50 protein-coding genes are annotated in these 53,281 nt (G+C 67.7%); 27 read left to right on the forward strand and 23 right to left on the reverse strand.

Going from position 1 to position 53,281, the window contains the following annotated elements; translation table 11 throughout:
• Positions 1 to 25 precede the first annotated feature (25 nt).
• Both chrA and OSH07_RS23850 read left to right on the forward strand, forming a co-directional pair.
• Positions 26 to 1,264 (forward strand): chromate efflux transporter, encoded by a 1,239-nt coding sequence (chrA, locus tag OSH07_RS23845; RefSeq protein WP_266341266.1) that lies wholly within the window; start codon positions 26 to 28, stop codon positions 1,262 to 1,264.
• Positions 1,265 to 1,407: 143 nt separating this feature from the next.
• On the forward strand, positions 1,408 to 2,349 hold the full coding sequence (locus OSH07_RS23850) for an alpha/beta hydrolase family protein (protein WP_266341219.1): 942 nt from the start codon (positions 1,408 to 1,410) through the stop codon (positions 2,347 to 2,349).
• A gap of 42 nt (positions 2,350 to 2,391) precedes the next feature.
• Here the strand turns inward: OSH07_RS23850 and OSH07_RS23855 are convergent, their stop codons facing one another.
• Genes OSH07_RS23855 through OSH07_RS23865 form a run of 3 tightly spaced genes read right to left on the reverse strand, consistent with a single transcriptional unit; the run spans position 2,392 to position 5,753 of the window.
• Complete coding sequence (locus OSH07_RS23855) at positions 2,392 to 3,909, reverse strand: DHA2 family efflux MFS transporter permease subunit (RefSeq protein ID WP_266341220.1); 1,518 nt, start codon at positions 3,907 to 3,909, stop codon at positions 2,392 to 2,394.
• A gap of 27 nt (positions 3,910 to 3,936) precedes the next feature.
• On the reverse strand, positions 3,937 to 5,118 hold the full coding sequence (locus OSH07_RS23860; protein WP_266341221.1) for an HlyD family secretion protein: 1,182 nt from the start codon (positions 5,116 to 5,118) through the stop codon (positions 3,937 to 3,939).
• The gene (locus OSH07_RS23865; protein WP_266341222.1) at positions 5,115 to 5,753 is read right to left on the reverse strand and encodes a MarR family winged helix-turn-helix transcriptional regulator; all 639 of its coding nucleotides are present in this window, start codon (positions 5,751 to 5,753) and stop codon (positions 5,115 to 5,117) included. Before OSH07_RS23865 ends, OSH07_RS23860 begins: the two co-directional genes overlap by 4 nt.
• 146 nt (positions 5,754 to 5,899) lie before the next feature.
• Between OSH07_RS23865 and OSH07_RS23870 the strand changes: the two genes are divergently transcribed.
• On the forward strand, positions 5,900 to 6,661 hold the full coding sequence (locus OSH07_RS23870; protein ID WP_266341223.1) for a sulfite exporter TauE/SafE family protein: 762 nt from the start codon (positions 5,900 to 5,902) through the stop codon (positions 6,659 to 6,661).
• Between the two features lie 99 nt (positions 6,662 to 6,760).
• A complete protein-coding gene (locus OSH07_RS23875) occupies positions 6,761 to 7,945 on the forward strand; it encodes an OpgC family protein (RefSeq protein ID WP_266341224.1) in 1,185 nt (394 codons plus the stop codon).
• A gap of 62 nt (positions 7,946 to 8,007) precedes the next feature.
• On the opposite strand, the gene OSH07_RS23880 is transcribed toward OSH07_RS23875, so the two are convergent.
• Positions 8,008 to 8,187 (reverse strand): YdcH family protein, encoded by a 180-nt coding sequence (locus OSH07_RS23880; RefSeq protein WP_266341225.1) that lies wholly within the window; start codon positions 8,185 to 8,187, stop codon positions 8,008 to 8,010.
• 259 nt (positions 8,188 to 8,446) lie between these two features.
• Between OSH07_RS23880 and OSH07_RS23885 the strand changes: the two genes are divergently transcribed.
• A complete protein-coding gene (locus OSH07_RS23885) occupies positions 8,447 to 8,653 on the forward strand; it encodes a YdcH family protein (protein ID WP_266341226.1) in 207 nt (68 codons plus the stop codon).
• Here the strand turns inward: OSH07_RS23885 and OSH07_RS23890 are convergent.
• Entirely contained in the window at positions 8,626 to 9,213 is a 588-nt protein-coding gene (locus tag OSH07_RS23890) for a GGDEF domain-containing protein (RefSeq protein WP_266341227.1), read from the reverse strand. The two genes, OSH07_RS23885 and OSH07_RS23890, sit on opposite strands and share 28 nt — an antisense overlap.
• 269 nt (positions 9,214 to 9,482) lie before the next feature.
• On the opposite strand from OSH07_RS23890, the gene purE reads away from it, so the two are divergent.
• From purE to OSH07_RS23910, 4 genes are all read left to right on the forward strand, one after another.
• Entirely contained in the window at positions 9,483 to 9,947 is a 465-nt protein-coding gene (gene purE / locus OSH07_RS23895; RefSeq protein WP_266341267.1) for a 5-(carboxyamino)imidazole ribonucleotide mutase, read from the forward strand.
• Positions 9,937 to 11,031 (forward strand): 5-(carboxyamino)imidazole ribonucleotide synthase, encoded by a 1,095-nt coding sequence (locus OSH07_RS23900; RefSeq protein ID WP_266341228.1) that lies wholly within the window; start codon positions 9,937 to 9,939, stop codon positions 11,029 to 11,031. Before purE ends, OSH07_RS23900 begins: the two co-directional genes overlap by 11 nt.
• Before the next feature lie 301 nt (positions 11,032 to 11,332).
• Positions 11,333 to 14,485: an isoleucine--tRNA ligase gene (gene ileS / locus OSH07_RS23905; RefSeq protein ID WP_266341229.1), complete on the forward strand. Its 3,153-nt coding sequence runs from the start codon at positions 11,333 to 11,335 to the stop codon at positions 14,483 to 14,485.
• A gap of 90 nt (positions 14,486 to 14,575) precedes the next feature.
• Positions 14,576 to 15,568 (forward strand): LLM class flavin-dependent oxidoreductase, encoded by a 993-nt coding sequence (locus tag OSH07_RS23910; RefSeq protein WP_266341230.1) that lies wholly within the window; start codon positions 14,576 to 14,578, stop codon positions 15,566 to 15,568.
• 36 nt (positions 15,569 to 15,604) lie between these two features.
• Here OSH07_RS23910 and OSH07_RS23915 read toward each other — a convergent pair whose 3' ends face one another.
• The 4 genes from OSH07_RS23915 to OSH07_RS23930 form a co-directional block, all read right to left on the reverse strand.
• Positions 15,605 to 16,165, reverse strand: coding sequence for a biotin transporter BioY (locus OSH07_RS23915; RefSeq protein ID WP_266341231.1), 561 nt, complete (start codon positions 16,163 to 16,165; stop codon positions 15,605 to 15,607).
• 94 nt (positions 16,166 to 16,259) lie between these two features.
• A complete protein-coding gene (locus OSH07_RS23920) occupies positions 16,260 to 16,859 on the reverse strand; it encodes an energy-coupling factor transporter transmembrane component T family protein (RefSeq protein ID WP_266341232.1) in 600 nt (199 codons plus the stop codon).
• On the reverse strand, positions 16,856 to 17,530 hold the full coding sequence (locus tag OSH07_RS23925) for an energy-coupling factor ABC transporter ATP-binding protein (protein ID WP_266341233.1): 675 nt from the start codon (positions 17,528 to 17,530) through the stop codon (positions 16,856 to 16,858). Before OSH07_RS23925 ends, OSH07_RS23920 begins: the two co-directional genes overlap by 4 nt.
• Positions 17,531 to 17,622: 92 nt before the next feature.
• Positions 17,623 to 18,219: an exonuclease domain-containing protein gene (locus OSH07_RS23930; protein ID WP_266341234.1), complete on the reverse strand. Its 597-nt coding sequence runs from the start codon at positions 18,217 to 18,219 to the stop codon at positions 17,623 to 17,625.
• Between the two features lie 166 nt (positions 18,220 to 18,385).
• Between OSH07_RS23930 and OSH07_RS23935 the strand changes: the two genes are divergently transcribed.
• Both OSH07_RS23935 and OSH07_RS23940 read left to right on the forward strand, forming a co-directional pair.
• A complete protein-coding gene (locus tag OSH07_RS23935) occupies positions 18,386 to 18,763 on the forward strand; it encodes an antitoxin Xre/MbcA/ParS toxin-binding domain-containing protein (RefSeq protein WP_266341235.1) in 378 nt (125 codons plus the stop codon).
• Positions 18,723 to 19,514, forward strand: a complete 792-nt coding sequence (locus OSH07_RS23940; protein WP_266341236.1) for an RES family NAD+ phosphorylase — start codon at positions 18,723 to 18,725, stop codon at positions 19,512 to 19,514. The genes OSH07_RS23935 and OSH07_RS23940 overlap by 41 nt, the downstream gene beginning before the upstream one ends.
• A 169-nt stretch (positions 19,515 to 19,683) precedes the next feature.
• On the opposite strand, the gene OSH07_RS23945 is transcribed toward OSH07_RS23940, so the two are convergent.
• Complete coding sequence (locus OSH07_RS23945; protein ID WP_266341237.1) at positions 19,684 to 20,883, reverse strand: MFS transporter; 1,200 nt, start codon at positions 20,881 to 20,883, stop codon at positions 19,684 to 19,686.
• 308 nt (positions 20,884 to 21,191) lie between these two features.
• On the opposite strand from OSH07_RS23945, the gene OSH07_RS23950 reads away from it, so the two are divergent.
• Positions 21,192 to 21,833 (forward strand): 2-dehydro-3-deoxy-phosphogluconate aldolase, encoded by a 642-nt coding sequence (locus OSH07_RS23950; protein WP_266341238.1) that lies wholly within the window; start codon positions 21,192 to 21,194, stop codon positions 21,831 to 21,833.
• A 255-nt stretch (positions 21,834 to 22,088) separates the two neighbouring features.
• Complete coding sequence (locus tag OSH07_RS23955; RefSeq protein ID WP_266341239.1) at positions 22,089 to 23,045, forward strand: tellurite resistance TerB family protein; 957 nt, start codon at positions 22,089 to 22,091, stop codon at positions 23,043 to 23,045.
• A gap of 78 nt (positions 23,046 to 23,123) precedes the next feature.
• Here the strand turns inward: OSH07_RS23955 and OSH07_RS23960 are convergent, their stop codons facing one another.
• Entirely contained in the window at positions 23,124 to 24,308 is a 1,185-nt protein-coding gene (locus tag OSH07_RS23960; RefSeq protein WP_266341240.1) for a pyridoxal phosphate-dependent aminotransferase, read from the reverse strand.
• 135 nt (positions 24,309 to 24,443) lie between these two features.
• Between OSH07_RS23960 and OSH07_RS23965 the strand changes: the two genes are divergently transcribed.
• The 6 genes from OSH07_RS23965 (at position 24,444) to OSH07_RS23990 (ending at position 29,604) form a co-directional block, all read left to right on the forward strand.
• Complete coding sequence (locus OSH07_RS23965) at positions 24,444 to 26,240, forward strand: IlvD/Edd family dehydratase (RefSeq protein WP_266341241.1); 1,797 nt, start codon at positions 24,444 to 24,446, stop codon at positions 26,238 to 26,240.
• 365 nt (positions 26,241 to 26,605) lie between these two features.
• Entirely contained in the window at positions 26,606 to 26,899 is a 294-nt protein-coding gene (locus OSH07_RS23970) for a hypothetical protein (RefSeq protein WP_266341242.1), read from the forward strand.
• Between the two features lie 17 nt (positions 26,900 to 26,916).
• Positions 26,917 to 27,096 (forward strand): hypothetical protein, encoded by a 180-nt coding sequence (locus OSH07_RS23975; RefSeq protein ID WP_266341243.1) that lies wholly within the window; start codon positions 26,917 to 26,919, stop codon positions 27,094 to 27,096.
• Positions 27,097 to 27,219: 123 nt separating this feature from the next.
• Complete coding sequence (locus OSH07_RS23980; protein ID WP_266341244.1) at positions 27,220 to 28,044, forward strand: isocitrate lyase/PEP mutase family protein; 825 nt, start codon at positions 27,220 to 27,222, stop codon at positions 28,042 to 28,044.
• Between the two features lie 4 nt (positions 28,045 to 28,048).
• Positions 28,049 to 28,756 (forward strand): GNAT family N-acetyltransferase, encoded by a 708-nt coding sequence (locus tag OSH07_RS23985; protein WP_266341245.1) that lies wholly within the window; start codon positions 28,049 to 28,051, stop codon positions 28,754 to 28,756.
• Between the two features lie 92 nt (positions 28,757 to 28,848).
• Entirely contained in the window at positions 28,849 to 29,604 is a 756-nt protein-coding gene (locus OSH07_RS23990) for an SDR family oxidoreductase (protein ID WP_266341246.1), read from the forward strand.
• A gap of 213 nt (positions 29,605 to 29,817) precedes the next feature.
• Here OSH07_RS23990 and OSH07_RS23995 read toward each other — a convergent pair whose 3' ends face one another.
• Complete coding sequence (locus OSH07_RS23995) at positions 29,818 to 30,783, reverse strand: 2-hydroxyacid dehydrogenase (RefSeq protein ID WP_266341247.1); 966 nt, start codon at positions 30,781 to 30,783, stop codon at positions 29,818 to 29,820.
• 232 nt (positions 30,784 to 31,015) lie between these two features.
• Between OSH07_RS23995 and OSH07_RS24000 the strand changes: the two genes are divergently transcribed.
• The 3 genes from OSH07_RS24000 to OSH07_RS24010 all read left to right on the forward strand — a co-directional run bounded on the left by OSH07_RS24000 (position 31,016) and on the right by OSH07_RS24010 (position 33,909).
• Positions 31,016 to 31,915, forward strand: coding sequence for an NAD(P)-dependent oxidoreductase (locus OSH07_RS24000; RefSeq protein ID WP_266341248.1), 900 nt, complete (start codon positions 31,016 to 31,018; stop codon positions 31,913 to 31,915).
• A gap of 376 nt (positions 31,916 to 32,291) precedes the next feature.
• The gene (locus OSH07_RS24005) at positions 32,292 to 33,137 is read left to right on the forward strand and encodes a cytochrome b/b6 domain-containing protein (RefSeq protein ID WP_266341249.1); all 846 of its coding nucleotides are present in this window, start codon (positions 32,292 to 32,294) and stop codon (positions 33,135 to 33,137) included.
• Positions 33,127 to 33,909 (forward strand): molybdopterin-binding protein, encoded by a 783-nt coding sequence (locus OSH07_RS24010; protein WP_266341250.1) that lies wholly within the window; start codon positions 33,127 to 33,129, stop codon positions 33,907 to 33,909. The genes OSH07_RS24005 and OSH07_RS24010 overlap by 11 nt, the downstream gene beginning before the upstream one ends.
• A 158-nt stretch (positions 33,910 to 34,067) precedes the next feature.
• Here OSH07_RS24010 and OSH07_RS24015 read toward each other — a convergent pair whose 3' ends face one another.
• From OSH07_RS24015 to OSH07_RS24030, 4 genes are all read right to left on the reverse strand, one after another.
• Positions 34,068 to 35,264, reverse strand: a complete 1,197-nt coding sequence (locus OSH07_RS24015; RefSeq protein WP_266341251.1) for an MFS transporter — start codon at positions 35,262 to 35,264, stop codon at positions 34,068 to 34,070.
• Positions 35,265 to 35,441: 177 nt separating this feature from the next.
• A complete protein-coding gene (locus OSH07_RS24020) occupies positions 35,442 to 36,368 on the reverse strand; it encodes a DMT family transporter (RefSeq protein ID WP_266341252.1) in 927 nt (308 codons plus the stop codon).
• A gap of 184 nt (positions 36,369 to 36,552) precedes the next feature.
• Entirely contained in the window at positions 36,553 to 37,092 is a 540-nt protein-coding gene (locus OSH07_RS24025; RefSeq protein ID WP_338149901.1) for a MarR family winged helix-turn-helix transcriptional regulator, read from the reverse strand.
• A 50-nt stretch (positions 37,093 to 37,142) separates the two neighbouring features.
• On the reverse strand, positions 37,143 to 38,591 hold the full coding sequence (locus tag OSH07_RS24030) for an outer membrane beta-barrel protein (protein WP_266341254.1): 1,449 nt from the start codon (positions 38,589 to 38,591) through the stop codon (positions 37,143 to 37,145).
• A 188-nt stretch (positions 38,592 to 38,779) separates the two neighbouring features.
• Between OSH07_RS24030 and OSH07_RS24035 the strand changes: the two genes are divergently transcribed.
• Positions 38,780 to 39,793, forward strand: a complete 1,014-nt coding sequence (locus tag OSH07_RS24035; RefSeq protein WP_266341255.1) for a KpsF/GutQ family sugar-phosphate isomerase — start codon at positions 38,780 to 38,782, stop codon at positions 39,791 to 39,793.
• Positions 39,794 to 39,925: 132 nt separating this feature from the next.
• Here the strand turns inward: OSH07_RS24035 and hemH are convergent, their stop codons facing one another.
• Positions 39,926 to 40,978 carry a ferrochelatase gene (gene hemH, locus OSH07_RS24040; protein WP_266341256.1) on the reverse strand — a complete coding sequence of 351 codons (1,053 nt, stop codon included), beginning with the start codon at positions 40,976 to 40,978 and terminating at the stop codon, positions 39,926 to 39,928.
• Positions 40,979 to 41,179: 201 nt separating this feature from the next.
• Between hemH and OSH07_RS24045 the strand changes: the two genes are divergently transcribed.
• Positions 41,180 to 42,682, forward strand: a complete 1,503-nt coding sequence (locus tag OSH07_RS24045) for a bifunctional metallophosphatase/5'-nucleotidase (protein WP_266341257.1) — start codon at positions 41,180 to 41,182, stop codon at positions 42,680 to 42,682.
• Between the two features lie 156 nt (positions 42,683 to 42,838).
• On the opposite strand, the gene OSH07_RS24050 is transcribed toward OSH07_RS24045, so the two are convergent.
• Positions 42,839 to 43,963 carry a type 2 periplasmic-binding domain-containing protein gene (locus OSH07_RS24050; protein WP_266341258.1) on the reverse strand — a complete coding sequence of 375 codons (1,125 nt, stop codon included), beginning with the start codon at positions 43,961 to 43,963 and terminating at the stop codon, positions 42,839 to 42,841.
• A gap of 204 nt (positions 43,964 to 44,167) precedes the next feature.
• On the opposite strand from OSH07_RS24050, the gene OSH07_RS24055 reads away from it, so the two are divergent.
• On the forward strand, positions 44,168 to 44,953 hold the full coding sequence (locus OSH07_RS24055; RefSeq protein ID WP_266341259.1) for a gamma-glutamyl-gamma-aminobutyrate hydrolase family protein: 786 nt from the start codon (positions 44,168 to 44,170) through the stop codon (positions 44,951 to 44,953).
• 174 nt (positions 44,954 to 45,127) lie between these two features.
• Here OSH07_RS24055 and OSH07_RS24060 read toward each other — a convergent pair whose 3' ends face one another.
• From OSH07_RS24060 to OSH07_RS24080, 5 genes are all read right to left on the reverse strand, one after another.
• Positions 45,128 to 46,228 (reverse strand): nickel/cobalt transporter, encoded by a 1,101-nt coding sequence (locus OSH07_RS24060; protein ID WP_266341260.1) that lies wholly within the window; start codon positions 46,226 to 46,228, stop codon positions 45,128 to 45,130.
• The gene (locus OSH07_RS24065) at positions 46,225 to 46,869 is read right to left on the reverse strand and encodes a DUF1007 family protein (RefSeq protein WP_266341261.1); all 645 of its coding nucleotides are present in this window, start codon (positions 46,867 to 46,869) and stop codon (positions 46,225 to 46,227) included. Before OSH07_RS24065 ends, OSH07_RS24060 begins: the two co-directional genes overlap by 4 nt.
• 128 nt (positions 46,870 to 46,997) lie before the next feature.
• Entirely contained in the window at positions 46,998 to 47,906 is a 909-nt protein-coding gene (locus OSH07_RS24070; RefSeq protein ID WP_266341262.1) for a LysR family transcriptional regulator, read from the reverse strand.
• 9 nt (positions 47,907 to 47,915) lie between these two features.
• Positions 47,916 to 49,100 carry an amidase gene (locus OSH07_RS24075; protein WP_266341263.1) on the reverse strand — a complete coding sequence of 395 codons (1,185 nt, stop codon included), beginning with the start codon at positions 49,098 to 49,100 and terminating at the stop codon, positions 47,916 to 47,918.
• 115 nt (positions 49,101 to 49,215) lie between these two features.
• Positions 49,216 to 50,802 carry a gamma-glutamyltransferase family protein gene (locus OSH07_RS24080; RefSeq protein ID WP_420909677.1) on the reverse strand — a complete coding sequence of 529 codons (1,587 nt, stop codon included), beginning with the start codon at positions 50,800 to 50,802 and terminating at the stop codon, positions 49,216 to 49,218.
• Between the two features lie 751 nt (positions 50,803 to 51,553).
• Between OSH07_RS24080 and OSH07_RS24085 the strand changes: the two genes are divergently transcribed.
• Positions 51,554 to 52,687 (forward strand): type III PLP-dependent enzyme, encoded by a 1,134-nt coding sequence (locus OSH07_RS24085; protein WP_266341264.1) that lies wholly within the window; start codon positions 51,554 to 51,556, stop codon positions 52,685 to 52,687.
• Between the two features lie 13 nt (positions 52,688 to 52,700).
• On the forward strand, positions 52,701 to 53,273 hold the full coding sequence (locus OSH07_RS24090; protein ID WP_266341265.1) for a GNAT family N-acetyltransferase: 573 nt from the start codon (positions 52,701 to 52,703) through the stop codon (positions 53,271 to 53,273).
• Positions 53,274 to 53,281 lie beyond the last annotated feature (8 nt).

The following is a 53,281-nucleotide window of genomic DNA, read 5'->3' on the forward strand; positions in this document are numbered from 1 at the left end:
GTCGACGGAGCATCATCCGCCGATGATGGAGCGAACCTATTCCGCCGGCGCCGTCGGGGAGGGGCGTTCTTCGCCCTCGGCCGTCCGGATCTTCCTGGTCTTCCTGCGCCTCGGCTGCACCTCGTTTGGCGGGCCGGTCGCGCATATCGGCTATTTCCGCGATGCCTTCGTGCGCCGGCTGCGCTGGCTGGACGAAGCCTCCTTCGCCGATCTGGTCGCGCTCTGCCAGTTCCTGCCGGGACCGGCCTCCAGCCAGGTCGGGATGGGCATCGGCCTCGAACTAGCGGGGCTGCGTGGCGCCATCGCCGCGTTTCTCGGCTTCACCCTGCCATCCGCCGTCCTGATGGGGCTGTTCGCCTATGGTGTCGGTGCGGCGCATGGGCCGATCGATGCCGGCATCCTGTCCGGCCTCGCCATCGTCGCCGTCGCCGTGGTGGCGGAAGCGGTGCGCGGCATGGCGCGGTCGCTGGTGACGGGCCGGGCTGGCATGACCATCGCGCTGGCCGCGCTCATCGCCGCATTGCTTTGGCCCGGCAGCCTCGCGCAGGTGGCGATCCTGCTCGCCGGCGGACTGGCGGGCTATGCCGTCGGCGGCGTCGACGGGGCCGACCTTCCCGCTGCCGCTCCCGCCGCGGCGGCAAAGGGACCGATGCCGCCCGCCTGGCTCGGCGGAGCCGCACTGGGGCTGTTCGCGGTGCTCCTCGTCGGCCTGCCCCTCCTCGCCGGGGCGACCGGCGCCCCGGTTCTCCATCTCCTGGAAGGGCTCTACCGCGCCGGCGCGCTCGTCTTCGGCGGTGGTCATGTCGTGCTGCCGCTTCTCAAGGAGAGCGTCGCCGCCGCCGGCTTCGTGCCGGAGACTGCGCTCGTCGCCGGCTATGGCGCGGCGCAGGCCATGCCGGGGCCGCTCTTCAGCCTCGCCGCCTATATCGGCGTCGCGGCGGCGCTGCCGACGCCCTGGCTCGGCGGCGTCCTGGCGACTTTAGCGCTGTTCGCGCCGGCTTTTCTGCTCGTTGTCGGCGTATTGCCGTTCTGGCGCGCGCTGCGCCGTGTCGCGCCGATCCGGCAAGCGCTCGGCGGCGTCAATGCCGCCGTCGTCGGCCTGCTCGCGGCGGCGCTCTATGATCCGGTCTTCACGACGGCCATCCACGGCGCACGGGACCTCGCCCTTGCCGTCGCCTGCTACGGCCTGCTTGTCGTCGCCCGCCTGCCGGCCTGGCTGGTGGTGCTCCTGGCGGCCGGCGGCGGCTGGATCATCGCCGGCTGAGAACCTTTGCCGGCAAGGTTGCCGCCGGCCCGGATTGCATGAATAGTGTCGAGGCTGGCCGTCGTGCCGGCCTTTTTCTTGCGGCCGGCGCTGCCGCCGGCCCAGATCTTCGACAAAGACTTCGTGCTTCCAGGGGAAATTTGATGCTGAGAAAATGGCTGCTCGCCTCCATTGTGCTGGCCGCGATCGTTGCGCCGGCCGCGGCCGACGACGTGACCGCAAAGATGCGGGAGGCGTCGAAGACGGCGCTGGCCCAGAAGGCCGGTGGCGTGGTCGAGAGCAACGTCAAGATCGCGCGCGGCGACGAGACGATCGTCGGCACGCTGGCGCTGCCGAAGGGCGTCGAGAAGCCGCCGGTCGTGCTGCTCCTGCATGGCTTCACCGGCAAGCGCGACGAGCTTGCCGTTGCCGGGACGGAGGAGGGGGTCTATTCGCGGACGGCGCGGCTCCTGGCCGAGCGCGGCGTTGCCAGCCTGCGCATCGATTTCGTCGGCTCGGGCGACAGCTCGGGCAAGTGGGAGGACACGACGACCTTCAGCCAGATCGCCGATGCGGTCGCCGCCTTCGACTGGCTGAAGAAGCAGGACAATGTCGACGCGGCCAAGATCCATGTCATCGGCTGGAGTCTCGGCGGCCTGGTTGCGTCCCATCTCGCCGCCGTCCGGCCGGTCGATACGGCGACGCTCTGGGCGCCGGTCGCCAATCCCGCCTTCAGCTTCGGCGTCGTGCTCGGCCAGGAGGCCGTCAACAAGGCGCTGGCGTCGAAGGATCCGAACGAGCTGATCGAGGGCACGTTGCCCTGGGGCGCCAAGACGACGCTGAAGGTGTCGTTCTTCAAGTCGCTGTTCGCGACCGATCCGGTCGCGGCGATGGCGCAGTATGGCGGGCCGCTGCTGGTGATCGTCGGGACGCGGGATACGGTGGTGACGCCGCAGCCCGCCGCCGGCCAGCTCTTCCTCGATTATCACAGCGGCGAGGAAGGCCTGATGGTGCTCGATACCGACCATGGCTTCGACGCCTTCACCGGGCCGGCGACGCTGGACGAGATGGTCGGCGCGACGCTTAGCTTCATCGAGGCGCACTGACGGGCTCTCGCGCGCCGGCGGAACCATGCCGCCGGTGCGCGTCTATTCGAGCGCGACGTGCTGCGCAGGGCCCTTCTGCGGCTTGTAGCGCATGAAGGCGAGCAGCGGGATCGTCGCCAGCGTCACGAACATCATCAGCTTGAAATCGTCGATATAGGCGATGAAGGCGGCGTCGCGGGTGATGACGCCATTGATCTTCGCCAGCGCCTCGAGATTGCCGGCTGCCGCGTCGGCGGGCATGGCCGGATTGAAGGGCGTTACATGGCCGGCGAGGACTTCGTGGCCGATCTGCGTGTTCTGTGACAGCAGGGTCGCCACCAGCGACACGCCGATCGACGAGCCGAGGTTGCGGACGAGGCTGAACAGGCTGGCGGCGTCGGTGCGCCAATGCGGCGGCAGCGTCGCGAAGGCGATTGTCGAGAGCGGCACGAAGACGAAGCCGAGGCCGAAGCCCTGGATGATGCCGGTCGTCATGAAGGGCGTGGCGCTCATCTGCGGCGCCCAGGTCGTCATCTCGTAGAGCGACCACGTCGTTGCGCCGAGGCCGATCAGGATCAGGATGCGCGGGTCCACCTTGCCCATCAGCCGGCCGACGACGATCATCGCGATCATCGTGCCGACGCCGCGCGGCGCCAGGATCATGCCGGTCGTCACCACCGGGTAGCCGTAGAGGTTCTGCAGCATCGGCGGCAGCAGCGCCATCGTCGCCAGCAGGATGATGCCGATGATGAAGATGAAGATCAGCCCGGTGACGAAATTGCGGTCCTTGAAGATATGCGGATCGATGAAGGTGTTCTTGGCCGTCGCCATGTGAATGGTGAACACCCAGAAGCCGATCGCCATCAGCGCCAGTTCGATCAGGATCTCCGGCGAGGAGAACCAGTCGAGCTGCTCGCCGCGGTCGAGCATCATCTGCAGGGCGCCGATGCCGAGGCTCAGGAAGGCGAAGCCGAAGAAGTCGAACTTGCGTTCCCGCAGCGGGCCTTCCGGCATGAAGGCGCCGATGCCGAGAAAGGCGATGATGCCGACGGGCAGGTTGATGAAGAACACCCAGCGCCAGTTGAAGGCGTCGGTCAGCCAGCCGCCGAGCGTCGGGCCGATGATCGGGCCGACCATGATGCCGGCGCCCCACATCGCCATCGCCTGGCCGTGCTTTTCCTTCGGGTTGATGTTGAGCAGCACGGATTGCGATAGCGGCACCAGCGCCGCGCCGAACAGGCCCTGAAGGATGCGGAAGCCGACCATCTGGGTCAGGCTGCCGGAAAGGCCGCAGAGCATGGACGCGACCGTGAAGCCCGCGACGCAGGTCATGAACAGCCGCTTGATGCCGATCCGGTCGGCGATCCAGCCGGTGATCGGCGTGGCGATGGCGGCGGCGACGATGTAGGAGGTCAGCACCCAGGTAATGGTGTCCTGGGCGGCACCGAGCGAGCCCTGCATCGAGGGCAGCGCGACATTGGCGATCGTCGTGTCGAGCACCTGCATGATGGTCGCAAGCATGATCGACACGGTGATGAGGCCGCGATGCGGAACGGCGGTCGGCGAGGCGGGCGCGTTCATTGTGGCGACTCTCCGGGACCCGCGGGCTTAGTGGGTCGTGGGGGCTTCCGCAGGCGCTTCGCTATTGGCTGCCACGGCATGGCCGAAGCCGGGCAGGGTCCGCTTGTAGCCGGTATCGACCTCGACCGTCGCGCTCAAGCCGGTGCGCAGCGTCGAGAAATCGACGGGGCCGTCGAGGCGCAGCCGCACGGGCACGCGCTGCACGACCTTCACCCAGTTGCCCGAGGCATTCTGGGCCGGCAGCAGCGAGAAGGCCGAGCCGGTACCGGCGTCGATTGATTCGACATGCGCGGCGAACGGGCGGTCGGGATAGGTGTCGAAGGTCACGGTCGCCGATTGCCCCACCTTCATGTGGGTCAGGTCGGTTTCCTTGAAATTCGCGGCGACATAGGTGGTCGCCGTCTCGACCAGGCTGAGCAGCGCCGTCGGGGCCATCGCCGGATTGGTGACGTACTGGCCGACGCGCAGGCGGTCGGTCTGCGATACGACGCCGTCGTCGGGCGCGAACACGCTGGTTTCCTTGAGCGCCAGCGCCGCCGTTTCCTCGGCAACCTTGGCCTGCAGGACGGTCGGGTGCTGGTCGGTCTGGATGTTCGGATCGCCGCCGAGCGCCGTCAGCGCGCCCGCGACCTTCTCGCGCGCCTGCGCCACGACCTGCTCCGCCAGGCGGAGATTGTTCTGGGCGGTGTCGAAGTCCGCATTGGACGTGACGCCGCGATCCAGCAGGTCCTTCTGGCGCTGGAAGGTCTTCTGGCGATAGGCGAGGCTGTCCTCGGCGGATTGCTGCTCGGCCAGGGCCTGCTGGTAGTTGGAGCGCAGCTGCTCGACCTGCAGCTTGGCGACGGCGACTGCCGCCTCGGCCTGACGTAGCGCGAGCTTGTACGGCTCGGGATCGATGCGGAAAAGCAGGTCGCCCTTCTGCACATGGTCGTTCTCGTTGACGGCGACCTCGACGATGCGGCCCGACTGGTCGGCCGTGATGGTCACGCGGTCCTGCTCGAGATAGGCGTTGTCGGTCGAGGCATAGCGCCCGCCCGTCAGCCAGAGATAGCCGCCGCCGACGGCAAGCACCACGGGCAGCGCCAGCATCAGCAGGAAACGGCCGCCGCGCTTCTTCTTCTGCGGCGTCTCGACGACGGTCAATTGCGGAACGCGGGGGAGATCCTTGCTGGGTTCTGCCGTCTCGCGCGCGGCTGGCTCGGCGCTCATATCAAAGCCTTCTGGGGGACTTTCGTTGCCGGGGGCTTGGCAGTCGATGTCTTGGCAGCCGATGTCTTGGTGGTTGCGGCCTTGGCCGTCGAAGCCTTGACGCCCGCGGCCCTGGAGGCGACCGTCTTGGCCGACGCATCCTTCGTCGCCGCGTCGTTGGCCACAACGTCGCTTAAAGCGTCCGAGCCTGCCTGATCCACGCCTCGGCCCGCCATGTTGCAGCGGATCCGGCTCAACAGGCAGATCAGCGTTTCCGCCTCTTCTGCGGTGATGCCCTCGAGCGCGGTGTCGATCACCTCGTTGCCGATCGTCTTCATCTCGTCCAGCAGCGGGCGGACGCTCTCCGTCAGATGCAGGCGGCGGGCGCGGCGGTCGGCCGGGTCAGGCACGCGGGCGACATAGCCGAGCGCTTCCAGCCGGTCGATGTGGCGGGAAAGAGTGATCGGCTCGACGTCCAGGGCTTCCGCGACCGTGGCCTGGTTCGATCCCTCATTGTGGAAGAGATAGGCCAGCACCTGCCACTGCGCCCGGGTCAGACTGCAGCTCTGCGCACGTTGATCGAACGCCCGCCGCACCAGCCGGGCGACGTCGTTGATCAGAAAGCCGAGATGCTTTTCAGAGGGCGGAGTATTCATGGCTCTTATATAATAAGCTTGCGCATATGACGCAATGTGAGTCTGAGATGCGGAAAGGCGGTCAAACAGCAGATATAGTGGATTTTGCCGGCGAAGCGGGGTAAATCGATTCAACCCGCTACATTCTCCGCTTGAACGATCCCCGCATGCACACCGAACTCGCATTTTATGCCGCGGCCGTTCCCGCCGTGGCGCTCGCAGGCCTGTCAAAGGGCGGCTTTGGCGGCGCGATGGGCATGCTAGCCGTTCCCGTGCTGGCGCTGGTGATCTCGCCGGTGCAGGCGGCCGGCATCATGCTGCCGATCCTGCTCGTGATGGACGTGATCAGCCTCTATTTCTACCGTCGGATCTTCGACCGGCCGACGCTCGCGGTCATGTTGCCGGCGTCGGTCGTGGGCATCGCCGTCGGCTGGGCCACCGCCGCCTATGTGAAGGAGGATTTCGTCCGCCTGCTGGTGGGGCTGATCTCCATCCTCTTCGCGCTGAACTACTGGTTCGGCGACCGCCTGCGGGCGAAGCCGGCGGAGCCGAACGGCGCCAAGGGCTCGTTCTGGGGCCTGCTCGCCGGCTTCACTTCCTTCGTCAGCCATGCCGGCGCGCCGCCCTTCCAGATGTATGCGCTGCCGCTGCGGCTCGACAAGCAGGTCTTCGTCGGCACCTCGGTGATCTTCTTCGCCGTCACCAACGCCGTGAAGCTGGTGCCCTATTTCTTCCTCGGCCAGTTCGACGCCGCCAATCTAGGCACGGCGGCGGCGCTGTTCCCGCTCGCGGCGCTGACGACTGTGCTCGGAATCTGGATCGTCCGGGTCATCGACCAGACCCTTTTTTACGGGCTCTCCTATCTCTTTGTCTTCGTCATCGGCCTGAAATTGACCTTTGACGGAGCCATGTCGCTTTTCATGCATTGAAATCCGGCATCTGCCGCCGCACGCTCGCCTTGTTCGCCGGCTAGGCGATCGAGGTTCTCATCGGCTCCTGTAAACTGAGGCCCCCGGGTGCATCGAGCATTGTCCACGTCCATGCCGCGCGACTATCGGATCGATTTCTTCCGAGGCCTCGCGCTGATTTCTATCTTCGTGAACCACATCCCGGGCAATCTATACTCCAACTTCACCCACCGGAACTTCGGGTTGTCGGACGCGGCGGAGATCTTCGTGCTGCTCGCCGGCATCTCGGCGGCGCTGGCCTATTATCCGCGCTTCGTGTCGGGGCAGGCTGGGCAGTCGATGGGTCGGGTCGGCAAGCGCATCGGTACGCTCTATGTCGCCCATCTCGCCTCCATCGCCTGCGGCTTCGCGCTTTATGCCGGCGCGGCGCTCTGGCTGCAGGAACCGGGCCTGATGCTTCCCGACGAGCGCCACTGGATCGTCGAGCAGCCTGTGGAGGCGTTGGCGGGCATGGGCCTGCTTACCTACCAGACCGGCAATTTCAACATCCTGCCGATGTACATGGTCATGATGGCGATGCTGCCCGTGATCATGCTGCTCGCCCGCGTGCGCCTGTCTCTGGTGCTGGTCGTGAGCTTCTTGCTTTGGGCGGTCGCCAATGCCTGGCGCATCACCCTGCCGAGCTTTCCCGGCCAGGGCGGCTGGTATTTCAACCCCTTCACCTGGCAGATCCTGTTCGTGATCGGCTTCGTCGGCGGTATCCTGCTGCGCCGGGGCGTCCGGCTTCCGGTGTCGCGGCCGCTTTATGGCCTGGCGGTGCTCTACCTGGTTGCTTCCGCCATCCTGGTCTTCGCCCATCTCTGGGACTATTTCCCGTCATTGCCCGAATGGGTGTGGCTATCGGGCTTCAACAAGAGCTGGGTTGGCATTTTCCGCCTGCTGCATGTGCTGGCGATCGCTTATGTGGTGATCTACAGCCCGCTGCCTGCCTTCCTGCAGGGCTGGCTCGACGAAAGCAACGCGATCGTCCGCCTTGGCCGCCACACACTGCCGGTCTTCTGGGTCGGCACTATCCTGAGCGTTGCCGGCCACATCGTCCGCGAAAGCGTGTTCGGCCTGCCGAACGATCCGACCTTCACCGCCTTCGGCGCCATGCTGGACACGGTCCTGATCGGCACCGGGCTCTGCATCCTGTTCGGGCTCGCCTGGTATCTCGACTGGACGCGGACCCAGCCGAAGGGGCGCCCGATCCTCGATGCCGGCGAGCGGGCCGCTTCGCCTTCCCGCGTCGTGCCGGCGGAGTGATCCGCATAAAGCAAAGGCGCCGCGATCGATCGCGGCGCCTTGCTTGACCCTTTCGTCATCAATCAGTGAATGGTCTTGTTTACCTTCAGTCGGGCGATCTCGTCCTTGAGCTGCAGCTTGCGCCTCTTCATGGCCGCCAGTTCAAGCGTGTCGGCGCTCGGATGGCTGAGGGCCTCGTCGATTTCCCTGGAGAGGGCCTCGTGACGGCGCTCCAGCTCGGCAAGATGCGATTCGATGGACATTAATATTGCCTCCCTTCGTGATCGATGACGGCACCTGATCGTGCCACAGACGCGGGTTGCTGTGAACCGGCTTATAAACCGGAGGCCCCCGCAGGAGGTCCGCCAGACGGCCGGCACTCTCTGGATCTGTGGCCTTTGGCCGCCCGCTTCAAGGGGGCAAGGCGTGATAGATGCACTCGCGCCCGTTCGACCGAGCATGTATCGTCTCGGTTCCGGCGCCGAAAAATGGGCCGGGCGGAGCTCGGTAAGGTTGGGGCGTATGACCGAGGAAGAAGAGCGGGAAATTCGGTTCGAACTGGCGCGGTTGCGGCAGGAGCACAGCGATCTCGACGCTGCGATCTCCGTCATGTCGGAAACCGGCCGTGCAGATCCGTTGCGGATTCAGCGCCTTAAGAAGCGCAAGCTGGCGCTGAAGGACCGGATCGTCGCGCTGGAGGATCAGCTCCTGCCGGATATCATCGCCTGACCGCAGGCAATGCCCTCGAGCAGCAGCCGATCGGCCGCCGCGATCACCTGGTCGGCCGTGGCGCCGGGTTCGATCATCACGACGGATGAGCGGGTGGCGATGCCGGCTCCCGCCGGGAAGCCCTCTTCGAGGGCGGCGATTGCGCGCTGCAGTCCCTGCACGCGGTGGCCGCAATCGGCCGGCGTCGAATTCCAAAGCACGACGGCGAACTGCTCGTTGCCGGTCCGCGCCGTGACGTCGCAGGAGCGGATGCCGGCGCGCAGCGTGTCGCCGATCTGGCGCAGGGCGCGGTTGAGGCCGGCCTGTCCCTGGGCGGCGCGGATGGCGTCCATGCCATCGATGTCGATCAGGCCGACGCCGCAGGTCATCGGATAGCGTGCCTGGAAGGCGATGGCCCGCTCGATCTCGCGCGTAAAGGCGCGTCGGTTGAAGAGGCCCGAAATCGGCTCCTCGGCGGCTTCGACCTCGAGCGCCGCGATGCGGTGCTGGCTGGCGTCGAGCGCGCGGCGCAGCGCCGCCACCTCTTCCGAAAGCCGCATCACCAGCGAGCGCTGCTCCACCGGCAACTCCGTGGCCGGCTCGGCCGAAGAGGCCTCGCGTCGGCGCGCGAGCGGCGCCGGTTCGGTTCCGGGGGCGGCGATGGGGTTTGGTCGGAGGGCGGGTGCGTGGGCCATGGCGCGATTTTGCCCGCGCTTGGTTCAATTCTGGTTAACGACGGGTAAGGCTGTTTCGGTGCCTTGCGGCGAGGGCGTCCCTCTCTATAATCCGCGCCTTCCCGCAAGCCGGAGACGAGAACTTGGCAGACAAGACGGCGCCAGTCGCCATCATCATGGGCAGCCAATCCGATTGGCAGACGATGCGGCACGCCGCCGAGACGCTCGATGCGCTCGGTGTCGCGCATGACGACCGGATCGTCTCGGCGCACCGGACGCCGGACCGGCTGGTCGAATTCTCGAAGTCGGCGCGCGACAAGGGATACAAGGTCGTGATCGCCGGCGCCGGGGGCGCGGCGCATCTTCCCGGCATGTGCGCGGCGATGACGCCGCTGCCGGTCCTCGGCGTGCCGGTCGAATCGAAGGCGCTCTCCGGCCAGGACAGCCTGCTCTCGATCGTGCAGATGCCGGGCGGCATCCCCGTCGGCACGCTGGCGATCGGCAAGGCCGGCGCGATCAACGCGGCGCTGCTCGCCACGGCGATCCTGGCGCTCAACGATGCGCCGCTCGCCGCCCGTCTCGATGATTGGCGCGCTGCCCAGGCGGCGCGGGTTGCGGAAAGCCCTTCCGATGACGTCTGACAAGATGCTGCCGCCCGGCTCGACCATCGGCATTCTCGGTGGCGGGCAACTGGGCCGGATGCTGGCGACGGCCGCTGCCGAACTCGGCTTCCGCTGCCACATCTACTGCCCCGACGGCGAGAGCCCGGCCTTCGACGTCGCGGCGGCGCGCACCACGGCCGCCTATGAGAACCAGTCGGCGCTTGCCGCCTTCGCCGGTTCCGTCGATGTCGTCACCTATGAGTTCGAGAATGTGCCGGCCGCCACAGCCGCCTTCCTCGGCGATCAGGTCGACGTGCTGCCGGGGCCGCGCGCGCTCGCCGTCTCGCAGGATCGCTTGTCCGAGAAGGAGCTGATGCAGAGCCTCGACATTCCGGTCGCGCCCTTTGCCAGGATCGACGATCTCGCCGGGCTTGAGGCGGCGCTCGGGCAACTCGGGCGGCCGTCGATCCTGAAGACGCGCCGTTTCGGCTATGACGGCAAGGGGCAGGTGGCAATCCGTCCGGGCGACGATCCCGCCGCCGCCTTCGAGGCGATCGCCGGCAAGCCGGCCGTGCTCGAAGGTTTCGTTACCTTCGCGCGTGAGGTTTCGGCGCTGGTGGTGCGCGGCCGCAATGGCGAGACGGCGGTCTACGACATCGCCGAGAACGTTCACCGCAACCATATCCTCGCGACCTCCACGGTGCCGGCGCAGCTTTCGGCCACGACCGCCGGCGCCGCTCGGGAAATCGCCACCAGGGTGGCGGACGCGCTCGATTATGTCGGCCTGCTGGCCGTCGAGATGTTCGTCGTCGAGGACGCCGGCGTCGAGCGGCTGCTCGTCAACGAGATCGCGCCGCGCGTGCATAATTCCGGCCATTGGACACAGGATGGCTGCATCGTCTCGCAGTTCGAGAACCACATCCGCGCCATTGCCGGCTGGCCGCTCGGCTCGACCGAGCGCCATTCGAACGCGGTTATGACCAACCTGATCGGCGCCGAGGCGGACGAGTGGGCGACACTCGCCGCCGAGCCCGGCGCGCGGCTGCATCTCTACGGTAAGGCGGAAAGCCGGCCCGGCCGCAAGATGGGCCACGTCAACCGGATTTCGCCAAGGGTCGGGTAGGGCGAAGGACCCTCGACCCACCCCTCTGCCGTTTGCGGGAGAGGGGCATCCGGTCCGGTGCGCGTCGAGACCTGAATAGGCCAAGAGACCCTTTCCCGCATGCGGGAGAGGGTTGGGGGTGAGGGGCTTGTGTGTCCCGCAGGCGCCAGCCCACACCGCCCCCTTACAACGTCGTGCCTCGCCTCCCATATCAGCGCTTCTCCCCTAGGGGTGGCGTCGATGCCGCAAAGGCGCTATCGAAGGCGCCGATTTCCGTCCCGGAATTCCGTACCGTTTTCCGCCCAGAACAAAGACATTCGCCATGACAGAGCCGAAGACCGTCTATCCCGCCGCCGAGCCGTCGCCGTCCTTCCCCAAGATCGAGGAAGCGATCGGCGCGTGGTGGAAGGAGAACACGATTTTCGAACGCTCGATCGAGCAGCGTCGCGAGCAGGGCGCGTCGGAATTCGTCTTCTATGACGGACCGCCCTTCGCCAACGGCCTGCCGCACTACGGTCATCTCGTCACCGGCTTCGTGAAGGACCTCGTGCCGCGCTATCAGACGATGCGCGGCAAGGTCGTCGATCGACGTTTCGGCTGGGATTGCCATGGCCTGCCGGCCGAGATGCAGTCCGAGAAGGAACTCGGCGTCTCCGGCCGCATCGAGATCCTGAAATATGGCGTCGCCCGCTTCAACGAGCATTGCCGCAGCTCCGTCCAGCAGTTCACGGCGGACTGGGAATACTATGTCACGCGTTCGGCGCGCTGGGTCGATTTCAAGAACGACTACAAGACCATGGATCTCTCCTTCATGGAGAGCGTCATGTGGGCGTTCAAGCAGCTGCACGACAAGGGCCTGATCTATGAAGGCTACCGCGTCGTGCCCTATAGCTGGGCTGCGCAGACGCCGCTGTCGAACTTCGAGACCCGCCTCGACAATTCCTACCGCATGCGCCAGGACCCGGCGCTGACGGTCGGCTTCCTGCTCGACCCGCGCGAGGGCGACAACGTCCCGACGCGCCTGCTCGCCTGGACGACGACGCCCTGGACGCTGCCGTCCAACATGGCGCTCGCCGTGGCGCCCGACGCCGACTACGCCGTGCTCGAGAAGGACGGTGCGCGTCTGGTCATCGGCGCGCCCCTCGTCGGCAATTATGCCAAGGAGCTCGAGGGCTATGCCGAAGTCGGGCAGCTGAAGGGCAGCGACCTCGTCGGCCGCACCTATCAGCCGCTTCTGCCCTTCTTCGCGAACGAGAAGGCCAATGGCGCCTTCCGCGTGATCGGCGGCGACTTCATCGAGATGACCGACGGCACCGGCGTCGTGCACATCGCGCCCGCTTTCGGCGAGGACGACATGCGCGTCGGCCAGGAGCAGGGCATCCCGGTCGTCGACCCGGTCGATTTCGCCGGCAACTTCACCGATCTCGTTCCCGCCTATGCCGGCATGAACGTGTTCGACGCCAACAAGGAAGTGATCCGCGACCTCAAGCATCAGGGCGTCGTCCTGCGGCATGAGACCTATGACCACAACTATCCGCATTGCTGGCGCACCGATCAGCCGCTGATCTACAAGGCGCTGCGCTCCTGGTATGTGAAGGTCACGGCGTTCAAGGATCGCATGGTCGAGCTGAACCAGGGCATCGAATGGGTGCCGGGTCACGTGCGCGACGGCCTGTTCGGCAAGTGGCTGGAAAATGCGCGTGACTGGAACATCGGCCGCAACCGCTTCTGGGGTTCGCCGATCCCGGTCTGGAAGTCGGACGATCCGAACTATCCGCGTATGGACGTCTATGGCTCGCTCGACGAGATCGAGCGGGACTTCGGCGTGCGCCCGCACGACCTGCACCGTCCCTATATCGACGAGCTGACCCGCCCGAACCCGGACGATCCGACCGGCAAGTCGGTGATGCGCCGCGTCGAGGACGTGCTGGATTGCTGGTTCGAATCCGGCTCGATGCCGTTCGCGCAGGTGCACTACCCGTTCGAGAACAAGGACTGGTTCGAAGGCCACTTCCCGGGCGACTTCATCGTCGAATACGTCGCGCAGACGCGCGGCTGGTTCTACACGCTGATGGTGATGGCGACCGCCCTGTTCGACAAGGCGCCGTTCCGTTCGGTCGTGTGCCATGGCGTCGTGCTCGACGAGAACAAGCAGAAGCTGTCGAAGCGGCTCCGCAACTATCCGGACCCGATCGAGGTGTTCAACACTTATGGTGCCGATGCGCTGCGCTGGTATCTGGTGTCGTCGCCGCTGCTTTCCGGCGGCGATCTCGCCATGCCGAAGGACGGCCGCGCCATCGCCGAGACGGTGCGCCAGGTCATGCTGCCGATCTGGAACGCCTATTCGTTCTTCACGCTCTACGCCAATATCGACGGCATCAAGGGCCGGATGATCACGACCGCCGAGGCCGAGCTCGACCGCTACATCCTCGCCAAGACCGCGGACCTGATCCGCGGCATCGACGCGGCGATGGAGAGGCTCGATCTCGCCGGCGCGACCAGCGCGTTCCCGCCCTTCATCGAGGCGCTGAACAACTGGTTCATCCGCCGCTCGCGCGAGCGCTTCTGGAAGGCCGAGAAGGACGCCGACAAGCAGGCCGCCTACGACACGCTCTACACCGTGCTCGTCACGATGACGCGTGCCCTGGCGCCGTTCCTGCCGTTCCTGACCGAGCACATCCATCGCGCGCTGGTCGACGGCGAGAGCGTGCATCTGGCGAACTGGCCGGATGCCTCGGCGCTGGTCGACGACAAGGCGCTGGTCGAGCGCATGGACCTGGCCCGCACCGTCGCTTCCGCGGCGCTGTCGATCCGCACGGTCAAGAACCTGCGCACCCGCCTGCCGCTGCGCAGCCTCACGATCGCCCATCCGGGCTTCGAGAAGCTGGCGCTCTTGAAGGACGTCATCGCCGACGAGGTCAACGTCAAGGAAGTGGTCCTGGCGGCCGACCCGTCCGCGTTCGGCGAGGTCGTGCTCGCGGTCGATCCGAAGATTGGCAAGCGGCTCGGCAAGAACCTGAAGGACGTGCTCAACGCGGCGCGGGCCGGCCAGTGGGAAGACCTGGGCGGCGGCCGCTATGCGGTGGCCGGCCAGACGATCGAGCCGGGCGAATACGAGCTGCGCTTCAAGGCCAATGAAGGCCTCGACGCGGTCGCCTTCGACGGCGCCGCCGGCGTGGTCGTGCTCGATACGCATGTCGACGAGGCGCTGGAGCGCGAGGGCGTGGCCCGCGACTTCATCCGCCTGGTGCAGACGGCGCGCAAGGAGGCCGGCTTCAACATCGCCGACCGCATCCATATCGAGGTCAAGATCGCCAACGGCCTTGGCGGGGCGCTGGTCGATCATGCCGAGACGATCCGCGCCGAGACGCTGGCCGAAACGCTGCGTCCGACCAATGACCGGCCGGAAGGTTTCGTCTCGGAGACGAGCCTGCTCGACGAGCCGATCGAGATCGGCGTCCGCGTCGCACGCTAAGGCGCGACAGCGATTGAAGTTTTCGCCCGGCCGACCTACCTCGGCCGGGCGAAGTTTTTTCCGGCCCTTGCCGCCTGATTGGGGATTGCCATGACGCCCTTGTCCATTCTCGAACTCGTACGCGTGACGGAAGAGACGGATGCGCGGGGGGCGCTCGACAATGCCCGCGATCTCGCCGCCCATGCCGAAAGCTGGGGCTATAATCGCATCTGGGTGGCCGAGCACCACAACATGCACGGCATCGCCAGCGCGGCGACCTCGATCGTGCTGGCCCATATCGCGGCCGGCACCAAGACGATCCGGGTCGGGGCCGGCGGCATCATGCTGCCGAACCATGCGCCCTATATCATCGCCGAGCAGTTCGGCACGCTGGCGCGGCTGTTCCCCGGCCGCATCGATCTCGGCCTCGGCCGGGCGCCCGGCACCGATCAGCTGACATTGCGGGCCCTGCGTCGCTCGCCCAACAACGCCGACAATTTTCCGCAGGACGTCCTGGAATTACAGGCGTTTCTGGCACCCGCGGGACCGGATCAGCGCATCGTCGCCGTGCCGGCGGCGGGCACCGAGGTGCCGCTCTGGATCCTCGGCTCCAGCAATTTCGGCGCGATGCTGGCGGCCGAACTCGGCCTTCCCTATGCCTTCGCCTCGCATTTCGCACCGGACCTGCTGCTGCCGGCGCTGGAGATATACAGAAGCCGGTTCAAGCCGTCGGAACAGCTCGACCGGCCCTATGCGATGGTCGGCGTCAATGTGATCGCGGCGGAGACCGATGCCGAGGCGACGCGGCTCGCGACGACGCAGCAGATGTCGTTCGCGGATATCTTCAAGGGAGCGCGGGGGCTTTCCAAGCCGCCGATCGACGACATCGAGACCTATTGGGGGCCGATGGAGCGGGCGCAGGCGAAGCAGATGCTCGCCCGCTCGATCATCGGTTCACCGGCAACGGTTCGTGCCGGCATGGAGGCGCTGGTCAAGGAGACCGGCGCCGACGAGCTGATCCTCGTCTCGGACGTCTACGACCATGCGCAGCGGCTGCGCTCGGTCGAACTTATCGCCGAGGCGTGGGGGATCGGCGCCGGTTAACAGCGCCGATCCTGTTAGCGATCCGGTAACGGCGCGTTAGCGCGCCGCCTGCATCAGCGGATAGGAGCGGCGCACCGTCTCGGCGATGACGGCGGCGACCGCCGCCTTGATGAGATCGCCCGGCACGAAGATCATCGAACCCTTGGTCGCGTCCCAGAGCGACAGCTTGGCGACCATGGCGAGCCACGGGATGCCGATCAGGTAGACAACCACGACGCCGCCGATCACCGAGAAGACGAAGAACCAGACCGCATTCATCCGGCGCCAGTTCAGTTCGGTCAGCCAGCCGGTGACGAAGGCGGCGATCGGCCAGGACAGGATGAAGCCGGCGGTCGGGCCGAAGAACACCGACAGGCCGCCGGCGCCGCCGGAGAGCAGCGGCAGGCCGAGCGCGACCAGCAGCACGAAGAGCAGGATGGCGAGGCCGCCGCGCTTGGCGCCGATTAGGCTGCCCGCCAGCATGACGCCCAGCGTCTGCGCCGTGATCGGCACCGGCAGGAAGCCGACCTGGATCGCCGGCACCAGATTGATCGCGGCCATCAGCGCCGCGAACAGCGCGATATAGACGATGTCGCGGGTCGATACGTCCTTGCTCATCGGATGGGTCCCCTATCCCGATTGAATGTCAGTAGCTTGCTATCTTTTCGCGTTTTCTTCACGCGAACCGGTATCCACTTCGCTTGAAAACGCTTCAGCGCTCATAGCCGCGCGCCTCGATGGCGTCGGCGAGTTCGTCGGCGGATTTCAGCGTGCGGATGACGAGCGGCACGATCAGCGCCAGCGGATTGGCGGCGAGGCCGCGCGCCGCCTGCGCCTCGCGGATATGGCGGAATTCCTCCGAGATCAGCGGCACGAAGCGGATGGCGAGCGCGATGGCGAGCCCGACCTTCTCCGGATTGACGCCGAGCGGCTTTAGCGGCCGGAGGAGCCATTCGACCAGTTCCGCCATTTCCGACACCGGCGTCGTCAGCGTCACGGCGCTGGCAAGCAGGATCAGGGTGGCGAAGCGGCCGACCGCCAGAACGCCGTCCTCGATCGTACCGAACGCCAGGTGGAAGACGAAGACGAGGCCGAGCAGGATCGCGGGCCCGCGCAACTGCGCCATCAGCTGGCGCAACGGCGCGCCGGTCGAGAGATAGACCGCGAAGGCGACCGGCACGCTCAGGAGCGCGACGGGGATCGAGGGGACGACGAACAGCGCCAGCGAGACGACCAGCAGTCCCGCGACCTTGGCGCCGGCGGAGGCGCGGTGCAGCGGCGAGGTGCCTGGATGATAGAGCCCGATCGTCATTGCATCCGCGCGCGATAGAAGGGCAGCACCTCGCCAGGCAATCCGTCGGCGGCGATCCGGCCATCCTCGATCATCAGCACGCGCTCGAAACCGGAGATCAGGTCGAGGTCGTGGCTGACGACGAGGGTCGGATGCGGCAGCGCGTCGATGGCGGCGGCGACCCGGTTGCGGTTCCTTAGGTCGAGCAGGGTGGTCGGCTCGTCGAAGACGACGATTTCGGGATCGGTGACCAGCACGGCCGACAGCGCCACCAGCTGCTTCTCGCCGCCGGAAAGCAGATGCACCGGCCGCTCGCGCAGATGGTCGAGCTGGTAGCGGGCGAGGGCGGCGTCGATGCGGGCGTCGATCTCGTCCTTCGGAACCTTCCGCGCCTTGAGGCCGAAGGCGAGGTCCTCGGCGACGATCGGCATGACGATCTGGTGGTCGGGGTTCTGGAACACGAAGCCGACCTTGCGGCGGATCGCCTTGACGTCCTTCCGGGTGTCGACGCCGTCGACCAGCACGCGGCCGGCGCGCGGCACGACGAGGCCGTTCAGAAGCCGGGCGAAGGTGCTCTTGCCGGAGCCGTTGGCGCCGACGACGCCGATGCGCCGCTCCGGCAACGCCAGATCGATCCCGTCGAGGACGGGGCGGCCATCGAAGTCATGGCTGACCGCTTCGAGCACGATCATGGAAGTCGGCGTCCCCGCTGGCGGTTTGTGCGTTGCCGCATGCGATAGAGGCTGCGTCGCGCCGGGTCAATTGCAGCGATCCGCCACCGCCGCTACGTCGCTGTCCGGTAGGGCACATGGACCGGCGTGATGCCCTCGGCGCGCAGCACCACTTCCGCCGCCGCGCGCGCGTCTTCGCCGGCGTCGTGGTGATCGAACGAGAGCCCGAGATGCGCCTTGAGGCTGGCGAGCCCGTGTCCGCCATTGCCCTTCAGTTCGGGCCAGGCGATCCGGGCGACCTGGACGCTGTTGCGCCAGGACCAGCTCGGCGCCATGCGGCCGGCATTCGAGCAGGCGGCGGCGATGGCGCCGCTGTCGAAATGCGAGTGCTGGTAGATGATCGCGCCGTCGAGCGCCGCCTGCAGAACCGGCAGCACCTCGACGAAGGTTGGCGCGCCGCGCACCTTGGCTGCCGTGATCCCGTGCAAGCCGCTCCAGAGCCAGACCTCGGTTCTCGGGTCGATGAAGGTCACCCAGGTCTCGATCGAATGATCGTGACGTACACAGGCGACGCCGATCTGGCAGATGCTGCCGCGATCATTGTTGGCCGTCTCGACGTCGAGCGCGAAAAAGCGGAAGGGTCCCTTCGGAAAGGGCGTCACGGCAGGGATCGAGACTGCCGCGAGCCGGCTTTCTTCGGTCAGGGACAAGGAAACGCTCCGGAATCGCGGGGACGGCAGCTTTGCGGGTTTCAAGATGCGATAGAGGCTGGCATGCGCCGGGTCAATTTTCGCAGGGCCTCGCGCGAGCCTTAAACGATCGCCCCTTTCATTAGAAAGAAAAGTGCCATATCTTTTCTATGGAAAGGAGAGGGCGATGCTCAAGCTGCAACCCGCCGCCCGGCCCGAGGCCGGACCGGTCCTCACCAAGGCGGCCATCCGCGCCGCCGACCAGCTACGCCTGACCGCGCGCGTTCTCGCCGCGATCCTCGGCGTCAGCGAGGCGACGGTATCGCGCATGAAGCGCGGCGATTTCGCTCTTGCGCCCGGCACCAAGCCGTTCGAACTCGCCGTGCTCCTCGTCCGCCTGTTCCGCTCCCTCGATGCAATCGTCGGCGGTGACGGCGCGGTCGCGACAGCCTGGCTCGACAATCCGAATCTGGTCCTTGGCGGCCGGCCCGTCGAAAAACTGCAAACCGTGAGCGGGCTGGTCGATGTCATCGCCTATCTGGACGCGCGTCGCGCTCTCGTCTGAGTTCCGGTCGTTCGCCGGGCCGTGCTGGCGTCTGGTCGAGGCGCAGCATCGCGTCTCGACCCTGAAGCTGACCGATACGCTGGCCGAGCAGGCGCTGCTGGAAGAGCTGATCGAGGACGCCAAGCCGGCGATCCCGCCGGATTGCCGCCATCTTGATTTCCTGCTCGCAACACCGTTCCGCTATGGCGCGATCTATCCCTATGGCTCGCGTTTCCGCCGCGCCGGCCGCACGCTCGGCGTCTATTATGCCGCCGAGGATCCGAAGACGGCCGTGGCCGAGATGGCGTTCTACCGGCTGCTGTTCTTCGCCGAGTCGCCCGATACGCCCTGGCCGCGGGACGCGGCCGAATACACGGCGTTCTCCGCCGAGGTGGCGACGGAGCGCCTGCTGGACCTGACCGTGCCGCCGCTCGCCGACGACGCCGGGATCTGGACCGACCGCGTCGACTATCAGGGCTGCCAGGCCTTCGCCGACGCGGCGCGCCAGGCCGAGGGCGAGGTGATCCGCTATCGCTCGGTGCGCGATCCGGCCGGCGGCAGCAATCTCGCCATCCTGCTCTGCCGCGCCTTTGCCCGTCCGGCGCCGATCGAACGCCAGACCTGGCGCATCCGCCTCAGCGCCAGCGGCGCCCAGGCGCTCTGCGAGTTTCCGCGCCAGGCGCTGGAATTCCCGCCGGCCGCCTTCGCGGCCGACCCCCGCATCGCCGGCGTCGACTGGGCGCGAGGTGGCCCGGGCCGGCTGCGGTCGTAGAGCGGTAAAGCGAAGGCAGGCAAGACCCTCACCCAACCCTCTCCCGCTCGCGGGAGAGGGCCTTTTGGACGGTGCCCTTCATGAGTTCGGCACGCATGGGAGAGACGCAGGCGGGCTCCCTCTCCCGCGAGCGGGAGAGGGCTGGGGTGAGGGGCTTCCTTCCCCCCTTTTACGCCGTCTGCACCTGGCGGCGTGTCAGCGGCGGGAAGGCGAGGGCGATCGCCACCGCGCCGAGCCCGACGATCGACGAGCCGATGAACAGCCACGCATAGTTCTGGAAGGTGTCGTAGATCCAGCCGCCGATCCACGGCCCGAGCGCCATGCCGATGCTCGACAGCATGGTGGCGGCACCCAGCACGGCGCCGAGGCTCTTCTGGCCGAAATAGTCGTGCGCCAGCACGGCATAAAGCGGCATCACCCCGCCATAGGCGGCGCCGAAGACGAGCGCCAGCAGGTAGAACTGCTCGAGCTGGCTGACGACGCTGTAGGCGGCGATGACGACGGCCTGTGCCAGCAATCCCGCCACCAGCACCGGCTTGACGCCGATCCGGTCGGCGGCAACGCCGAGAAGCAGCCGCCCGCCAAGCCCGGCCAGCCCTTCCACGCTGTAGATGCTGACCGCCGCCATCGGCGAGATGCCGCAGACGATCGCATAGCTCACCATGTGGAAGATCGGCCCCGAATGGGCGGCGCAGCACGCGAAGAAGGTCAGCGCCAGGATCCAGAACTGCGGCGAGCGCAGCGCGTCCTGCATGGTCATGCCGCCCGTCTCGCCGGCTTCGGCAGCGGCGCCGGCCGGCGCGGTCGCGGGCGGACGCCGGATCAGCAGGGTCGTCGGCAGCAGGATCACCCAAGCCCCGATGCCGATCACCAGCATGGCGAAGCGCCAGTCATAGGCGGAGATCAGCCAGCGGGCGAAGGGCGAGATGGTCATCGGCGCCATGCCCATGCCGGCCGAGACCAGCGAGACGGCCAGGCCGCGGTGGGTGGTGAACCAGCCGGTCACGGCGGCGATCACCGGCGCGAAGAAGGCGCTGGAGGCGAGGCCGACGAGAATGCCGAAGGTGAGCTGGAAGGCGAGAAGCGACGTCGCCCGGCTCGCCAGCACCAGCGCCAGGCCGAGCAGCACCGTGCCGGCCAGCACGACGGCGCGCGGACCGAAGCGGTCGCTCAGCATGCCCCAGCCGATGCCGGCGACGCCCATGATCAGGAAATTCAGCGTCATCGCGCTCGATATGCCGGCGCGCGACCAGCCGGTGTCGACCGACAGCGGCTCCAGGAAAACGGCGAGCGAAAACATCGTGCCGACGGCGACGCAGCCCATCAGGGCGCCTGCGAAGACGACGAGCCAGCGGTTGAAATTGGTCATGCTGCGAACCCCTCCCGAAGGATTTCTGGCCGCGACCGGTTTCCGTGCGCCGCCGATGAAGCATGACGAACGAGCCGACGCCGTTTCGACAGGCGCGTGAAGAATTTTGTCGGCTCGTTCGCGGAAGAGAGCAAGACCCTCGCCCTCGCGGTTCCGCTCGATCATCATCCTGAGGTGCCCGGCAAGGCCGGGCCTCGAAGGAGGATCCAGGGTACGCTAGATTGCCTCCGCCCCCTTTTCTTCGGTGTCCGATCGGATAGGTTCCGATCGCTCTTCCGCTCCGCGAACCCATTGGCTAAAGGCATTTCATGACCCAGAACCTCTCCGCTCTCCTCCCGATCGTGAAAGCCGCGCCGGTTGTTCCGGTGCTGATCATCGAAGACGTCAAGACGGCCGTGCCGCTCGCGCGGGCGCTGGTCGCCGGCGGCCTGACGGCGCTCGAAGTGACGCTGCGCACGCCGGCGGCGCTCGATTGCATCCGCGCCATCAAGGCCGAGGTCGAGGGCGCCAATATCGGCGCCGGCACCATCCTCAATCCGAAGCAGTTCGACGAGGCCGTCGCGGCTGGTTCGAGCTTCCTCGTCAGCCCCGGGGCCAGCCCGAAGCTGATCGCGCATGCGGCGGGCTCGCCGGTGCCGCTGCTGCCGGGCGTCGCCACCGCCGGCGAGGCGATGTTCCTGCTCGAAGAGGGCTATGGCGCGGCAAAATTCTTCCCGGCCGAGCAGGCCGGCGGCGCGCCCTATCTGAAGGCGCTCGCTTCGCCGCTACCGGGCCTGATGTTCTGCCCGACCGGCGGCGTCAGCCTGAAGAACGCGCAGAGCTACCTGTCGCTGCCGAACGTCATGTGCGTCGGCGGTTCGTGGGTAGCCCCCGCCGCGGCGATCGCGGCCGGCGACTGGGCGGCGATCACCACGCTGGCGCGCGAAGCCTTCGAGCTGCGCGCGGCCTGAGCCGATTTTCCTGATCGCCCCGCCGGTTCGCGGCGGGGCGAAGTCTTCGCCGGCAAACGATCCCGGCGCCCGTCGATCCCGAACGGAACGGCCCGGTCGAGCGCCGGCATCGCCGCCTGGCGCGCCCTGTTTCGGCTGCGCCGTCGCGCCGGAATGATTTCGATCTTCCAGACGGCATCTTGCCTTGTCGCGGTAGCCGGTGCTCACTACTTCCCCAATGCGTTTCGCACGGTCTCCATCATAGGGAAAAGTGAGATGATCGACGGCAAGAGCATTCTCGACCAGCTGCTCGGAGCGGCATCCGGAGCAGGCGGCGGCCAGGGGCAGGGCGGTCTCGGTGATCTCAGCCGGATGAGCGGCTCGCTCGGCAGCGGCGGCGGCCAGCCGGCCTCGTCCGATCCGGCCGGCGGCCTCGGCGACCTGCTGGGCGGCATGCTCGGCGGTGCGGGCGGCCAGGGCCAGGGCGGCGGCGGTGCCGGCGGGCTCGGCGACCTTCTCGGCGGCATCCTGGGCGGCGGTGGCAGCGGCCAGGCCGCCTCGACTGGTGGCGCGGGCGGCGGCCTCGGCGACGTGTTCGGCAAGGTCACGGAATACGCCAAGCAGAATCCCGGCCTCTCGACGGCGGCGGCCGGCGGCCTCGCCGCCGTGCTGTTCGGCGGCAAGGGCCCGAAGCTCAAGGCAGACGCGCTGACCCTGGGCGGCCTCGCCGCCATCGGCACGCTCGCCTACAAGGCCTACCAGCAATACAAGGTCAACAATCCGGATGCGCCGGCCGCCTCGGCGCCGCCGGTCGGCACCCCGGCAGCGCTGCCGCCGGCCGATTCTGCCTTCCATCCGGCCAATGCGCCGGGCGGCGCCGACGCCGTGGCGCTCTCGATCGTCTCGGCGATGATCGCCGCCGCCAAGGCGGACGGCACCATCGACGCCGACGAGAAGCAGAAGATCCTCGGCAAGCTCAGCGAAGGCGGCCTCACCGCCGACGAGCGCGATTTCCTGAACCGCGAGATGGCCGGCCCGCTCGACATCAACAAGGTGGTGGATTCGGCGACCGGACCGGAGCACGCGATCCAGCTCTATGCGGCGTCGCTGCTGGCCATCAATCCCGACCATCCGGCCGAGCGCGGCTATCTCGACATGCTCGCCGCCCGTCTCGGCCTCGACGCCAATCTGAAGGCCTCGATCGAGCAGGCCGTCGCCGCCGCGGCGATCTGAAGCCCACGGCCAAGATAAAAAAAGGGGCGCGGAGCCGATCGGCTCTGCGCCCTTTTCGTTCCGGGACGTTTTCGCGCCTCAGGCGGCCTTGATGTTCGCCTGCAGGAATTCCTCGATGCGGGCGATCGCCTTGCGGATGTTCTCGGTCGAATTGGCGTAGGAAAGGCGGATATAGCCTTCGCCATAGATGCCGAAATCCGGGCCGCCAATGGTGGCGACGCCCGTCTGCTCCAAGAGCGCCGAGGCGAGCGGCTTCGCCTTCCAGCCTGTCGCCTTGATGTTCGGGAAGGCGTAGAAGGCGCCCTTCGGCGTGGCGCAGGTGACGCCGGAAATCCGGTTCATCTCCTCGACGACTACGGCGCGGCGGCGGTCGAACTCGGCGACCATCGCATGCACTTCGTCCTGCGGGCCCGTGAGCGCCGCGAGGCCGGCGAACTGCGCCGGCGCGTTGACGCAGGACCAGCAGTTGACCGCGAGCTTGCGCACCTTGTCGACGAGCGCGGTCGGCCAGACCGAATAGCCCATGCGCCAGCCGGTCATGGCATAGGTCTTCGACCAGCCGTCGAGCAGGATGACGCGGTCGCGGATCTCGGGATAGGAGAGCAGCGAGGTGTGCTCCAGCCCGTCATAGATCATCTGGCCGTAGATCTCGTCCGACAGGATCGCGACATTGGGCCACTTGGCGAGGCCGGCGACCAGCTTGTCGATCTCCGACTTCGGCGTGACGCCGCCGGTCGGGTTGGCGGGCGAGTTCAGGATGATCAGCCGGGTCTTCGGCGTGATCAGCGCCAGCGTCTCCTCGGCCGAGAAGGCGAAGCCGTTCTCTTCGCGGATCGGCACCGGGATCGGGGTGGCGCCGGTGAACTCGATCATCGAGCGATAGATCGGGAAGCCGGGATCCGGATAGAGGATGTCGGCGCCCGCCTCGCCGAACATCAGGATCGCCGCGAACATCGTCACCTTGCCGCCCGGGACCACCACGACATTGTCGGGCGAGACCGGCGCGCCGGTGCGCTTCTGAACGTCGGCGGCGACGGCCTCGCGCAGCGGCAGGATGCCGGTCGCCGGCGTATAGCCGTGCTCGCCGTCACGCAGCGCCTTCACCGCCGCCTCGACGATGTGTTCCGGCGTCTTGAAGTCGGGCTGGCCGATGCCGAGATTGATGATGTCGCGGCCCTGGCGGGCGAGGTCGGTGGCGCGCGCGAGAACCGCGAAGGCGTTCTCCTCGCCGATGCGCTCGAAATTGGCGACTGTCTGGAACATTTCTGGCCTCCCGGGCTATCTCTTTGCGGGGTCTGATTTTGTTGACGGCCGCGACGAGACGGCCATTGATTTCGTATGATGTTTCAGCGCATCCTCAGGGCAAAATCAAACCTGATTTTCCGGGAGCCTCTTACCATGTCGTCCACCACGCCGCGCAAGCTTCGTTCTCAAGCCTGGTTCGATAATCCGGACAATCCGGGCATGACCGCGCTCTACATGGAGCGCTATCTGAACTATGGCCTGACGCGCAAGGAACTGCAGTCCGGCAAGCCGATCATCGGCATCGCCCAGACCGGCTCCGACCTGTCGCCGTGCAACCGCCACCACCTGGTGCTGGCCGAGCGCGTGCGCGAGGGCGTGCGCGAGGCCGGCGGCCTCGTCATGGAATTCCCGGTCCATCCGATCCAGGAGACGGGCAAGCGCCCCGGCGCGGCGCTCGACCGCAACCTCGCCTATCTCGGCCTGGTGGAGCTCCTCTACGGCTACCCGCTCGACGGCGTCGTGCTGACGATCGGCTGCGACAAGACCACCCCGGCCTGCCTGATGGCCGCCGCCACCGTCAACATCCCGGCGATCGCGCTGTCGGTCGGCCCGATGCTGAACGGCTGGTACAAGGGCGAGCGCACCGGCTCCGGCACCATCGTCTGGAAGCAGCGCGAGCGCCTCGCCGCCGGCGAGATCGACTATGAAGAGTTCATGGAGATCGTGGCCTCGTCGGCGCCGTCGACCGGCTACTGCAACACCATGGGCACGGCGACGACGATGAACTCGCTCGCCGAGGCGCTCGGCATGCAGCTCCCCGGCTCTGCCGCGATCCCCGCGCCGTACCGCGAGCGCCAGCAGATCGCCTACGAGACCGGCAAGCGTGCCGTCGAGATGGTCTGGGAAGACCTGAAGCCGTCCGACATCATCACCCGTGAGGCGATCGAGAACGCCATCGTCGTCAACTCGGCGATCGGCGGCTCGACCAACGCGCCGATCCACATCAACGCCATCGCCCGCCACATCGGCGTCGACGTCTCCGTCGACGACTGGCAGACGGTCGGCCACAAGGTGCCGCTGCTCGTCAACCTGCAGCCCGCCGGCAAGTATCTCGGCGAGGACTACCAGCATGCCGGCGGCGTGCCGGCCGTCGTCAACGAGCTGATGAAGCACGGCCTCATCCATGAGAATGCGATGACCGTCAACGGCAAGACGATGGGCGACAACTGCCGCAACGCCGAGATCGAGCTGCCGGACGTCATCCGCACCTTCGAGACGGCGCTGGTGCAGGACGCCGGCTTCATCGTGCTGCGTGGCAACCTGTTCGACAGCGCCATCATGAAGACCAGCGTGATCTCGAAGGAGTTCCGCGACCGCTACCTGTCGAACCCGAACGATCCCGAGGCCTTCGAAGGCCGCGCCATCGTGTTCGAGGGTCCGGAGGACTACCACCACCGCCTGGACGACCCGGCGCTCGAGATCGACGAGAACTGCATCCTGTTCATCCGCGGCACCGGCCCGATCGGCTATCCGGGCGCGGCCGAGGTCGTGAACATGCAGCCGCCGGCAGCCCTCATCAAGCGCGGCATCCTCTCGCTGCCCTGCATCGGCGACGGCCGCCAGTCGGGCACGTCGGGTTCGCCGTCGATCCTGAACGCCTCGCCGGAAGCCGCCGCCGGCGGCGGCCTGGCGCTGCTGCAGACGGGCGACCGCGTCCGCGTCGACCTGAACAAGGGCTCGGCCAACATCCTGATCTCGGACGAGGAGCTGGCGACCCGCCGCGCCGCGCTCAACGCCGCCGGTGGCTTCCCGATCCCGCCGAGCCAGACGCCGTGGCAGGAGATCCAGCGCGCGCTGACCGACCAGCTCGCCGACGGCATGGTCCTGAAGCCCGCGGTCAAGTACCAGAAGGTCCACCAGACCTACGGCGTGCCGCGCGACAACCACTAAGCCTCATCCGGAAAGCCTCGGCTTTCCGGGTTTTCGAATATTGCATGACCGGCCCTCGTGGCCGGTCATGTCGTTTCTGGGTTCGTTTGCTGGCAGCGTCCCGCGTCCCACCCTCGCCGTCATCCCGGACGCAGCGCAGCGAAGATCCGGGATCCGTTCGGCGATGGCATCCGGTGTCCTGCACGACAAGCCTGCCGCTGCATGGATCCCTGCTTTCGCAGGGATGACGGGCCGAGGATGACGATGGCCCCGGTAGTTGGCCGGGCGGGGTCGGCGTCTCCAGGGGGCGAGGAACCGGTGAGGCGGGATTCCATCCCGGCGATACTTGTCCTAGTCTCGGCATTCCCCATCCAGCGGAGGCCCCTTTGCAGCATCTTCGTATTTCGCCGGAAGGCATCAGCTCGTTGTTCTGGATCGTGCCGGAAGACAAGCCCGCCTATGCCATCGAGCCGGACGACCTCGACCTTTCCGAGGAACTGCTCGACCGGATCGAGGTCTGGAACGACGTGTTCGACGCCCTGTTCGATTCGGACGATCCGAAGGCCTCGCAGTTTCCGACGCCGCAGGCCGAGGCGGCCTGGCGGGCCGAGGGCCGTGCCCTCGCCGACGCGATCCGCGAGGAACTCGGCGACGAATGGGAAGTCGAGGCGCGCTTCTGAGGCGCGAGGGGGAAGGGATGAGCAAGCTCAACCGGGCCTGGCACGAGGCGCATCCGATGCCGCCCAATCCGACGCTCGACCAGCGCATCGCCTGGCATCTCGACCATAGCGCCCATTGCGGCTGCCGGCCGATCCCCCGACTCATTCTCGAGGAACTGGCGCGGCGCGGCATCGAGCCGCCCGCGCCGGCGGCCTGAGGCGCGCTCCATCCTTTCCGGCTTCCGCGCCAGCGCGTTGCCGGATCGCGTTTTCCGCTCGAACCGCTCTTCACCTCGCCCGAAAACCTTCTAGGATCGCTGCGACTGAAGGTGAGGATCGACATGACATCGTTATCGGAGCGGCGCGCCGCCTTTCGCAGGCTGCATGAGGGCGGCTGCTTCGTCATCCCCAATCCGTGGGACATCGGCAGCGCGCGGCTGCTCGCCGGGCTCGATTTCAAGGCGCTGGCCACTACCTCGGGCGGCTTCGCCTTCAGCCGCGGCCTGCCGGACGGCGCCGTGTCGCGCGACGTGATGCTGGCGCATGTCGCCGAGATCGTCGAGGCGACGGAGCTGCCGGTGAACGCCGATTTCGGCAATGCCTTCGCCGACGATGCCGAGGGCGTCGCCACCAATGTCGCCCTCTGCGTCGATGCCGGCGTCGCTGGCCTCTCGGTCGAGGACATGGCGTCCGATCGTTCGCTCTATGGCTTCGATCATGCCGTCGACCGCGTGCGCGCCGCCCGCGCCGCCATCGATGCGTCACGCCGGGACGTGCTTTTGACCGCGCGCAGCGAGGCGCTCCTGGTCGGCCATCCCGGAGGGCTGGACGAGGCCTGCCGGCGCATCGCCGCCTTTGCCGAGGCCGGCGCCGACGTGCTGTTCGTGCCGGGCAAGCTCGACGCCGCCGCCACCGCCGCCGTGCTTGCCGCTGCCGGCGGCAAGCCGGTCAACGCCATCGCGCTCGATCCCGCCCAGCCGATCGCCGAGATCGCGGCGCGGGGCGTGCGCCGCGTCTCGCTCGCGACCGGCCTTGCCCGCGCCGCCTATGGCGGCTTCCTGCGGCTGGCGCGCGAGGTGGCGGCCGCCGGCACGCTGACGGAGCTCGCCCATGCCGAGCCGGGCGCCGAGCTGAACCGCATCTTCGCTCCCTTCGCCAGAGGCTGATATCGTGACATCGAACGGAACGCTGCCCGTCGGCATCGAACTCGACCCGACGCCGGGACCAAGGCCCGGCCGCGTGACGCTCGCGGGGCGTTTCGTCACCATCGTGCCGTTCGACCTCGCCGCGCATGGCCGCGACATCTACGAGGCGTCGAGCGGCCCGGAGAACGAGGGGCTCTGGCCCTATCTCTGGCAGGGTCCCTTCGCCGACTACGAGAGCTTCGCCGCCTATTACGCCGAGGCGGCGAAGAAGGACGATCCACTGCTCTTCGCCATTCTCGACCGCGCCACCGGCCGCGCCGTCGGCCATGCGGCGCTGATGCGGATCGTGCCGAACGACCGGGTCGTCGAGGTCGGCAACATCCTCTATACGCCGCCGCTGCAGCGCACGATCGGCGCCACCGAGGCGATGTATCTGCTGGCGCGCCATGTCTTCGACGATCTCGGCTATCGCCGCTACGAGTGGAAGTGCAACGACCTGAATGCGCCGTCGCGGCGCGCCGCCAGGCGCTACGGCTTCGCCTATGAGGGCACCTTCCGCCAGCACATGATCGTCAAGGGCCGCAACCGCGACACCGCCTGGTTCGCCATGCTCGATAGCGACTGGCCGCGCGTGAAGGCCGCCTTCGAGGTGTGGCTCGATCCCGCCAATTTCGACGCCGAGGGCCGGCAGAAGTCGAGCCTCGACGCGTCGCTGCCGGAGGCATCGACCTAGCCGCCTCGCCATCCGGCAGCCATCCAGTTTTCGGCCTGTGGATTGAGGAATTCCACCGGCCGCAATCCATGACATAGAACGGGAGGAATTTCATGACGGGACGTCTCAAGGGCAAGCGCGCCTTTCTCACCGCGGCCGGCGCCGGCATCGGGCACGCCACCGCGCTCGCCTTCGCGGCCGAGGGCGCCTATGTCATCGCCACGGACCTGAAGCCGGAGGGGATGGCCGACCTGAAGGCGGCCGGCGTCGCCGAGGTTCATGCGCTCGACGTGCGCTCGACGGCGGCGGTCGACGCTTTGGCCAAGCAGGTCGGCCCGGTCGACGTGCTCTTCAACTGCGCCGGCTTCGTCCATCACGGCACGGTGCTCTCCACCTCGGACGAGGACTGGGATTTCTCCTTCGACATCAACGTCAAGGCGATGCACCGCACGATCCGCGCCTTCCTGCCGGGCATGCTGGCGAAGGGCGAGGGCGCGATCATCAACATCTCGTCGGGCGCGAGCTCGGTGCGCGGCATCCCGAACCGCTATGCCTATGGCGCCTCGAAGGCGGCCGTGGTCGGCCTGACCAAGGCGGTCGCGGCCGACTATATCCGCCAGGGCATCCGCGCCAATTCGATCGCGCCGGGCACGATCCAGTCGCCGTCGCTCGACAGCCGCATCGCCGAGCAGGCGGAGAAGCAGGGCAAGACGGTGGAGGAAATCCGCCAGCAGTTCATCGACCGCCAGCCGATGGGCCGCCTCGGCACGGCCGAGGAGATCGCGTCGCTGGCGATCTACCTGGCGTCCGACGAAGCGCGCTACACGACCGGCCAAGTCTACCTCTCCGACGGTGGTTTCGCGCTGTAAGGGGGCGTGAGCGTCGTGAAGACCCTCACCCCGGCCCTCTCCCGCGCGCGGGAGAGGGGGGCGCCTGCGCGGGTTGCCGCAATGGCTCGCCGGCTATGAAAGGCGCTGCCCCAAAGCCCTTGCCCGCTCGCGGGAGAGGGTTGGGTGATGGCCTTGCCCTGAGGCGAAGCGGGAGGGGCGATCCCTCCCGCGTATTCGCGAGGCCCGAAGGCCTTACTTCTTCTTCCAGCCGGTGAACGGCGTCTCGACGACCGGGCTCAGCGGCGGCTTGCCGTCGAGCCAGGCGGTGAGATTGTCGATCACGCGCTGGCCCATGGCGTTGCGCGTATAGACCGAAGCCGAGCCGACATGCGGCAGCAGGACGACGTTCTCGAGCGCGATCAGCTCGGCCGGAACCTGCGGCTCCTTCTCGAACACGTCGAGGCCGGCGGCGAGGATCCGCTTCTCCTGCAGCGCCTTGATCAGTTCCGGCTCGTCGACGACGGTGCCGCGGCCGATATTGATCAGGACGCCGTTCGGGCCCAGTGCGTCGAGCACGGCGCGGTTGATCGCCTTCTCGGTCGAGGCGCCGCCCGGCAGCACGGAGAGCAGCGTGTCGACCTCCTTCGCCATCTCGGTCAGGTCGGCGTAATACTTGTAGGAAACGTCATCGGCCGGCCGGCGGTTGTGGTAGACGACCTTGACGTCGAAGGCCTCGAGGCGGCGGGCGATCGCCTTGCCGATGCGGCCGAGGCCGACGATGCCGACGGTGCGGTCGCGCAGCGAGCTGCTGAGCGGATAATTGCCGGAGGGCCACTTGCCGGCGCGCAGGTAGCGCTCGGACGCGGAAAGCTCGCGCACCGTCATCAGCAGCAGGCCGAGCGCCGTGTCGGCGACTTCCTCGGTCAGCACGTCCGGCGTGTTGGTGACGATGATGCCCTTGGTGCCGGCGTATTTGGCGTCGACGAGGTCGTAACCGACGCCGAAGGAGGCAATGACTTCCAGCGCCGGGAGCTTGTCGATCAGCGCCGCGTCGACAGCGCCGCCCACGGCGACGGCCTGGATGCGGGGCGCGACTTCGGCCAGAAGCGCGGCCGGATCCTTGGCGTCGTAGAGACGATGCACGGTAAACTTGGCGTCGAGCGCATCGTTGACGTTCTTTTGCATGCGGCCGGGCATGAGCAGTTCGGGCCGGGACATGGAGGCTCCTTGGGGCTGGCTGGGTGCGGTCCCCGGTTGGCGCATCGCCGGGACCGGATTCGTGTGATCGGTAACATGATTTGCGCGATCGATTCCGGCAAGTCTTCGCCGACAATCTGATCCGGCGGTGTTTCCTCGCGGGAATGGCGGTAGTTTGCCTTGTCCTGAAACCGCTTACCACTCTAATCTGCGAATGAAATCAAATGCAAACACCCAGGGAGGGGTTGCAGGCATGTCGAACCGCACCGTTGGCTTCATCGGGCTTGGATTCATGGGCGAGGGGATGGCCACCAACCTCGTCACCAAGGGCAATCCGCTGCTCGTGATGGCCAATCGCCGCCGCGAGGCGGTCGAGCGGCTGCTGGCGCTCGGCGCCAGCGAGGTGAAGACCCCGGCCGAGATGGCGCGCGGCGCCGACGTGATCTTCCTCTGCGTCACCGGCTCCCGCGATGTCGAGCAGGTGATCGAGGGCAAGGACGGCATCCTCGCCGGCGCGCGCAAGGGCCTGATCGTCGTCGACTGCTCGACCGCCGAGCCGACCTCGACGCTTCGCCTCGCCGGCCGCATGGAGGCGCAGGGCGTGACGCTGGTCGACGCGCCGCTCGGCGGCACGCCGGCGAATGCCGCCGCCGGCACGCTGCAGGCGCTGGTCGGCGCCTCCGACGAGGTGTTCGCCTCGCTGGAGCCGCTGATCGCCTGCTGGGCGGCGACGATCGTCCATGTCGGCCCGGTCGGCGCCGGCCACAAGATGAAGCTGCTCAACAACTTCCTGTCGCTCGGCTATGCCGCGCTCTATTCCGAGGCGCTGGCGCTCGGCCAGAAGGTAGGCATCACGCCCGATACGTTCCATTCGGTGATCAGCAAGGGCCGCATGCGCTGCGGCTTCTACGACACCTTCATGAACTACGTGATCGACCGCAACGAGAACGCGCACCCCTTCACCATCTCCAACGCTTACAAGGACCTGCGCTACCTGGCGCTGATGGCGGATTCGGTCGGCGCGGTGAATTCGCTCGGCGAGACGGTGAAGAACAATTTCGCCGCCATGGCCGCCGCCGGCCAGGCCGAGAAGTTCGTGCCGATGATCTCCGACTTCATCGCCGCCCAGAACGGCACCAAGCTGAAGGACTGATCGTTTCCCGCGGGCGGGACACAGGAAAGACCCTCACCCCAACCCTCCCCCGCGCGCGGGAGAGGGGCTTGGCTTCGGATGCGAGAAGGGGCGCGGGCTCTCCTTCACCTCTCCCATGGGGAGAGGTCGGAGCGAAGCTCCGGGTGAGGGGTTGCCATCTCTCGGGTGAGGCCTGAACCCCTCACCCGCCGGCCTGCGGCCGTCGACCTCTCCCCATGGGAGAGGCGAAGTCGTTGCGCCTCGGTGAAGCCGGAAACTCCTTCTCGTCCGTGAAGTGCCATCTCCCGAAACTTCGCGGGCGAAATTGGCGTAGAATGGTCGGGCCCGGAGAGAGGGCGGCCGTATCGACCGCGTGCCGGGCCGGCGGAGGCCGGCCATGTCTGCGATACCGCATGAGGATGCTCCCCGACGACGCCTGCTGATCTATCGTCACCGCCTGGTGGTGCGGGTCACGCACTGGATCAACGTGCTCTGCATCGCCGTGCTGCTGATGAGCGGCATGCAGATCTTCAACGCCCATCCGGCGCTCTATGTCGGCCAGCGCTCGCAGTTCGACCATCCCGTGCTCGCCATGGGCGCGGCGGACGACAGCGGCGCCAAGCCGGTCGGCGTCACCACCATCCTCGGCCATGATTTCACCACCACCGGCGTGCTCGGCGTATCGCGCGAGCATGGCGAACTGGTCGAGCGCGGCTTTCCGAGCTGGGCGACACTGCCGAGCTACCAGGATCTCGCCACCGGCCGGCGCTGGCACTTCTTTTTCGCCTGGCTGTTCGTCGCCAACGGCCTCGTCTATCTCGCCTGGAGCCTGACGTCGGGCCATCTGCGCGAACTGGTGCCGAGCGGCGAACAACTCCGCCATATCGGCCGCTCGATCTGGGAGCATCTTCGGCTTCGCTTCCCCAGGGGGGACGAGGCGCGCCACTACAACGTGCTGCAGAAGCTCGCCTATTTCGGCATCGTCGTCATCGTGCTGCCGCTTCTGGTGTTGGCGGGGCTCACCATGTCGCCCGGCATCGACGCGGCCTTTCCCTGGCTGGTCGAGCTATTCGGCGGGCGGCAGACGGCGCGCACGATTCATTTCATCTGCGCCACGCTGGTGATGCTCTTCGTCGTCGTCCATGTCGTGATGGTGCTGGTCTCCGGCCTCTTCAACAATCTGCGCTCGATGATCACCGGCAACTACGCGATCGATCCCGAGGAGAAGCCCGATGCGCATTGAGAGCGGCTTCGATCGTCGGGGCTTCCTCAAGCGGGCGCTGGTGCTGGGCGGCGCGCTGCTGCTCTCCGGCTGCGACCAGCTTTCCGGCTCCGAGAGCTTCCGTCGCCTGCTGTTCCGCGCCGAGACGCTGACGCGCACGGCGCAGCGCGCCCTTCTCGGTCCCGACGCGCTGGCGCATGAATATTCCGAGGCCGACATCTCGCCCGATTTCCGCGCCAATGGCAGCACCGATCCGCAGGACGCGGACTATCTGGCGCTCGCCGCCGACAATTTCCGGAACTGGAAACTGAAGCTCGGCGGCCTGGTCGAGCGGCCGATGGAATGGTCGCTCGACGAGCTGCGGGCCTTGCCCTCGCGCACCCAGATCACCCGGCACGATTGCGTCGAGGGCTGGAGCTGCATCGGCAAATGGAAGGGCGTCCCGCTGAAGGTCCTGCTCGACCAGGCCGGTGTGAAGCCCGGAGCGCGCTACATCGTCTTCTATTGCGCCGACACGCTCGACGAGACTCTGACCGGCGGCGCCAAATATTACGAGAGCCTCGGTCTCGAGGACGCGAACCACGCTCAGACCATCCTCGCCTATGAGATGAACGGCGAGACCCTGCCGGTGCCGCATGGCGCGCCGCTGCGGCTGCGGGTCGAGCGCCAGCTCGGTTACAAGATGGCGAAATACGTCATGCGCATCGAGGCGGTCGCCGATTTCGCCGATATCGACGGCGGCCAGGGCGGCTTTTGGGAAGACCGCGGCTACGAATGGTATGCGGGGATTTGAGGATTTTATTGAAGAGAGCCCTCGCCCCGGCCCTCTCCCGCGCGCGGGAGAGGGGGATCGCCTGAGTTCGCGCAGGCGACGCTCCCGATCGATGAAGGTCGCCGGCCAAAACCCTCGCCCGCTTGCGGGAGAGGGCAGGGTGAGGGGCCTTGCTTCGCCTATCGCGCCGGGCGCGGGGCGGCGAGGATCAGCTTCGCCGCGCCGTTGACGACGAAGGTGCCGACGACGATGAACACCGTCAGGCAGAGGAAGGCGCCGAACAGGCCGAGCTGGTCGCCCAGGAAGCCGAGCGCCAGCACCGGCAGCGCGTTGGCGAGATAGCCGGTGATGTAGAAGGTCGACACCCAGGTCGCGCGCCGGTCGGGCGGCGCGATCCGGTTGACCACGCCGGCGGCGCCGACGAAGGCGGCGCCATAGCCGATGCCGCTGCCGACCGTGCCCAGCACGAACAGGAGCGGCGAGGTGATCCAGATCGCCAGTGCGCAGGCGAGGATGGCGAGCGCGATCAGCGTGGTGCCGAGCACCATGGCGCGATTCGAATCGAGCCGCTGGCTGGCGAGCTGGCTGATGCCGGCGACGAGCTGGAAGGCGGCGACGATGACGCCGGACGCCGCCTGGCTGTGAACCTCAAGCAGTTCATGCACGAAGGTGACGCCGAGCCCGGCGAAGGTCGAGCCGACCGCCCAGGCGATGATCAGCGCGCCGGCGGCGACCGCGAAGGCCGTGTAGCGCCCGGCGGGCACGTCGTCGGCGGCGGTCGCCTCGCGCGGGTCGGTGATGCGCGGCGCCGGCTGCCACGACGCCGTGGCGAGGCCGAGGATGGCGATCCCGGCCAGTGCTGCGATCAGCACGAAGGGCAGGTGCAGCGGCCAGGCGTCGAAATAGAGCGCCGCCGAACTGATCATCGGGCCGAGCGCGCAGCCGCCGGTGAAGACGGCGGTAGCGAGCACCGCATTGGCGCGCGCGTCGGCCTTGGGGTCGAGCTCGATCAGCGCGGCGTTGGCGATGCCGGTCAGGCCGCCCGTGCCGGCGCCGGCCAGCAGCCGGCCGATCATCAGCGTCGGCAGATTGCCGGCGAAGCCGAAGATCAGCGCGCCGGCGATCACCACGCCGAGCGAGAGGATGATCAGCAGCCGCCGATCCGGGAGGCGATCCGACAGGCGGCCGAGCACCAGCAGCGCGATCAGTGTGCCGAAGGCGTAGATCGCGAAGATGAAGGCGACGGTGAAGGCGCCGAGCGACCACATCATCCGGTAGCTCGTATAGAGCGGCGACGCGGCGGTGCTGTTCAGCAGCGCGACCGAGATGGCGAGGGCGACGAAGAAGCGCGCCTGGCGGTTGGCGGGAAGGGCCATGGGGAAATCCGGGGGAAGGCACGTGCTGGGCCGCCGGCCTTCGGGGAGGCGGCTCGTTCTCTTAGAGCAGTTCCGGGCTGCATGGAAACACCGAACTGGCCCGGTTGCCTGACGACCCGCGTTTTCTTGTCGCGCGCGCCCCGTCGCTGGCGGAAGCGCTTTCACGCTCCCGTCGCGTCAGCCGTCCAGCACGTCGATCGGCTGCTGGCGCTCCGGCGCCTTCACCCGCTCGCGATAGAGCAGGTAGAGCCCGCTCGCGATGATGATGGCGGCGCCGACCAGGGTGCGCGGCTCCGGCACGTCGCCGAAGAAGACATAACCGAGCAGGATCATCCAGATCAGGCCCGTATACATGAAGGGCGCCAGCACCGGCACGGCGGTCATGTGATGGGCGCGCACCAGGCACCAGTGGCCGGCGAAGGCAAGCGCGCCGGTCAGGAACAGGCAGAGCGCGACGAGGATGGTCGGCGGCACGGCCATGACCGGCAGCGACACCGGCGAGAGCACCAGCATCGGGATCAGCGCCGAATAGAGCAGCAGGCCTGCGCTGCTCTCGGTCCGGGTCATGAGCCGGGTCGAGAGGATGTAGAAGGCGTTGGAGCAGGCGGCGGCGAGCGACAGGAAGATCGCCGGCTTCAGCGCCCCGAAGCCCGGCATGGTGATGACGAGCACGCCGGCGAAGCCGACCAGGATCGCCGCCCAGCGGCGCGGCCCGGCCCATTCGCCGAGCAGCGGCCCGGCCAGCGCCGCCGTGATGAAGGGCGCCGAGAAGCCGATCGACATGGTCATGTCCAGCGGCAGCTCATGGATCGCCAGGAAATTGAAGATCGTCGAGCCGGCGAGGAACATGCCGCGCAGGAACTGCATCACCGGCCGGCGGGTCTTGTAGAGGGCGATGGCGCGCCAGGGCTGGAACACCAGCGCGGCGAGTACGACCTGCACCAGGAAGCGGAGCCACACCACCTCCATCACCGGCACGAACTGGCCGGCGAACTTGGCGCAGGCGTCCGTGCAGGAAAACAGCAGCATGGCGAGGCAATAGAGAGCGATGCCGCGCAGGCGCAGCGTGGCCTCCGCATCGGCGGTCGGCAACGGGGGAGACATCCGGACTCCGGGAAGTCGGTCGGGAGATGATGCCCCGGGGAGGGCAGGCGCTATCGACGATCGGCCCCCGCCACTCAACCAGATCGCGCCGCCCGGCTCAAGCAAGGACTTGCCGAAGTCGGGGTTTGCCCAGGCCGGGACTTCGCGCGCCAAAGCTGGCACACCGCGCCGGCGAAGACTTCGTTCAGGCGACGACTTCGGGCTTCTCGGCGACGTCCGGCTGCGCTTCCGCCTCGGCCGCCGCTTCCGGCTCGTCGATGACGTCGTCCTCGTCGTCCTCGGCGATGGCGGAGAGGTTGCGCTCGATCTGGCGCAGCAGCTTGCGCAGCCGCTTGACGTCCTTGTCGTCGAGCCCGGCCAGCGCCTCCTTCTCGAGGCGCTTCCAGCCCTTGTCGATGCCGAGGATGGCGTCGCGGCCCTGCTCAGTCAGGTAGACATGCGCCTGGCGCCCGTCCCCGGCCGAGGCCCGGCGCTCGACATAGCCCTGCGCGGCGAGGCGGCTCACCATCTTGGTGACGGTGGGCGGCTGCACGGCGAGGGATTGCGCCAGCTGGCTCATCGAGAGCCCGTCCTGCTCGGAAAGCGTCTTCAAGACGCTGTCCTGACCCGGATGAAGCCCCATCCGCGTCAGATGGCTACCTGAACGCCCGCGAGCGGCACGCGCTGTCTGGGCGAGGCGGAAGGTGATCGTTTTGCGGTGGTTAAAGGCCATGATCTTCCGCATAACCGGTGAACGTGTCGGGTTGATGACACGGCAAACGAAACGACCCGAAATCAGCGCTGGAGGCGCAATCCGACCGTGACCGTGGTGGTCGGATAGTCGCCTCCCGGCGTGGCACTCTTGTAGTATTCCTGCTGGAAACGGCCGACAACCCAGGCCGAGCGATTGATCTTCCAGGTGACGCCGAAGCCGGCTTCGTAGGTTGCGTCGGCGGCGTTGATTCCCTCGTATTTCTGGTACTGGTAGCCGAGGTCGGCATCGAGCGTCAGGTTGCGCCGTAGCGCGTGCTGCGCCTTCAGGCCGATGTCGTAGACGATCGAGCCGGCCGAGCTCGGATCCGTCGTCGGATCGACATAGGTGGCGGCGCGCAGCGTGAAGTTGGTCAGCTCCGTCGGCGCCCACAGCACGTTGCCGTCGATGGTCATGGCGTTCAGCGGCTTGAACGCGTCGTCGTCATAGCTTTCGTGATGCCAGCCGAGGGCCAGCTCGCCCTTTAGCACCGGATCGGCCGAATAGGCGATGCCGCCGCGCAGCGTGATGCCCTGGCTGGCGCGGTTGAAGCCGTTCGAATCGATCTTCTGGCGGAAGCTGCGATCCGACACCTCGGCCTCGACGAAGGGCGTGAAGGCCGGCGTGACCTCGTAGCCGACGCGGGTCGCGGCGCTCACCCAGGTGTTGTCGCGGTCGCCCTGCGGGATGATCTCGCCATTGGCGCCCTTGCCGTTCTCGTAGCCGGTATAGGTCACGCCGGAGCGCAGCTGCAGCGCGACCCGGCCGACCGTGCCGTCCAGCGTCGCGCCGGCATTGTAGGTGTTGACGCCGGGCGGGTTCTCGACGCCGGCGGGATAGTCGAGGCTGGAGAGCGACTGCGTCTGGTAATTGTAGTTGGCGCGCAGCCGCAGCGCCCAGTCGCGCGGCAGGTCGAGGCGCGCCGTCGCCTCGGCATTGATGTCCGGCTGCGGCGCCACCGAGCCGTCCGAGAAATAATCGAGATTGCCGTGGAAGGCGAAGCCGAGCGCGTGCCGGCTCCAGTCGGACTTGACGATCAGGTCCGGCACCACGGTGAGAACGCCGGAGGGGCCGCCGGTCGAGGATCCGGCCGCGTTCGACGTATAGCCGCCGCGCAGCTCGACCGAGGGCAGGACGACGAAGCTGCCGAGACGGATGCCGAGCGGATCATAGCTCGAGGCGTCGAGTGCGTCGGCCGTACGGGCGCGCGGCCGCGTCGGCTGCTCGTCCTCCTCGGCGATGGTGGGCGTGATCCGCTCGGTGCGCACGGCGCGGCTCGTCGAAAGCGGCTCGTCGCGGCCGGTGCCGGGCGTCTCGGTCGGCAGTGTCAGGTCGACCGAGGCCTGGCCGTCGCTGCCGCGCAGGCTGCCGAAGGCATCGGTGTCGTCGAGCAGGTCGACCGGCAGGGGGGTGTCCTCGGCCCGCGCGACCGTCGTCGAAGCGAGCGCCGAAACGAGCGCCGCCGACAGGAAGAGCCGGGCCGGGAATTGCATTGCCGCTTGCCGTGACCTTTGCGCATGAACGGACAGCGTCCGGCGAGCCGGACACTATGGTTTCCGAACCGTAAACGGCCTTGGTTAAGAGAAGGTTGTCGCGGCCTCGCCGCCGCACAGCGTTTTTGCGGCGCGCCGGGGGGCGGAGCATGTTAAAAGCCCGCCAGTGAATAGCAGTGGAGTAAACGATGCCGGTTGCGGATGACACGCGCGTGGACGTGGCAGGCGTGGATTTGGCAGGCCAGTCGGTGGCCTCGGCGCTCCGGACGCTCGGAAGCGAGCGCGCCGGCCTCGACGCCCTTGCCGCCGCCTTCGCCGGTCCGCTCGCGGCGCCCTTCGCCGAAGTCGTCGAGATGATCCGCGCCCATGGCGGCCGCGTCGTCGTCACCGGCGTCGGCAAGAGCGGCCATGTCGGCGTCAAGATCGCCGCGACGCTCGCCTCGACCGGCACGCCGGCCTTCTTCGTCCATGCCGCCGAGGCGAGCCATGGCGATCTCGGCATGGTCGGCCGCGACGACATCATCCTGGCGCTGTCCTGGTCGGGCGAGACGGCGGAGCTGCGCGCCGTGGTCGAATATGCGAGCCGCTTCCGCACGCCGCTGATCGCCGTCACCTCGAACGCCGAGAGCACGCTCGGTCGCCAGGCGAGCCATGTGCTGGCGCTGCCGAAGGCGGAGGAAGCCTGTCCGCACGGCCTGGCGCCGACGACCTCGGCGGTGATGCAGCTGGCGCTCGGCGACGCGCTCGCCATCGCGCTCTTGGAGACGCGCGGCTTCACCGCGCAGGATTTCCGCCTGTTCCACCCCGGCGGCAAGCTCGGCGCCAGCCTGCATTTCGTCCGCGACATCATGCACAAGGGCGCGTCGATGCCGGTCGCGCATTCGGGTGCGCCGATGACCGAGGCGATCGTGACGATGACGGCGAAGGGGCTCGGCTGCCTCGGTGTCGTCGACGGCGACGGCGCGCTGATCGGCATGATCACCGACGGCGATCTGCGCCGGCATATCGGGCCCGACCTCCTGTCGCGCACCGTCGACCAGGTGATGACCCGCTCGCCGAAGACGATCCAGCCGGACATGCTGGTGGGCGCGGCGATCGACCGGCTGAACGGCGCCAAGATCACCGTTTTGTTCGTCGTCGAGGGCGAGAAGCCGGTCGGCGTGCTGCACATGCACGACCTGCTGCGCATCGGCGTCGCCTAGGGAAGCAACAAGACCCTCACCCAACCCTCTCCCGCAAGCGGGCGAGGGCTCGGCATCGCATGGGCCCGGCGCTTCGACGAGGCGCAGACGGCCCCCTCTCCCGCGAGCGGGAGAGGGCTGGGGTGAGGGTTCTTACACCCAGCCGAGCAGTTCGCGGCGGACGATGTGTTCGATCACCGCCATGCCTTCCGGGCTGTCGTTCAAGCAGGGCAGCGCGGCGAAATGCTCGCCGCCATTGTGCTTGAAGATCTCGGCGTTCTCGCCGGCGATCTCCTCCAGCGTCTCGACGCAATCGGCCGAGAAGCCGGGCATGACGACGGCGATGCGCTTGACGCCCGCCTTCGCCAGCGCCTCGACGGTCTTGTCGGTATAGGGCTGCAGCCACTCGGCCTTGCCGAAGCGCGACTGGAAGGTGGCGCGCAGCTTGTCCTGCGGCCAGCCAAGCTGTTCGCGCAGCAGCCGGGCCGTCTTCAGGCAATGGCAGTGATAGGGGTCGCCGAGCGTCAGGTTGCGCTTCGGAAGGCCGTGGAACGAGGCGAGCACGATCTCGGGCTCGAAATCGAGCGCGGCGATCGAGCGTTCGACCGAGGTGGCGAGCGCGGCGATATAGACCGGGTCGTCGTGATAGGCCGGCAGCGTGCGCACGGCCGGCTGCCAGCGCATCGTCTTCAGCTTGTCGAATGCCTTGTCGTTGGCGGTCGCGGTGGTCGTCGCCGAATATTGCGGATAGAGCGGCGCGATCAGGATCCTGTCGCAGCCGGCCCGCTGCAGCCCGTCGATCTTCTCGGCGATCGAGGGCGTGCCGTAGCGCATGCCCCAGTCGACGACGATCCGGCCATTGCCCGCGAGGGCGGCGGAGAGCTTCTCCGACTGCGAGCGGGTGATGGTCCGGAGCGGCGATTCGTTGCGCTCGTTGTTCCAGATCGAGGCGTAGTTCTTGCCGGATTTCTGCGGTCGCGTCGTCAGGATGACGCCGTTCAAGAGCGGCCACCAGATCAGCTTCGGCACCTCGATGACGCGCGGATCCGACAGGAACTCCTTCAGATAGCGCCGCATCGACCAGTAGTCGGTCGCATCCGGGGTCCCGAGATTGAGAAGGAGGACGCCGATCCGGCCGCCGGTGATCGGTGGATGGTCGGCGGGCTTGGCCGCGGGCGCGGCGATATCGGCGATCTGGCTGTTCATCGTGCCGGAACTTAGCCGCAGAGCGTACGAACGCGAAGGGGCCGGGTGCAATTTCCTCGGTTGCGCGTTGTCGCAGCGGCCGCGCGCGCCGATCCCGCCGTCGCGCCGAATGCGCCCTTGTCGGACGCCGCTATGCCATTGCAACATTGCGGTGGCATTCTGGCCGCACGCCCCGCCCCAATCCTGACCGGAGATCGCAACATGTTCGGACGCCAGCGCAGCCTGCGGTTCGGCCTTCTCGCCCTCGCGATGACAGTCGCGGCGCCGGCATGGGCCGCGCCGGTGACGATCACCTTCGTGCAGACCAACGATATCGACCGGATGGAGGAGCTGGACGGGCGCGGCGGCTTTGCCCGGCTCGCCGCCGTCGTCGAGGCCGAGCGCGCCAAGGGGCCGACCTTCTTCGTCCATTCCGGCGACACCATCTCGCCGTCGCTGCTCTCCGGCATCGACAAGGGCGCCCACATCATCGACATCCTCAACCAGATGAAGGTCGATGTGATGACGCCCGGCAATCACGAGTTCGATTTCGGGCCGGACGTGTTCCATGCCCGCATCGGCGAGGCGACCTTTCCGGTCGTGACCTCGAACATCCGCGAGAAGGACGGCAGCCAGCCGAAGAACACCGTCGACGAGCGTGTGGTCGAGGTCGGCGGCGTCAAGATCGGCTTCTACGGGCTGACGACAGAAGATACGCCGGTGGTCGCCACCGCCGGCGACACGGTGTTCAACTCGTCGATCGAGACCGGCAAGGCGAAGGGCAAGGCGCTGCGCGATGCCGGCGCCGATTTCGTCGTCGCGGTCGTGCACACGCCGCTTTCCGTCGACATGTCGCTGGTGCGCAACCGCGCCGCCGACCTCGTGCTCTCCGGCCATGACGAGCATCTGCTCGCCTTCTTCGACGGCAAGACGGCGCTGACGGAATCCGGAGCGCAGGCGGAGAGCATCATCGTCACCCGGGTGACGATCGACAAGACCGAGAAGGACGGCAAGACGCAGATCACCTGGCGGCCGCATTTCGACATCGTCGACAGCGCCACCGTCACGCCGGACCCGAAGATCGCCGGCGTGGTGAAAGCCTATCAGGACAAGCTCGACGGCGAGCTTAAGGTGCAGATCGGCACAAGCGAGACGCTGCTCGACAGCCGCCGCGCCACCGTGCGCGGCGAGGAGGCGGCGATCGGCAATCTGGTCGCCGACGCGATCCGCGCCTCGGTCGGCGCCGATATCGCGCTCACCAATGGCGGCGGCATCCGGGCCGACAAGGAATATCCGGCCGGCACGGTGCTGACGCGGGCCGACGTCTTCGCCGAGCTGCCCTTCGGCAACAAGACGGTGAAGCTCGCCGTCACCGGCAAGGCCCTGAAGGCGGCGCTCGAAAACGGCTTCAGCCTGACCGAGGCGGCGGCCGGCCGCTTCCCGCAGGTTTCCGGCCTCGTCGTCGAGGTGGACCTGAAGCAGCTGCCGGGGATGCGGGTCCGGAGCGTCACGGTCAACGGCGCGCCGCTCGACCCGGAGAAGAAGTACACGCTCGCCACCAACGACTATGTCGCCGATGGCGGCGACGGCTATGTTGCGTTGAAGGACGCGGCGCGGCTGATCAGCCCGGTCGACGCCAAGCTGATGGCGAGCGACGTGATCGACTACATCACGGTCAAGAAGACGATCGCGCCGAAGGCGGAAGGTCGGATCGTATTCCGGTAGGGGTTGCAGGACCCTCACCCCAGCCCTCTCCCGCGCGCGGGAGAGGGGGGCGCGTCGAGCCTGTCATGTCGGGCTGCAGATCGATGAAGGGCGCCGGCTCAAAGCCCTCGCCCGCCTGCGGGAGAGGGTTGGGTGAGGGCCTCGCTGGCCTGACCTCTAGTGACCCTTGGCCTGCTGGGTGAAGCCGAAGCTTTCGAAGGAATATTCGGCGACCCGGAACGACTGGTAGATCTGGTCGCGGAAGCCCTTCCACGGCTCGTAGATCGCCTTGAAGCGCGGATGAGCGGCGGCGAGTTCGGCGTAGAGCTCGAACGACGCCTTGTAGGCCGCTTCCAGGATGTCGGTCGGGAACGGCCGGAGCTGCACGCCCTTGTCGATCAGGCTGCGGATCGCGGTGTTGTTGCGCACGTCGTAGCGGGCCTGCATCTCGTGCCTGGCCTGCGCGGCGCTCGCCCGCAGCGCTTCCTTGTAGGTTTCCGGCAGCGCCTCGAAGGCGGCGCGGTTGATCAACAGGTGGATCGAGGGGCCGCCGTCCCACCAGCCGGGATAATAGTAATAGGGCGCGACCTTGTAGAAGCCGAGCTGCTCGTCCTCATAGGGTCCGCTCCATTCGGCCGCGTCCAGCCAGCCATCGTCGAGCGCGGCATAGGCCGACTCGATGGCGAGTTCCTGCGGCTCGACGCCGAGACGGGCGAGCACCATGCCGCCGAGGCCGGCGATCCGCATCTTCAAGCCGGCCATCTCCGGCAGGCTGCGGATCTCCTTGCGGAACCAGCCACCCATCTGGGCGCCCGTATTGCCGGCGACGAGAGAGGTCAGGCCATACTGCGCATAGAGGCCGTCGAGCAGGGGCCCGCCGCCGCCTTCGACGATCCAGGCGTCCTGCATGCGGGCATTGAGTCCGAAGGGCAGGGCGGAGCCGAAGGCGAAGGCGGGGTCACGGTCGACGTGATAGTAGGAGCAGGTCTGCAGCGCCTGAACCGACCCGGCGCTGACGGCGTCGAGCGCCTGGCCGGCCGGGACATAGCGGTCCGGCGGCGCGATCTCGATGCGGAAGCGACCGCCGGTCAGGATCGCCGCCGAGCGCGCCATCGCCTCGGCGGCGCCATAGATGGTGTCGAGCGTCGCCGGGAAGCTCGATTGCAGCCGCCAGCTGATATCGGGCAGTCCGGTGATCCGGGGCGGCGCCGCCAAAGCCTCGCCGCCTGCCGCCACCGCCGCGCCGGGGCCGATCATGGCGGCCTTCAAGAGCGTGCGTCGGTCGAGCCGTTTCGAGCCCATGCAGTCGTCCTGGTCCTGTTCTGGCGCCGATCCGGGGGGGGGGACGCCGTCTTTCGGGGAGACCCCGCCATGCGGGGCTGCCGGCATCCGCATCGATGCCTATATGAGGGCGGGTCTCCTAGCGGGCAGAGTTGGCGAAAAGACGGCTTTTTGCCATGGTCCGGTGTAATAGGGAGCCGAGCCTCACAGCAAGCGATCTGGATCATGACGGATTTGAAGAGTTTTTCGCCTCTCGTCGCGGTGGCGGCCGATGTGCGCGATTTCGAAGGCTATCGCTGGCACGCGGCCCCCGAGACCTATGTGAAGGCCGCGCTCACAGGCGCCGGCGCCATTCCGGTCATCGTGCCTTCGCTCGGCGACGCCCTTGACATCGACGCCCTGCTGGAGCGGGTCGACGGCGTGCTGATCACCGGCAGTCGTTCCAACGTCCATCCGACCCTCTATGGCGCGAGCGCCGACCCGCGCACCGAGCCCTATGATCCCGCGCGCGATTCCACCACGCTACCGCTGATCCGCGCGGCGCTCCGCCATGGCGTGCCGCTGCTCGCCATCTGCCGCGGCCAGCAGGAACTGAACGTCGCGCTCGGCGGCACGCTGATCTCGGAAGTGCAGGACCTCCCCGGTCGCGACGATCACCGTTCGCCGGTCTCCGAGGTGCAGGCGGAGCGCTTCGCCATCCGCCATCCGGTCCGCATCGTCGCCGATGGCTGCTTCGCGCGCATCCTGGAGCGCGACGAGATCGACGTGAACTCGCTGCACCGCCAGGCGATCGGCGAACTGGCCGAGGGACTTGTCGTCGAGGCGGTGGCGGCGGACGGCACGATCGAGGCGGTCAGCGTCCGCGACGCGCCGGGCTTCGCCGTCGGCGTGCAGTGGCATCCGGAATACTGGGTTTCGACCGATGCGCCGTCCGGCCGGCTGTTCCGCGCCTTCGGCGAGGCGATGCGCGCGCGCGCCGCCTCGCGCGGTCTGCTGGCGGCGGCGGAGTAGGGACTTTAGCAAGACCATCACCCTGACCCTCTCCCGCCAGCGGGAGAGGGGACTGCCTGCGACGGTCCTCCTCGGAATCCATGAAGAGCCCCGGCCAAAACCCTCGCCCGCTTGCGGGAGAGGGTAGGGTGAGGGGCTTTCTTGCTGGCTTGCTTTGACCGGCTGGAAGAGGCCTCAGGCGCCTGCCAGCGCGCCGCCGAGCATCAGCAGGCCGAAGAGGAGAATGCCGGTCGCGGCGAGGATCTGCAGGCCGTTGACGATGCGCAGCTGCGTCGCGCTCTCGCCGCCGGAGAAGCGCAGCGCCAGGTCCTTGGCCTTGACCGCCATCGTCGCCAGCGCCGAGACCGTCAGCCCGGTGCCGAGCGCCATCACCAGCACCGACAGGATGCCGGCCCAGTAGAGCTTCTGCGACACGGCGAAGACCAGCACGATGATCGCGCCCGAACAGGGCCGCACGCCGACGGCGAGGATCGCCGTCCAGGCGCGCGCGACCGTCAGCGGCCGGTCGAGCTGGGACGGGTCCGGCGCATGCGAATGGCCGCAGTCGCAGGCGAGGCTCGCCGCCGATTGGACCTGGCCGTTGCCGGCGAGGGCGGTGGCGGTGAAGCCCGTGCCGGCGAGACCGGCGGGAGCGCCCTGCGTCGCGAGCGCGAAATTCCGGCCGAGCTTGTGATGCGGGTGGTTGCAGGTCGCGGGGTCGTGCGCCACGCCAGCCTGGCCGCCATGAGCGTGGCCGCGTCCCGAAATCTTCATCCAGAGCAGCCACACGCCGCAGAGCGCGATCAGCGCGTAGCTCGCGATCTCCAGCGCGTCGGTCGCCCGCGTCATCGTCATCGCCGTGACGTTCAGGACCAGCGTGCCGACCGAGACGACGAGGATGGCGGTGAGCGCCTGCACCAGGGCGGAGGCGAACGAGATGACGATGCCGCGCTTCAGCCGGTCGCCGGTGGCGAGCAGGTAGGAGGCGATCACCGCCTTGCCGTGGCCGGGGCCGACGGCGTGGAAGACGCCATAGGCGAAGGAAAGCCCGATCAGGATCGCGGCGGCATGGCCGCTCTGCGTCAGGTTGGCGAGCGCGTCGGTCAGGTCGCGGTAGAAGATCGACTGCTGCCGCGCGATCCAGACGAAGAACGGCGCCAGCGGCCCGGCCCAGCCGACGACGCCGCCGCCATCGGGCGTGGCGATGCCGAACGGGCTCGGCGCGGCGAAGGCGAGGGTCGGCATCGCGCTGGCGGCAATGGCGCCGATCCAGCTTCTGGCGCGGGACAGCGTCATGAGCAGGCGATCGTGATCTGGGCCGCGAGGCTGGAGGCCGCGTCGGCGAGCTCGTCGGGCAGGTCGCGCTGGTCGGCGGGAATCGCGGCGAGCTTGGCCATGATCGCGGCGTCGAGCTCATGCGGCGGCGCATAGTGCGCCTTGCAGTTCGCCGGCGCGTCGGCGAGCGTGATCGCCTGGTGCTTCACGAAGTTGAAGGCGACGAAATATTCGGGGTCGAACACTTCGAGCGTCGTGTTCGGACCGACGGCGGTCGGCGTCTTCAGCGGCAGCGTGTAGAACAGCGTCAGCCGGCTGTCGTGGAAGTCGAGCCAGTACTCGGACGGCGCCTCGACCGGGGCGCGGCGGCCATTCACCTTGAGCCGCGTGAAATAGTGATAGTCCTTCAGCGAATCGACATTGACCTTGGCGAGCGGCTGCAACTCGTCGTCCGACAGCTTGCCGTCGCCATTGGCGTCGAGGCCCTGGATGGCGAAGGCGGTGAAGGCCTGGTCGAACTGCCAGATGTGGCGGATCGCCGTCATCTTGCCGTCGGCGTCGAAGACGATCTCCTCCTTCGCGTCGACGAAGACATGCGGATGCGCCTCTGCCGCGGTCGCGAAGAGCGCTGCGAGGGCGAAGACGATCAGGGATCGAAGCATGAGCATGGGTCTCTGCGAAGGGCGAGCGGCGGGAAGGGGGCCAGACAAGTACGGCCAGATCGTGTCGGCGGCGAAGGCCGGCCCGCGTCGGCGACGGGCGGCCCATCACAGTTTCTTGAGCGGCGGCGCTAGCAATTGCCGCCGTGCGGGCCGTTCTTGTCGAACCACTTCACCAGGAAGTCGATGAAGCTGCGCACCTTGCCGGAAAGGTGGCGGCGATGCGGGTAGACGGCGTGGATGGCGGAGCTGGCCGGCTCGAAGGGTTCGAGCACGACGGCCAGCCGCCCGGCCTCGATATCGTCCTTCACCACCAGATGCGGCACGATGGCGAAGCCGAGGCCGGCCATCGCCGCCAAGCGGGCGGCATTGGGGCTGTCGACCTCGACGCGCCCCTTTACCGGCACCGAGATCTTCTCGCCATCGACCATGAAGGGCCAGTTGGAACGATAGGCGACGTTGGAATCGAGAATGCACGGCTTGCCGATCATGTCCTCCGGCTGCTCCGGCGTGCCGTGTTCGGCCAGCACCTCGGGGCTCGCGACGACGGCGATGCGGAACGAGGCGAGGCGGCGGGCGATCAGGCTCGAATCGGTCAGCGTCGAAATGCGGATGGCGACGTCGAAGCCCTCGTCGACGAGATCGACGAAGCGGTCCTCCAGATGCAGCTCCAGCGAGATCTCCGGCTCGCTGACGACGAATTCCATGATGGCGCGGCCGAGTTCGCCATCGCCGAAGGTACGCGGCGCCGAGACCTTGAGGCGGCCGCGCGGCGCGGCATGGGCGTCGCCGACCGAGGATTGCAGGTCCTCGATCCGCTGCAGGATCTCGGTGGCGTCGCGTGCATAGCTCTGGCCAACCTCGGTCAGCGACAGCGTGCGCGTCGTCCGGTTCAGCAGGCGCGCGCCGAGCTCGTCCTCGAGCTCGCGCACATATTTGGAGATCAGCGCCTTCGAGCGGCCCATCTTGCGGGCGGCGGCCGAGAAGCCGCCGGCTTCGACGACCTCGACGAAGGTCTTCATCCTCGTGAGCGTATCCATGGTCGCCGCCTAGCCGGCCATGATCTTGGTTGCGAGCTCGATCAGCGCGCGGTCGCGGCCGGCGGGCGCGATCAGCGACACGCCGAGCGGGCAGCCCTCGTGCTCGGCGAGCGGCAGGCTGATCTGCGGCAGGCCGGCGAGGCCGGCGGTGCAGAGCATGGAAAGCGCGCGGTTGCGGTAGGATTCGAGCTCGTCGCCGCCGAGGCCGATGCGCGGCGCGATGCCGGGCGTGGTCGGGATGGCGAGCACGGTGTCGTCGCCGAGCAGGTCGTTCAAGCGGGCCCTCACCTGGGCGCGGCGAACGGCGGCGGCGTCATATTCCTCGCGGGTGACGTGGCTCGCCCATTCGAAGCGCTCGCGCACGCCGGGGCCGAAGCTCGGCTGGCGGCTCTGGATCCATTCGCCGTTCGCTTCCCAGGCTTCATAGGCCTGCATGGTGCGGAAGATCATGCGCCAGGCCGCGAGGCCGTCCGGCGCGACGATGACGGCGCCGGCCGGCTGCAGGTGGGCGGCGATGCGCGGCGCGGCCGAGCGAACGGCCGCTTCCTCGAGATCGCCGAGCAGCAGCGCGTGGATGTCGTCGCCAACGAGGAAGCGGGTCAGCGGCGTGTCGCTCTTGTCTTCGCCGAGCAGGACTTCGCCGACGCGGGCGAAGGTCTCGGCGTCGCGGGCGAACCAGCCGACCGTGTCGAACGATTCAGCCAGCGGCGCGACGCGCGAGATGTCGATGCGGCCATGCGTCGGTCGCAGGCCGATCAGGCCGTTATAGGAGGCGGGCGCGCGCACCGAGCCGCCGGTGTCGCTGCCGAGCGCGAAATCGACCAGCCCGCCGGAGACGGCGGTCGCCGAGCCGGAGGACGAGCCGCCGGGAATGCGGCCCGGGGCGCGGACATTGACCGGCGTGCCGTAGTGATGGTTCTCGCCGTTCATCGAATAGGCGAACTCGTCGGTGTGCACCTTGCCGACGAAGCGGGCGCCGGCGTCGAGCAGGATCTGCACGGAGGGCGCGCTGACGGTCTTGATGTCGCTTTCGGCCCGCTTCAGCGGGTGGCCGACGCCGGTCGGATAGCCGGCGACGTCGTAGAGGTCCTTGATCGCCATGGTCAGGCCGCTGAGCGGCCCGGTCGGGGAGGACGGCACTTCGACGGCGGGATAGTCGACGAACGCATGGACCGGGTCGTTGGCGAGAAGCATGGGCGTGTATCGACTTCCTTGAGGGATATCGGGGCGACGCCGGCGCGGCGTCGCCTTGCTCTGAATTCATAGCGCTATTCGGCGGGCTTTGCCAAAAAGAGCGTGGCGAAGACCTTCAGGCGGCGATGGCGGCGCCGTCCGAGCGCGGATCGCTGGCGCCGAAGATACGGCCGTCCTTGCGCCGGACGAGCGCGCCGGCATGGCCCATCGTGTCGGAATAGCCCTCATCGAGCACGGCGACCTCGTGGCCGGCTCTTTCCAGCGCCAGCAGCAGGTCGGGATCGAAGCGATTCTCGACGCGCAGATTGGTGTGGTCGGAGCCCCAGGTGCGGCCGAGCAGCCAGCGCGGCGCGGCGATCGCGTCGCCGAGATCCATGCCGAACAGCGCGTGGCGGGTGAAGACTGCCGCCTGCGTCTGCGGCTGTCCTTCGCCGCCCATGGTGCCGTAGCTCAGGATGCGGCCGTCGTCGAAGCGGGCGATCGCCGGGTTCAGCGTGTGGAACGGCTTGCGGCCGGGCTCGAGCGGGTTGAGCGCGTGCGGATCGAGCGAGAAGGAAGCGCCTCGGTTCTGCCAGGTGATGCCGGTCGAAGGCAGCACGACGCCGGAGCCGAATTCCCAGAAGATCGACTGGATATAGGAGACGGAGAGCCCCGTTTCGTCGATGGCGCCGAGCCATACCGTGTCGCCCTTTTTCGCCACTTCCGGCCAGGGCGCGGCGCGCCGCATGTCGATCGCCGCCGCCTCGCGCGCCAGCACGCGCGGCGACAGATGCACGGAGAGATCGCCGGCGAAGACCGGATCGGTGACGTGCCTGTCGCGGATCCTGAAGGCGCGCTTGGTCGCCTCGATCAGTCCGTGAATATGCTCGAAGCTCTCGCCGCGCTGGACGCCGAGCTGCTCGAAGATGCCGAGGATCAGCAGCGAGGCGAGACCTTGCGTCGGCGGCGGCGAGTTGAAGACGGTGGCGCCTTCGAGGCGGACGGAGAGCGGCGGCCGCAGCCGCGCCTCATGCGCCCCGAGGTCGGCCCGAGTCACCGGGCTGCCGACGCGCTCGAGGTCGGCGGCGATCTCGTTCGCGACGTCGCCCCTGTAGAAATCCAGGAAGCCGGCGCGGGCGAGGTGGTCGAGCGTGTCGGCCAGGCGCTCCTGGCGGATCGTGGCGCCGAGTTCCGGCGCCTTGCCGTCAATCAGGAACACGTCCTTGAAGCCCGGCGCGGCGGAGAGGGCGTCGAAATGCTCTGCCGTCAGCCGCGCCTGCGAGCGGGTGACGGAGATGCCCTTCTTGGCGTGCTCTATGGCGTTCGCGAGCAGGGTGGGGCGGTCGAGCCGGCCACCGAGGCTCTGCGACAGTTCATAGGCGGTGTTCCAGCCCGACATGGCGCCGGCCACCGTCAGCGCCGCGTCGGGGCCGCGCGTCGGGATGCGGTCATATTTCTCGCGATAGGCGCGGATGGTGGCGCCGGAGCCGGCGCCGCCGCAGGCTTCGAGATAGCGCGGCTCCTTGCCGGGCTCGCGGATCAGCCAGAAGCCGTCGCCGCCGATGCCGTTCATGTGCGGGTAGACGACGGCGATGGTGGCGGCCGTCGCGATCATTGCCTCGATGGCGTTGCCGCCGGCTCGCAGGATCTCGGCCCCTGCCTCCGCCGCGGCCCTGTGGGGAGCCACAACCATGCCCTTCTCGCCGACGACCGTTTCGCTCACGCGCTTTCTCCTGTTGCCGTTTCTGAATAGGCGAAAGCCCCTTCGCCCGAAAGCACGAATCAACCGCAGCGCCGGCGCCGGCGGCAGTGGAAAATCGGCCGGATTCGCCGTCGCGAAGGCCGTGCCAAGCGCCTGAGCTGACACAAAAATGTCGCGATTCCGTCGCGTTGGAGCGGTCCCGGCGGCCCATGCACGAATTTTGGGCCGGGAGGGCAAAATCCGCTTGAATGTTAACCGCGTTCGGCCTACCTACCTCCTCGCCCAATTATCGCACGTGCCTGTGGTTGCGTGCCGACCGGTGGGGCTTCGGACAAGAGGCCGAAGCGACGCCCAAGATCCTCCGCAAGGTGGGTCCCAGGAGTTCGGGAGCGATCCCGAGAAAGGTCGGCAGCCGGAAAGCGAAACCGGTGAACTCCGTCTCCGCGGAGGACGCGACTTGAAGCAACGACGTAGCGGGCTTTTTTGGTCTCGGACGGCTCTCCAAAGGCCGTTGTCACTGAAGAGGCACTACATCCTTGCCGGGCGTGCGGATCGGGTCTCCCGTTCCAAGCGAAGGCAGCGCTTACGATAAACGTCACCCGTTTGTCGTTGTGACTGCTACCCGCGAAAACTGCCGGCTCACCCCGGCAAAAACGGCTCGTCTTCAACGTTCCGATCGCGTCCATAGCGCTCGGCGCGACGATTTCGCTCCGGTTTCGTCATCGCTTTCGCAACGCTTTTTGGCCCTGGCAGGCCGACGGGGAGACCCTCAATGACCGCACGCATCATCGACTTCCTCAACAGCCGACGTCCCGACGGCCCGTGCCTTGTCGTCGATCTCGATGTCGTGCGTGAGAATTATCTCGCCTTCGCGCATGCCCTGCCGGACACCCGCGTGTTCTACGCCGTCAAGGCGAACCCGGCTCCGGAAGTGCTGGCGCTGCTCGCTTCGCTCGGCTCGAATTTCGACTGCGCGTCGGTCGCCGAGATCGACATGGCGCTGGCCGCCGGCGCGACCCCGGACCGCATCTCCTTCGGCAACACGATCAAGAAGGAGCGCGACGTCGCGGCTGCCTTCGCGCGCGGCATCAACCTCTATGCGGTCGATTGCGAAGCCGAGGTCGACAAGGTCGCCCGCGCCGCTCCCGGCACCCGCGTGTTCTGCCGCATCCTCTGCGACGGCGCCGGCGCCGAATGGCCGCTGTCGCGCAAGTTCGGCTGCGAGCCCGAAATGGCCGTCGGCGTGCTCGAGCATGCCCACCGTTCGGGCCTGCGCGCCTATGGCGTGTCGTTCCATGTCGGTTCGCAGCAGGCGAACACCGAGGCCTGGGACGGCGCGCTCGCGTCGGCCGCCGGCATCTTCCACACGCTCGCCGAGCGCGGCATCCAGCTGTCGATGGTCAATCTCGGCGGCGGCTTCCCGACCCGTTATCTCAAGGAGATTCCGGGCGTGGAGAACTATGCTTCGTCGATCGACTCCGCCCTGAAGCGCCATTTCGGCAACCGCATTCCCGAGACGATCATCGAACCGGGCCGCGGCATGGTCGGCAATGCCGGCATCATCAAGACGGAAGTCGTGCTGATCTCGAAGAAGAGCGATTCGGCCGACGACCTGCGCTGGGTCTATCTCGACATCGGCAAGTTCGGCGGCCTCGCCGAGACGATGGACGAGTCGATCCGCTATCCGATCCGGACGGCGCACGACCACGACGAGAAGACGCCCTGCGTCCTCGCCGGCCCGACCTGCGATTCGGCCGACGTCCTCTACGAGAAGGCGCCGTATCACCTGCCGGTGTCGCTCTCGATCGGCGACGAAGTGCTGATCGAAGGCACGGGCGCCTACACGACGACCTACTCGGCCGTCGCCTTCAACGGCTTCAAGCCGCTCGAAGCCTACGTGATCTGAAGGAAGTCCTTTCATGATCCAGATCGACGTGGAGGCGCCGGGGGAAGCCGGCGCCCGAGAGCTGCTGCTTGACCGGACCATGGGCCCGGATCGCCATCTGAAATCCTCGGAGCGCCTGCGGGAGAACCGCCTGCCGGCCTCCGGGCTGGCGCTCGTCGCCCGCGACGGCGACGAGATCGTCGGCACCGTCCGCCTCTGGAACGTCTCGGCCGGCGGCCGCGACGCGCTGCTGCTCGGTCCTCTGGCGATCGCGCCGGAGCGCCAGGGCGAGGGGATCGGCGGCAAGCTGATGCGCGCCGCCCTGAACCGCGCGGCGATGTTCGGCCATGGCGCCGTGATTCTCGTCGGCGACCTCGACTACTACGCGCGCTTCGGCTTTGCGACCGCGGCGACGCAGAGCCTGATGATGCCGGGGCCGGTGGAGCGCAAGCGTTTCCTGGCGCTGGAACTCCAGCCCGGCGCTCTCGACGGCGCCTCGGGAATGCTGGTCGCGACGGGCGACTGGTCGGTGCCGCCGCTCGCCGCGCGGGACTTTCCGCTGGTTGCACGCCCGCGCAGGCTCGACCTCCTCGATACGAGCCGCTAGGCTTTCTC

It is taken from the genome of Kaistia nematophila (assembly GCF_026343855.1).
Taxonomy (GTDB): domain Bacteria; phylum Pseudomonadota; class Alphaproteobacteria; order Rhizobiales; family Kaistiaceae; genus Kaistia; species Kaistia nematophila.

Excerpts from the sequence above, each read along its gene's own strand:
- chrA (WP_266341266.1), top strand. The coding sequence starts at position 26 with ATGGAGCGAACCTATTCCGCCGGCGCCGTCGGGGAGGGGCGTTCTTCG.
- OSH07_RS23850 (WP_266341219.1), top strand. The coding sequence starts at position 1,408 with ATGCTGAGAAAATGGCTGCTCGCCTCCATTGTGCTGGCCGCGATCGTT.
- OSH07_RS23855 (WP_266341220.1), bottom strand. The coding sequence starts at position 3,909 with ATGAACGCGCCCGCCTCGCCGACCGCCGTTCCGCATCGCGGCCTCATC.
- OSH07_RS23860 (WP_266341221.1), bottom strand. The coding sequence starts at position 5,118 with ATGAGCGCCGAGCCAGCCGCGCGCGAGACGGCAGAACCCAGCAAGGAT.
- OSH07_RS23865 (WP_266341222.1), bottom strand. The coding sequence starts at position 5,753 with ATGAATACTCCGCCCTCTGAAAAGCATCTCGGCTTTCTGATCAACGAC.
- OSH07_RS23870 (WP_266341223.1), top strand. The coding sequence starts at position 5,900 with ATGCACACCGAACTCGCATTTTATGCCGCGGCCGTTCCCGCCGTGGCG.
- OSH07_RS23880 (WP_266341225.1), bottom strand. The coding sequence starts at position 8,187 with ATGTCCATCGAATCGCATCTTGCCGAGCTGGAGCGCCGTCACGAGGCC.
- OSH07_RS23885 (WP_266341226.1), top strand. The coding sequence starts at position 8,447 with ATGACCGAGGAAGAAGAGCGGGAAATTCGGTTCGAACTGGCGCGGTTG.
- purE (WP_266341267.1), top strand. The coding sequence starts at position 9,483 with ATGGGCAGCCAATCCGATTGGCAGACGATGCGGCACGCCGCCGAGACG.
- OSH07_RS23900 (WP_266341228.1), top strand. The coding sequence starts at position 9,937 with ATGACGTCTGACAAGATGCTGCCGCCCGGCTCGACCATCGGCATTCTC.
- ileS (WP_266341229.1), top strand. The coding sequence starts at position 11,333 with ATGACAGAGCCGAAGACCGTCTATCCCGCCGCCGAGCCGTCGCCGTCC.
- OSH07_RS23910 (WP_266341230.1), top strand. The coding sequence starts at position 14,576 with ATGACGCCCTTGTCCATTCTCGAACTCGTACGCGTGACGGAAGAGACG.
- OSH07_RS23915 (WP_266341231.1), bottom strand. The coding sequence starts at position 16,165 with ATGAGCAAGGACGTATCGACCCGCGACATCGTCTATATCGCGCTGTTC.
- OSH07_RS23920 (WP_266341232.1), bottom strand. The coding sequence starts at position 16,859 with ATGACGATCGGGCTCTATCATCCAGGCACCTCGCCGCTGCACCGCGCC.
- OSH07_RS23925 (WP_266341233.1), bottom strand. The coding sequence starts at position 17,530 with ATGATCGTGCTCGAAGCGGTCAGCCATGACTTCGATGGCCGCCCCGTC.
- OSH07_RS23935 (WP_266341235.1), top strand. The coding sequence starts at position 18,386 with ATGCTCAAGCTGCAACCCGCCGCCCGGCCCGAGGCCGGACCGGTCCTC.
- OSH07_RS23940 (WP_266341236.1), top strand. The coding sequence starts at position 18,723 with ATGTCATCGCCTATCTGGACGCGCGTCGCGCTCTCGTCTGAGTTCCGG.
- OSH07_RS23945 (WP_266341237.1), bottom strand. The coding sequence starts at position 20,883 with ATGACCAATTTCAACCGCTGGCTCGTCGTCTTCGCAGGCGCCCTGATG.
- OSH07_RS23950 (WP_266341238.1), top strand. The coding sequence starts at position 21,192 with ATGACCCAGAACCTCTCCGCTCTCCTCCCGATCGTGAAAGCCGCGCCG.
- OSH07_RS23955 (WP_266341239.1), top strand. The coding sequence starts at position 22,089 with ATGATCGACGGCAAGAGCATTCTCGACCAGCTGCTCGGAGCGGCATCC.
- OSH07_RS23960 (WP_266341240.1), bottom strand. The coding sequence starts at position 24,308 with ATGTTCCAGACAGTCGCCAATTTCGAGCGCATCGGCGAGGAGAACGCC.
- OSH07_RS23965 (WP_266341241.1), top strand. The coding sequence starts at position 24,444 with ATGTCGTCCACCACGCCGCGCAAGCTTCGTTCTCAAGCCTGGTTCGAT.
- OSH07_RS23975 (WP_266341243.1), top strand. The coding sequence starts at position 26,917 with ATGAGCAAGCTCAACCGGGCCTGGCACGAGGCGCATCCGATGCCGCCC.
- OSH07_RS23980 (WP_266341244.1), top strand. The coding sequence starts at position 27,220 with ATGACATCGTTATCGGAGCGGCGCGCCGCCTTTCGCAGGCTGCATGAG.
- OSH07_RS23990 (WP_266341246.1), top strand. The coding sequence starts at position 28,849 with ATGACGGGACGTCTCAAGGGCAAGCGCGCCTTTCTCACCGCGGCCGGC.
- OSH07_RS23995 (WP_266341247.1), bottom strand. The coding sequence starts at position 30,783 with ATGTCCCGGCCCGAACTGCTCATGCCCGGCCGCATGCAAAAGAACGTC.
- OSH07_RS24000 (WP_266341248.1), top strand. The coding sequence starts at position 31,016 with ATGTCGAACCGCACCGTTGGCTTCATCGGGCTTGGATTCATGGGCGAG.
- OSH07_RS24005 (WP_266341249.1), top strand. The coding sequence starts at position 32,292 with ATGTCTGCGATACCGCATGAGGATGCTCCCCGACGACGCCTGCTGATC.
- OSH07_RS24010 (WP_266341250.1), top strand. The coding sequence starts at position 33,127 with ATGCGCATTGAGAGCGGCTTCGATCGTCGGGGCTTCCTCAAGCGGGCG.
- OSH07_RS24015 (WP_266341251.1), bottom strand. The coding sequence starts at position 35,264 with ATGGCCCTTCCCGCCAACCGCCAGGCGCGCTTCTTCGTCGCCCTCGCC.
- OSH07_RS24020 (WP_266341252.1), bottom strand. The coding sequence starts at position 36,368 with ATGTCTCCCCCGTTGCCGACCGCCGATGCGGAGGCCACGCTGCGCCTG.
- OSH07_RS24025 (WP_338149901.1), bottom strand. The coding sequence starts at position 37,092 with ATGCGGAAGATCATGGCCTTTAACCACCGCAAAACGATCACCTTCCGC.
- OSH07_RS24030 (WP_266341254.1), bottom strand. The coding sequence starts at position 38,591 with ATGCAATTCCCGGCCCGGCTCTTCCTGTCGGCGGCGCTCGTTTCGGCG.
- OSH07_RS24035 (WP_266341255.1), top strand. The coding sequence starts at position 38,780 with ATGCCGGTTGCGGATGACACGCGCGTGGACGTGGCAGGCGTGGATTTG.
- hemH (WP_266341256.1), bottom strand. The coding sequence starts at position 40,978 with ATGAACAGCCAGATCGCCGATATCGCCGCGCCCGCGGCCAAGCCCGCC.
- OSH07_RS24045 (WP_266341257.1), top strand. The coding sequence starts at position 41,180 with ATGTTCGGACGCCAGCGCAGCCTGCGGTTCGGCCTTCTCGCCCTCGCG.
- OSH07_RS24050 (WP_266341258.1), bottom strand. The coding sequence starts at position 43,963 with ATGGGCTCGAAACGGCTCGACCGACGCACGCTCTTGAAGGCCGCCATG.
- OSH07_RS24055 (WP_266341259.1), top strand. The coding sequence starts at position 44,168 with ATGACGGATTTGAAGAGTTTTTCGCCTCTCGTCGCGGTGGCGGCCGAT.
- OSH07_RS24060 (WP_266341260.1), bottom strand. The coding sequence starts at position 46,228 with ATGACGCTGTCCCGCGCCAGAAGCTGGATCGGCGCCATTGCCGCCAGC.
- OSH07_RS24065 (WP_266341261.1), bottom strand. The coding sequence starts at position 46,869 with ATGCTTCGATCCCTGATCGTCTTCGCCCTCGCAGCGCTCTTCGCGACC.
- OSH07_RS24070 (WP_266341262.1), bottom strand. The coding sequence starts at position 47,906 with ATGGATACGCTCACGAGGATGAAGACCTTCGTCGAGGTCGTCGAAGCC.
- OSH07_RS24075 (WP_266341263.1), bottom strand. The coding sequence starts at position 49,100 with ATGCTTCTCGCCAACGACCCGGTCCATGCGTTCGTCGACTATCCCGCC.
- OSH07_RS24085 (WP_266341264.1), top strand. The coding sequence starts at position 51,554 with ATGACCGCACGCATCATCGACTTCCTCAACAGCCGACGTCCCGACGGC.
- OSH07_RS24090 (WP_266341265.1), top strand. The coding sequence starts at position 52,701 with ATGATCCAGATCGACGTGGAGGCGCCGGGGGAAGCCGGCGCCCGAGAG.